The following is a 56073-nucleotide window of genomic DNA, read 5'->3' as shown; positions in this document are numbered from 1 at the left end:
CCTGCTGCGCCTGCGGCACAAGGAGCGCGACCTGCGGCGGCTCGACTGAGACTGCCGGCCGGACCTCGTCACCAGCGCCGCGCGTTCGGCTGACGCTTGTACTCGGCGGCGCGGATCTGGGTGAGGACCCGATCCAGGGTGAGAAGCAGCGTTTTCTCGTCGTCCGCGGCCCGATCGACCGCTTCCTGCCCGGGGCCGAACTGCCGGCGCAACTGCACCAGCGACAATTGGCGTTCCAGGTCCTCGCGCTGCGCATGCAGATCGAGGAACGCAGCCTCGTCGGCGTCGATTGCGCTCGTTGGCTCGGTCACGGCTCGTCACCTTCTTGCGCCGGCCTGGAACCGGCGACGGTGATCAACGCGCGAAGTCTCGAAACCGTGCCGCGCCGAGGCGTGCCGGATCAGCGAAAGCCGCCGACGCGCCGGTCCCGCTTGCGCTCGGCCGCCGGCTGGTAGGCGATCTGCGCGTGGGTGGTGCAGTAGGGCAGGCCGGTGATCGAGCGGTCGCCGCAATAGTGGAAGTCGGGCGAGGTCGGATCGCCGATGGGCCAGCGGCACATCGATTCCCGCAGGTCCATGATCGTCACGCGGCGCGAGATCGTCAGCGATACGGGCGCCACCACGGCGGGTGCGGCGGCAGGGGCCTCGAAGGCGACCGGCGCATTCTCGGGTTCGGGTTCGGCGACCGCCAGAACCGGCGCCACGATCTCCAGCTCGGCCTCGCGCACGGTCTTGCGCGGCGACACGCCGGGCGTCTCTGCGGACTTCACCCGACCGGACAGGCCGAGCCGGTGAACCTTGCCGATGACCGCGTTGCGGGTGACGCCGCCGAGCTGCGTCGCGATCTGGCTGGCGCTCAGGCCGTCTTCCCACAGCCGGCGCAGGAGATCGACCCGCTCATCCGACCAACTCGGGACCGTTTCCGCCATAGCCCCCTCCGAAATCGCCCGCTTCCGCCCGTTCGGCTCGCGTGACGCCCCTGCACCCGGCCTGTGGCGCGGACATCGAGGCCGTCATCGATGATGGGCAGCGGCCCCCCGGCCGTCGATGAGCGAACCGTACAGGAGGCCGAGACGCCGAGGCAAGTGCGGCCGGAACGGTGGCCCGGTGAGCCGGTCACCTGTCCACCGGCAAAGGCCGGGCGGACCCGCGCGGGCCGGCCTCGCCCGCTCCGCCGGGATGGGCTAGAGCGGCGGCTCCGCCCGTCCGCCTACCCATCCTGTGAGTGTCCATGACCGCCCTGCCGCCCATCGCCGTCTTCGATCTCGACGGAACCCTGGCCGAGACCGCCGGCGACCTCATCGGCACCCTCAACGTGATCCTGCGTCGCGAAGGCCTCCGGACGCTGCCCCTCGAACAGGCTCGGGACATGATCGGAGCTGGAGCCAGGGCCCTGATCCAGCGCGGCTTCGCCACCGCCGGGGAGCCGCTGTCGACCGAACGCCTGGAGGTCCTGTTCTCGGACTTCATCGCCCATTACGGCGACCATCTCTGCGAGCAGTCGCACCTGTTCCCGGGCGTCGCCGAGGCCCTGGACGCCCTCCGGGCCCGCGGCTTCCTCCTCGCCGTCTGCACCAACAAGTACGAAGGCCAGGCCGTGCGCCTGCTCGGCCTGCTCGGGATCGCCGATCGCTTCACGACGATCTGCGGCCGCGAGACCTTCCCCTACTTCAAGCCCGACCCGCGCCACATCACCCTGACGATCGCGCGCGCCGGCGGCGATCCTGGCCGTGCCGTGATGGTGGGCGATTCCCGCGCCGACATCGATGCCGCCAAGGCCGCCGGCATCCCCGTGGTGGCCGTCCCCTTCGGCTACACCGACCTGCCGGTGACCGAACTCGGTCCGGATCGGGTCATCGCCCATTTCGACGAGCTCGGCGCCGCCGTGGAGGCTCTGGTTCCCACCGCCTGACGGGCGACGGGCCTCGCCATGAAAAAGGGCCGCCCCTTGGGGCGGCCCTTTCCCGTTTCCGGCGGGCGTGTGTCTGGCGGGGTTGGCGCCGATCAGTTGATGCGGTCGGCGAGGTTGGCCGAGTGGGCGTGCTCGCCGGCGATGTAGGGCAGCGCCTGATTGGCGAACGCGCGGCCCTGCGCGTCGTCGCCGTTGCGGGCGTACGAGGCGTAGAGGCCGAGGGTGCGGGCGTCCGAGTTGGCCTGCTGGTCGACATAGGTGCGGTCGAAGTCGCGGCCCGAGCGGGCGGACTTCAGGCGGTCGATGCGGCCCTGGCCCTCGGCGCCGATGGCGACGCGGCGGCCCGGCTCGGCGGGGCTGTTGTCCACGAGGCCGACGCCGCCGAGGACGCCGCCGACCACGCGCTGGGCGATGGTGGCCGAGATCGTCACCGGGGCGAGCACGACGCCGACCGGGTTGTCGAGGCGGGTCTCGAAGGGCTGGGTGTCGGAGACGACGGTGCCGCCGGCGGTCAGCGAGGTGCCCTCGGGCAGCAGGGCCTGGGTGGTCGCCTTACGCTCGACGAGGACGTTGTGGGCGTACTGGCGGACGCGCGGGTTGCGGGAGCGCTCCAGGGCGATGCGGCTCGACTCGATGCTCACGGCATCCGAGCGCAGGGCGGCGGCGCGGAAGTCGGAGGTGTCGCTCACGGCCGGCTGGCTGCCGTCGAACTGCGGCGCGACGCGGAAGGACAGGGGCTCCTGGGCCAGGGCCGGGGTGGCGAGGGCGGCGACCGACAGGCCGAGGGCGGCAAGGAGGGACTTGTTCATGGCGAGATCTCTTTCCGGGGCGCCTGAGCGGCGCCGTCCTCGAGGTTCGTTTGCGGTGCGGCAACACGCGGCCCGACAGGGCGTTCCACCCTGCGTCGCATTGGAGCCTTGCGTTTCGGGGGGTGTCAGTCCGCGCGACCGGCTCCAGGGTCGGTCCGCGGTTCGCGCCGAGGCCTTTCCCAAAATCGGGTGTTGCATCCGCCCGCGCGCCTTGTTTCGAGACCCCAAACTCGAGAACCCCAGGAGGCTCCATGATCGAACCCCAGCCGCTCTTCGACGATCTCACGCGCTTCCACCTCGCGCGCGAGATCGAGCGCTGGGGCTGGTCGATCGGAGCTCATACCTACGGCGCCCCGCGCGTGCTGGAGGCTGGCCTCGCCGGCCTGACCATCGGGCGCTTCTGCTCCATCGGGCCGAGCGTCACGATCGCGCTGGGCAACCACCGCACCGATCTCGTGACCACCTATCCGTTCCGGGCCATCGCCGGCCTCGTGGGCGGCGGGCCATGGGCGCCGGCCCTCGAGGCGGAGCCGGACCACGACAGCCGCGGCGACGTGGTGATCGGCGACGAGGTCTGGCTCGGGGCGAACTCCACCATCCTGTCGGGCGTCACCGTCGGCACGGGCGCAGTCGTCGGGGCGGGCGCGGTGGTGCGGCGCGACGTGCCGCCCTACGCGATCGTGACCGGCAACCCGGCCGCGGTGGTCCGCCACCGCTTCGACGAACCGACCGTCGCGCGGCTGCTGCGCACGAACTGGTGGGCCTGGCCCGACGCGCGGATCGCCGCCTACCTGCCCCTGATTCTCGGCACCGACATCGCCGCCTTCCTCGACCGCGCCGAGGCGGAGGCGGCGCTCAATGCGCCTCCTCCCAGTTCAGGGCGGCGCGGGCCTCGACCACCAGCGGCACCTTCAGGGTCAGGGCGGGGGCGGGGGCGTCGACCATGATGCGGGTGATCACCGGCAGGGCCTTCGCCACCTCGTCCTCGGGGGCCTCGAACACGAGCTCGTCGTGCACCTGCAGGAGCATGCGCACGTTGAGGCGCTCGGCCCGCAGCGCTTCTTCCATGCGGATCATCGCCCGGCGGATGATGTCGGCGGCCGAGCCCTGGATCGGGGCGTTGATGGCCTGACGCTCGACGCTCGCGCGCTCGTTTGGGTTGTTCGAGCGGATCTGCGGATAGTGGCAGACCCGGCCGAACAGGGTGGTGACGTAGCCGAGGTCCCGGCAGCGGCGCTTGGTGTCGTCGATATAGGCGCGGATGCCGGGGAAGCGCTCGAAATACTGCTTGATGAAGGCGGAGGCCTCCTCGCGGCCGATGCCGAGGCGGTCGGCGAGGCCGAAGGCCGAGATGCCGTAGATGATGCCGAAGTTGATGGTCTTGGCCCGCCGGCGCAGGTCCGGCGTCATCTCGGCGAGCGGCACGCCGAACATCGCGCTGGCGGTCGCCGCGTGGATGTCGATGCCGTCCGCGAAGGCCTGGCGCAGCTGCGGGATGTCGGCGATGTGGGCCAGCAGCCGCAGCTCGATCTGGCTGTAATCGGCCGAGATCAGGCGGTTGCCCTCCGCCGCCACGAAGGCGCGGCGGATGCGGCGGCCCTCTTCCGTGCGGATCGGGATGTTCTGCAGGTTCGGCTCGGAGGACGAGAGGCGGCCGGTGGTGGTGGCGGCCAGCGAGAACGAGGTGTGGACCCGGTCGGTCTCGCGGTCGGCATGCTGCTGCAGCGAATCCGTGTAGGTGGATTTCAGCTTGGCGAGCTGGCGCCACTCGAGGATCTTCTTCGGCAGCGGGTGCCCGGCCTGGGCCAGCTCCTCCAGCAGGGTCGCGGGCGTCGCCCACTGGCCCGAGGGCGTCTTCTTGGCACCGGGCAGACCCATCTTGCCGAACAGGATGTCGCCGATCTGCTTCGGGGAGGAGACCTGGAAGGTCTCGCCCGCATCCTCCTGGATCTCTTCCTCCAGGCGCACCAGGATCTGCGAGAAGTCGCCCGAGAGCCGGCTCAGCATGTTGCGGTCGACGCGGATGCCTGCGGCCTCCATGCGTGCGACGACCGGGATCAGCGGGCGCTCCAGGGTCTCGTAGACCGCGACGCGATGCTCGGCCACGAGGCGCGGCTTCATCATCCGCCACAGGCGCAGGGTGACGTCGGCATCCTCGGCCGCGTAGGCGGTGGCCTTGTCCAGCGCCACGCGGTCGAAGGTGATCTTGGCACGACCCGTGCCGGCCACGTCCGAGAAGGTGATGGGCTGGTGGCCGAGATGGCGGCGGGCGAGCTCGTCCATGCCGTGTCCGCCCTTGCCGGCATCGAGCACGTAGGAGATCAGCATGGTGTCGTCGAAGGGCGCCACGCGGATGCCGGACCGAGACAGCACGGCGAGGTCGTATTTCAGGTTCTGCCCGACCTTGAGCACCCCCGGATTTTCCAGGAGGGGCTTCAGGCGCTCGAGGACCGCCTTCGTGTCGATCTGGCCGGCTGCCGGCTGGAACGCATCCGTCGCCGCCTTGGCATCGCCGAACAGGTCGCCGTCGGCGCCTTTCACGGGCTCGACGTGCCTGAGGGGGATGTAGGCCGCCCGGCCCGGCGCCACGCAGAGGGAGACGCCGACGAGGTTGGCGGTGTTGGCATCGAGCGAATCCGTCTCGGTGTCGACCGCGATCACGCCGGCCTCCTCGGCCTCGGCGATCCAGGCGTCGAGCTGCTCCACCGACCCGATCGTCTCGTAGGCGGCCGTGTCGAAGGGCTTGACCGATTCCGCCGCCCGCGCCGCCACGAGGCCGGCGGGCGTCGGCTCGGAGGGGCCGCGGGGCTTGGGCGCGCCGTCGGGCAGGCCGAGGTCGGCGAAGGGGTCGACCTCTCCGCTCGGGGCGCCGGACGCGGTCTCGGGATCGATGGGCACGGGATCCCCATGCGCGTCTGGGAAGAACGGCGCGTCGGGCTCAGGGGCCCGGTTCGGCAACAGCGCCGGGTCGGGCTGCACCGCCTCCGGGTCGACGTGGAGCATCTGGGCGATGCGCCGGGTCAGCGTGTTGAACTCCATGGCTTTCAGGAAGCCGACGAGCTTCTGGGGGTCGGGCTTGGGCAGGCGCAGGTCGTCCAGGGGGATCGGAACCGGCACGTTCTCCTCCAGCGCCACGAGCCTTCGCGAGAGCCGGGCCTGGTCGATGCTGGCGAGCAGGGTCTCGCGGCGCTTGGGCTGCTTGATCTCGGCGGCCCGCTCCAGCAGCGCGTCGAGGCTGCCGTATTCCTTGATCAGGGCCGCGGCGGTCTTCAGGCCGATGCCGGGCACGCCCGGCACGTTGTCCGAGGTGTCGCCGATGAGCGCCAGGGCGTCGCCGATCTGCTCAGGGGTCAGGCCTTCCCACTTCGCGATGATCGCCTCGCGGTCGAGGTTGCGCTCCGGCCGGTAGCCGGGCTTGCCCTTGGCGCCGGATTCGAAGTCGTAGAACCGCACGAGCGGCCCGACGAGCTGCATCAGGTCCTTGTCGGAGGAGACGATGATGACGCCCGCCCCCCGCGCCTCGGCCTGGCGCGAATAGGTGGCGATGAGGTCGTCGGCCTCGTAGCGGATCAATTCGATCGGCTGCAGGCCGAACGCCCGCACGGCGTCGCGCATCAGCGGCATCTGCCGCTTGAGGTCGTCCGGCGCGTCCGGCCGGTGGCCCTTGTAGTCGGGGAAGAGTTCCTTGCGGAATGAGCCTTCCGACTTGTCGAACACGATGGCCAGATGGGTGGGCATCACGCCGGCCGCGCCCTCCTGCACGAACTGGGCGATCTTGGCGCAGAACAGCCGCACCGCCCCGGTGGGCAGGCCGTCCGAGGGCCGGGTGTTGTACTTCTGGTCCTGGTTGATCGACTGGAAGTAGGCCCGGAAGATGAAAGACGAGCCGTCGACCAGGATGATCTGATCGCCGGGGCCGACGGGCTTCTGCTCGGAGGTCGTCTCGGCGGTCATGCGGGGGTCACGGATCCTTGGGAAAGGGGCTTCTGTCTAAAGCGGCCCTCTGAGAAGCGCTACGCCTGTTCAAGGGCGTGAGCAGTCTCTCCCGAGCCCTTCAGGTCGCAGCCCCCACCGTATCCGCCATCCGCGCATCCCGGGTGCCCAGCGGCTGCTCCGGGCCGCGCGTCGTGTCGGCCTCGGTCTGGTGCTCCATCTCGGCGTTGATCTCGGCGCCGATGAGCACGATCGTGGTCGAGATCCAGATCCAGGTCATGAAGCCGATCACGGCGCCGAGGGAGCCGTAGGTCTCGTTGTACTTGCCGAAATTGGAGACGTACCAGGAGAAGCCCAGCGAGGTGGCGAGCCAGGCCACGGCCGCGATCGCGCTGCCCCAGGTCACCCAGCGCCAGCGCGGCGCGTCGCGGCTCGGGCCGTAGCGGTAGAGCAGCGCCAGGCCGCCGAGGACGGCCAGGAGCAGCACGGGCCAGCGCAGCAGGGCGATGTACCAGGCCTCCGCGCTCAGGCCCACGATGGCGATGGCCGCCGGCACCACCACGATGCCGACCAGCGCCAGGATGATGAACAGGAGCGCGCCGGCCGTGAAGGCGAGGGAGCGCAGGTTGAGCCAGAGGAAGCTGCGCGTCTCGCGCTCCTCGTAGACGATGTTGAGGGCGGAGAAGACCGCCTTCATGCCGCCGTTGGCGCTCCAGAGCGAAAGGACGATGCCGGTGAAGAAGGTCAGGCCCAGGGTGGTGTCGCCCTTGGCGGCGATGCGCTTGACCTGCTCGCCGATGATCTCGAGGGCGCCGGAGGGAATGACCCCCTGCAGGCTCTGCAGGTGCTCGTTGATGGTGGCCACATCCGCCACGAGCCCGTAGCACGAGACCAGGGCCGCGACGGCCGGGAAGATCGCCAGGAGCACGTAGAACGTCACCCCGGCGGCGACCGAGACGATGTTGTTCTCCGAGACGTCGTGGAACACCCGCAGGCCGATGTCCTTCCAGCCCTTGGCCGGGATCTCGGACGGCGTGCGCGCCTTGCGGCCGCGCTCGGGCTCGCTGTCGGCCACCCGGCGGGCCTCGGAGCCGGCATGGGACGGGGAGGGCCGGCGGGTCGGATCCTTCGGCATCGCCCGGGTCGGCGACGATCCGCCCGTCCGACGCGGGAGCGCGACGAAGCCGAGGAGCGCGGTGGCGAGGGCGACGGTCCAGAGGGTGGAGTTCCTGGTCTCGACGGAGTCGGGTGCGGTCGAACGCTCGTTTCGTGATGTCATCGATCGTCCGTTCCGCCGCAGCAATCGTAATCGCAAAGTGACGCCGGCTTTGCTCAAGCAACAAGCGTTGCCTCGACAACAGGGCCCGGCGGCGAAGAGTTTCCTGGCCGTTCACGGAAAAGCGAGGGGGCGCCCCGTTTCGGCCCGTCCGAACTTATTCCGCGAAACTCCGGTCCGCGTACCGACGTTGTGCGTCGCGGCACGTGGAGCGATCCGGGACGCGGGATTTCGGGCGCATCGTGGACGTGGGGGCCGATCGCGGCTTGCCCCCGCGGGCGTCACGCGTCACGGCCCTGAGAGCCCTCACCCTCGACCCGGAGATTTCCGACCCGTGCCGCACGCGACAGAGCTGATCGCCATCATCGCCCTCGGCCTCGTGCTTGCCTTCGTCTGTGGAATGCTGGCGCAGCGCCTGCGCCTGCCGCCCCTCGTCGGCTACCTCCTCGCGGGCGTCCTCGTCGGCCCCTACACGCCGGGCTTCGTCGGCAACGGCCAGCTCGCCGGCCAGCTCGCCGAGATCGGCGTGATCCTGCTGATGTTCGGCGTCGGCCTGCACTTCTCGCTCAAGGACCTGATGGCGGTGCGCACCATCGCGCTGCCGGGCGCCGTCGTGCAGATCGTGGCGGCGACCGCCATGGGCGGCGCCCTGGCGCTGGCCTGGGGCTGGGGCCTCGGGGCCGGCCTGGTCTTCGGCCTCGCCCTGTCGGTGGCGAGCACGGTGGTGCTGCTGCGGGCGCTGGAGGAGCGCCGGCTCCTCGACAGCGACAAGGGCCGCATCGCCGTGGGCTGGCTCATCGTCGAGGACCTCGCGATGGTGCTGGCCCTGGTGCTGCTGCCGGCGCTGGCGCCCTCTCTCGGGGGCGACGGCGCGGGCGCCGCCCACCATGCCGGGGACGGCAATCTCTGGCTCACCCTCGGGCTGACGCTCGCCAAGGTCGGGGTCTTCGCCGCGGTGATGCTGGTGGGCGGGCGCCGCTTCGTGCCCTGGCTCCTCGACCAGGCGGCCCGCACGGGCTCGCGCGAGCTCTTCACCCTGGCGGTGCTGGCGCTGGCCCTCGGCATCGCCTTCGGCTCGGCCGAGCTCTTCGGCGTCTCCTTCGCGCTCGGCGCCTTCTTCGCCGGCATGGTGCTCGCCGAATCCGACCTCAGCCATCAGGCGGCGGCCGATTCCCTGCCCCTGCAGGACGCCTTCGCGGTGCTGTTCTTCGTCTCGGTCGGCATGCTGTTCGACCCCGGCATCCTGATCCGCGAGCCGCTCTCGGTGCTGGCGGTGCTCGGCGTCATCCTCATCGGCAAGTCCCTCGCGGCCGTGGCCATCGTCCTCGCCTTCCGGCACCCCCTCGGCACCGCCCTCACCATCGCGGCGAGCCTCGCCCAGATCGGCGAGTTCTCGTTCATCCTCGTCAGTCTCGGCCTGTCCCTGAAACTCCTTCCGGAGGAGGGGCGCGACCTCATCCTCGGCGGCGCCATCCTGTCGATCACCCTGAACCCGCTCTTCTTCGCCCTCACCGACTGGGTCGGGCGCAAGGTCGCCGAGCGCCCCCGCCTCGCCGCCCGCTTCGAGCGCAAGGGCGCCGAGGCGCTGGCGGTCGCCACCGAGAGCCCGCCCCATCGCGGCCACGCGATCATCGTCGGCTACGGCCGGGTCGGCAGCACCATCGGCAAGGCGCTCAAGGCCTGGGACCTGCCCTATCTCGTCCTCGACCGCGACCGCCGCCGGGTGCTGGACCTGCGCCAGGAGGGCGTCGAGGCGGTGTTCGGCGACGCCACCGCCCCGGGCATCCTCCAGGCCGCCGACATCGCCCAGGCCCGGCTGATCGTGGTGGCGACCCCGGAGGCGCATACGGCCCGGCGCATCGTCGAGCTCGCCCGGGAAATCCACCCGGGCATCGACACCCTGGTGCGCACCCACAACGACGGCGAGCGCCGCCACTTCGAGGAGCAGGGGGTCGGCCTCGTGCTGATGGCCGAGCGGGAGCTGGCCTTCGGCATGACCCTCTACGCCCTGCGCAGCCTCGGCCTGAAGGAAGGCGAGGCCCGCATCTTCGTCGACAGCACCCGGGTCGAGAGCCGTTCGGCACCGATCGAGACCGAGATCGATCAGGTCACGCCGGAACTGCGCCCCCACAAGGAGGAGGGAGCGTGACGCGTCAGGCGGCCAGGGAGCGCCCGAGGTCGCGGACGCGGCGGAGATCCGCCACGAAGGCCGCGTAGGCCTCCGCCTTCGCCTCGTCCGGCAGGCGCAGCAGGTAGGACGGGTGCACGGTGATGAAGCCCGCATAGGGTTTCTCGAACTGCGCCGGCCCCCGCGCCCGGGTGATCGGGATCGCCTTGCCGGTCAGCGCCAGCACGGCGGTGGCGCCGAGCGCCACCACGAGCTTCGGGGCCACGAAGTCGAGTTCCCGGTCGAGCCACCAGCGATAGTGGCTGACCTCGCCGGCGGTGGGCTTCTGGTGGATGCGGCGCTTGCCCCGCTCCTCGAACTTGAAGTGCTTGACCGCATTGGTGAGGTAGGCCTCGCCCCGCGCGATCCCGGCCTCTTCCATCGCCCGCGACAGCAGCTGCCCGGCCGGCCCCACGAAGGGGCGTCCCTGGCGGTCCTCCTGGTCGCCCGGCTGCTCGCCCACGAAGGCGATGGCGGCCCCCAATGGTCCCTCGCCGAGGACGGCCTGGGTCGCGCCGGGCACCAGCGGCTCCGAGCGCCGGATGACGGCGTTCAGCGCCTCCAGCGAATCCGGGGCCTGATCGGCCATGGCCGCGACGGCGCGGGCGGGGTTGCGCTTGACGGGCATCTGCGGCTCCCTTTCGATCATGGCGCCCGTGCGCGCCGCCGCCTGCCGGACGAGGCCCGGGATGGCGGCGGTCTCCGGCATGTTGCGCCAGTACTTCTTCGGCATCTCCGCCCGCATCGCCGACAGGTTCGTCCGGGCGGGGTTGAAGGTGCTCTCGTAGTAATCGCGCCAACCCGCCTCGAAGCCGTCGCCGGCCGGTGCGTCCTCGCGTCGCCCCGGCGGGCCGAAGGTCAGGCTGGTGCCGTCCCAATGCACCGACGCCTCCGGGGTCAGGATGGTCCAGATCAGCGGGCGGAAGCGGCCGACGAAGAACGGCGCGGCGGCGGCCAGGATGTGGTGGTCGGGCTCGAACCAGGCGACGAAGCGCTCCGAGTCTTCACCCTCCACCCGGCGGAAACGCAGGAAGGCGTGCATCTTGTGCAGATCGCGGGCGATGCCCTTCCGCATCCGCTCCAGCCGGTGGACCAGGGGATCGCTCGACACTTCCAGCAGCCGGCGCTCGCCGTGCAGGATTCGCCAGATCAGTTCGTAGAGCAGGGCGTAGCGCTCGGGATCGCGATGGGGCACCACCATGCCGACCATGTCGGCGACCCCGCGCGGGAGGCTCAAAGGAGCCTGGGCCACCTCGGCCTCGTGAGGGGTGCCGAACAGTCCCGGCGCCTCGCCGATGGACCAGAGCACCCGCTCCGGCGGGATGCCCCGGCCGGCGAGGCGGCGCGCGGCGGCGCGGAAGCCATCGAGGTCGGCGCCTGGACGGAGGTCGATGGCTTCGAGCGCGCCGCTGCCGAACCCTCCCCCTTTTGCGGCGGAGGGCGGTCGCGCAGCGACCGGGCGAGGGGCAGCGCCTTGTCCGGAGAGGTCGCCCCCTCTCCCGTCCCCTCCGTGGGCACCCTCCCCCGCAGAGGGGGGAGGGTTGGGTGCCGGATCGCCCATCCTAGAACAACGAGAGTTGCTTGGGCGGATCGGCCAGCCGCGCCCGCAGGTCGAGCCGGTCGGTCAGGCCGCCCGCCGGATGGTAGTCCGCCGCGATGAGGAACGGCCGGGCGCGCTTCAGCGCTGAGGTCAGCCGGGCGATGTCGTCGAGGCGCAGGCGCGTGTGCCGGCGCGCCCGGATGATCTTGTCCACCGCCCGCGCGCCGAGGCCCGGCACTCGCAGCAGCATCTCCCGGTCGGCGACGTTCACGTCGACGGGGAAGCGGTGGCGGTGCTTCAAGGCCCAGGCGAGCTTCGGGTCGATGTCGAGGGAGAGCATCCCGTCCTCGGTGGCGTCCGCCACGTCGTCGGGGGTGAAGGCGTAGTATCGCAGCAGCCAGTCGCCCTGGTAGAGCCGGTGCTCGCGCTGGAGCGGGGGGGATTTCAGGGGCAGGATGCTCGAGCCGTCGGGAATCGGACTGAAGGCGGAATAGTAGACCCGCTTCAGGTTGTACGAACCGTAGAGCAGCGCGCTCTTGCGGATCAGGGCCTCATCCGTGGTGGCGTCGGCTCCGACGATCACCTGCGTCGATTGCCCGGCCGGCGAGAACCGGCGCTTCTCGGCCTTGGCCTCGACGATGCGCTCGCCGATCTGTTGGATCGCGTTCTGGATGACGGCGCCGTCCTTTTCGGGCGCGAGGCGCTCCAGGCTCGCCTCGGTGGGCAATTCGACGTTGATCGAGAGCCGGTCGGCGTAGAGGCCCGCCTCCTCGATCAGCCAGGGGCTCGCTTCCGGAATCGACTTCAGGTGGATGTAGCCGCGAAAGCCGTGGTCGCGCCGCAGGGACTTGGCCACCCGCGTCAGCAGTTCCATGGTGTGGTCGGGGGACTTGATGATGCCGGAGGAGAGGAACAACCCCTCGATGTAGTTGCGCTTGTAGAACTCCACCGTCAGCGTCACGACCTCCTCGACGGAGAACTTCGCCCGCTGGACGTTGGAGGAGCGGCGATTGACGCAGTAGGCGCAGTCGAACAGGCAGTAGTTCGTCAGCAGGATCTTCAGGAGCGAGATGCAGCGCCCGTCCGGCGTGTAGGCGTGGCAGATGCCGGCCCCCGTGGTCGAGCCGAGTTCGCCCTTGCCGGCCGAGCGCTTGGGCGCCCCGGAGGACGAGCACGAGGCGTCGTACTTGGCGGCATCGGCGAGGATGCGCAGCTTCTTGGCGAGCGTTTCGTCCATCGAAGAGAGATGCGCCTCGTTCGCGGTTCGTTCAAGTTTTCGCGCACGAATTCGGTCTTTCTCCGCCGCCGCGATGTCGCAGCCGAGATGTCGGAACCAAACGCCGACGTCCGCGGCGGCCCTAAGCCCCGGATCTGAAGGTTTCGGCGTCGGGATCGGCGTCGGGATCCGCCTCGATCACCCGTCGGCCAAGGCCGTAGGGGAAGCCGGCGCGGGCCATGGCGGCGAGATCCCGGTCGCGATGGGCTTCGCGGGTCCCGGGGCGGCGCCAGGGGCCGAGGCGCCGCCGCCTGGCATAGGCCCGCGCCGCTTCCTCCTCGAGGTCGACGCCTTCGTCCGCCGTCTCCCGCTCGTTCTCCATCGCGCTGGCCACCTGCTCGCGCGAAACGCCCTTGGCGGCGAGCTTGGCCGACAGGGCGCGGGCGGAGGCGCCCCGCCGGCGCAGGGCCGCGAGACGCCCGGCCGTGAAGCGGGCGTCGTCCACGAGGCCGGCGCCGACCGCGCGCGCCACCGTGGCCTCGATCGCCTCCGCGAAGGCGCTCGCCTCCTCCCCGCGCAGGCGGCAGCGCTTGTCGACCCGCCGCTTCAGGGTCTGCCGCAGCATTGCCACGGAGGCGCTGTAGCGTTCGAGGTAATGCAGGGCCGCCCGCTCGAGATAGGCGGGGGTGACGGGCGGTGGCGGCTTCGCCTCGGCCCGGCCATCCGGGGCAGCTCCGGCGGGGCGGCGGGACGCAACGTTTCGCGGTGTCATCGGTTCTTCACGATCCGGACGGGTTTCGGGTGTGGCTCTCGTAGAGATGGTGATCACGCTGGACGAAGGCTCGTTCCTGCCATGCCGGCATTTCTCGTGAGACGCGAGTGGCTTCTCGTCTTCCTGGCGCTGGGCTTCGCCCTGGTGGCGGGGATGCTGGTCTACCTGTCGCGCCCGACCACGCTGACCGTGGCGGTGGGGCCCCGGGACGGCGCCGAGGCGACCCTCCTGCAGACCTATGCCCAGGCTCTCGCCCGGGGCCGCGAGGATGTCCGCCTCAAGCTGACTTTCTACGATGACGTGCGCGACAGCGCCGAAGCGCTCCAGCGCAACAAGGCCGATCTCGCCGTGGTCCGGCCCGATGTCCTCCTGCCGGAGAACGGGCTCACCCTGGCGATCCTGCACGACGAGGCCCTGCTGATCGCCGCCCCCGAGGCGGCCGGCATCGAGAACTTCCCCGATCTCGCGCGCAAGCGCCTCGGCGTGGTCGAGCGGCACGCCGCCGACCTGCCGTTCGTGACGAACCTGCTCGCCTTCTACGATTTCGCGGCGCACACGGCGGCCGAGCCGGTGCCCGAGGGCGGCCTCGGCCCGGCCCGGGTCGCCCTGGTGCCGCTCACGCCCCAGGAGGTCACGAGCGCCATCGCGGAGGGCCGGGTCGACGCGGTGGCGGTCATCGCCGCCCCGGCCTCGAAGGCCGCGATCTCGACGGTGCACGCCGTCGAGGCCGCGTCGGCCGAGAAGAAGATCAACTTCGTCTCGGTGCCGGATGGCGAGGCGATCATCCAGCGGATGCCCGAGCTGCAATCCGTGACGATTCCCGCCGGCACCTTCGGCGGCCGCCCCAAGCGCCCGGACGAGGACGTGAAGACGGTGGGCGCGTCCTACCGCCTGATGGCCCGCGGGGGCGTCAGCCGCTTCACCGTCGCCTCGGTGACCCAGCACCTGTTCGAGTGGCGCTCGAAGCTGGCGCCCCTGGCGCCGATCGCCAACCTGATGAAGGCGCCGGACTTCGATTCCACCGTGGCGGCCACCAGCGCCCGCCTGCCGAACCATCCCGGCGCGGTGGATTACTTCGAGCGCGAACAGCAGACGATGTTCGAGCGCTACGAGGACTACATCTACCTGCTGGCGTTCTTCGGCGGGACCGTCGGCTCCGGCGTCGCCTGGATCGCCCAGCGCCTCGCCCGCAAGCGCCGCGAGCGCATCGACGTCGTTCTCGACCGGCTCCTCGACATCCTGCGCGAGGTGCGCGCCTCCACCTGCAAGGCCGATCTCGACGGCCTCGTGCGCGAGACCGACGACCTCGTGGCGGACGTCGTCCAGCACGCCCGCGAGCGCAACATCGACAACCGCACCGTGAGCGCCCTCATCCTCGCCATCGACGCGGTCCATGCCGCGATCAACGACGAGCGGCGCAATCTCGGGGCGGACACCGGCGAGAGCGGCCGCGCCGTGGATCACGCCCGCACGGCTCGGCTGCTGTCGCTGCACGCGCCGGCGGCGGAGTAGCCCTCAGTACCGGATCGTCCCCCGCAGTCCGAACACCGCCGCGTTGCGGATGCGCGCACCGCTGGCGTCGCGCGGGTTGGGGATGCCGCCGCCGGGCCGGAACACGTATTGGACGTCCGGCTGCAGAGTGACGCCGGGGCCGAGCACCGCCTGATAGGTCGCCTCCAGCACCGCCTCGCTGCTGCGCCTCGGCATCGCGACACCGGTCGCCAGGATCGTATCGGTGTCGAGGCCGCGGGCCTGGGCGGAGATCCGGGAATAGCCGAAGGCGAGGCCCACGGTGTCGTCGGAGCGGCCGGGCAGCAGGCCCTTGTAGGCGATGCCCACGTCGGCATAGAGGTCGACGAGGCTGCGGTCGGCCGGCGAGGCGGAGGCGCGCAGGAACACGCTCGCGCCGTCGTTGGGGTCGTCGGGCTCGCGGTAGACGGTCTGGTCGACGAGGCCGTAGAGGCCCGCCTGCCCGCGGAAGCGGCGGGCGTTGCCGCTGCTTTCCGGCGCGGCCAGGGAGGTGCCGGCGCCGTCGAAGCGCAGGCTGTCGAAGCGGCCGAAATGATACCAGCCGCCGAGCGTCACCGTGCCGGCCTCGCCGGTGCTCCCCGGCGCGATGTTGTAGGCGTAGGAGGCCTCGGCGATCACCAGGGGCGGGTCGTTCGTGCGGAAATCGGTCCCCGTGCGGTTGCGCCGCTGCGGGTCGGAGGCGCCGTTGCCGCGCGCAGGCCCGGCCGGATCGCCGTCGAACAGCCCGACCTGGAAGGACAGGTTGGCGTTGGGCACGAGCTTCGCCCGCACGCCCGGCACCGCGAGGGGGTAGATCGGCCCGCCGCTCGGGATCACCACGGCCATGTTGTTGGGCCAGCCGAAGGTCGAATTCACGAACACCGTGCCGGTCTGGGTCACGGCGAACTCGGTATCGGCGGCGATCTGCCCGAACTTCAGGCCGAACTGGTCGCCGAAGAGCTTCTGCTCGAACCAGAGCTCGTAGAGGCGCGACGAGGGCAGGGCCTCGATGCCGCTGACCGTGATGAGGTTGTCCACCGCGCTGCGCGACAGACCGGCGCCGTGGATCTGGAACAGGTTGGTGTGGAGCGCGCCCCCGGTCCAGCCGACGAGGGGACCGAGATCCACGTCGATCTCGAGGTCGAGCAGGCCCTCGGTGATGCCGCGCCGGCGCAGGCCGCCCGAGACGTTGCCGAGACTCTCGCCGATATAGGTCAGGCTGTAGGTGACGCCGCGCTCCTTCAGGAAGGCCCGGAAGCCGAAGGGGTCGCCGGCGGGGCCGAGCTGATCCTGGATCGAGGTGTCGAGGTTGGCGGACGGACGCGACGAGGTGACGGACTGGGCGACCGAGGTCTGGGGGTCGCCGCCCGCGCCCCGCGGCGAGCCGATGGCGCGTCCCTCCACGGCCAGGCGCGCGGCGATCTCGGCCGGGGTCTCGGCGAGGGCGAAATCCGCCGGCACGCCGACGAACGCGAGGGCGCCGCCGAGGACGGCTGCGCCGAGCCGTCGCGGCGGAGCGGGGCGCGGTCGAGAGGGGCTGGGCGGTGGGGTCAAGCGTCCGAGCGATCCGGGGGCGGTCCCATGCCGCCCCCGTGGGACACTAGACGGGTTGCGTGACGCCCAGGCAACTGCCCGGCGCGCGTCTCAGCCGGCGGCGTCGAGTTCCGGACCGCGGGTGACGTCGAGACCGCCCGGCGCGCCCGGCGGCGGGCCGACCGGGACGGGCCGGCCGGTGCGGGCCGCCTCGTAGATCGCCTCCATCAGGACCTGGTCCTGCAGGCCCTCCTCGCCGGGGGTGCGGGGGCGCCGATCCTCCTGGATGCAGCGGGCCATGTGGTCGATCTCCAGGGCGAACTGGTTCTTCTGCGTCAGGATGCGGGTGTCCTGCGACTCCGCCTGTCCGTCCGGCCGCGCCACCACCAGGCGCTGGCCCCGGTAGGCGAAGGCGTTCTGCAGGTCGATGTCGGCCTTGTCGGTATGGACCTGGAGCCGGCGCGACTCGTGCACCCCGTAGCTCGTCATGCACTGGGCGATGAGATTCGAGGGGAAGCGCAGGGTGAAGGCGACCGTCTCCTCGACCTCGGCGAATTTCGGATCGCCCTCGGGCGCGTGGATCTGCGCCGTCACCGAGACCGGCTCCTCGCCGGTCAGAGCGCGTACGCCGTTGAGGCAGTAGAGCCCGATATCCGGCAGGGCGCCGCCGCCGGCGAGCGCCTTCTTCAGGCGCCATTGCTGGGGCAGCCCGGTGGTCTGGCCGTTGAAGGCCTGGATCAGCCGCGGACGGCCGAACTCGCCGGAGCGGGCGAGGCGCATCACCTCGCGGTTGTAGGGCTCGTACTGGCAGCGATAGGCGATCATCAGCTTGACCTTGGCCGCCGCGCAGGCCGCGATCATGTCCCGAGCCTCGGCCGAGGAGGCCGCCATCGGCTTCTCGCAGAGGACGTGCTTGCCGGCCTTGGCCGCGGCCAGGACGTCGCCGCGATGCACCGCGTTCGGCGTCACCACGTAGACCGCCTGGACCGCGGGATTCTGCGCCAGCCGGTCCCACTCGTCGTAGCCGTAGACCGCCTCCGGCGCGATCCCGTACTGCTCGGCCACGAGCTTCGCCTTGGCGGGGGTGCCCGACATCAGCGCGACCACGCGCGCGCGCTTCGTCTCGCCGAAGGCCGGCAGGATCTCCTCCAGGCTCAGGCGCCCGAGGCCCACGATGGCGAAGCCGACGCGCTGGCCCGGCGGCATCGGGGCGGGCGGCGGCGGGGGCGCCCGGTCGCCGGGGCCGCGCCAGTTCGGGAACATCACCTTGCCGCCCTGCACCGCGCCGGTATCGGCCGGGACCGAGGCGGGCGGCGGCCCCGACTGCGCCTCCGCGCCCGTCGCCCCGAGGGCGAGGCCGGTCAGCGTCGCGGTGCCCGCGCGAAGGACGTTGCGGCGGGAGAGGGGGATTTCATCCGTCATGACGTGCGCTGTCGGTTCCGGCGGGACAGGGGCCGCGGATCGGGAACCGACGGCCTGCTCCCTCGGGAACGTCACGGCGAGAAACGCGGTTCCGGCGATCCCGGCACCTGCGCCACCGGACCGCCGGGGCCTTCAGGCCTCGTCGCCCCGCGCGGCCAAGCGGGCCCGCAGCGACGCGATCTCCGCGCGCGCCGCCCGAAGGTCGCGCATCAGTCCGATGGGGACCGGCACCGCGGCCGGCGGATCCGGCACGAACCGGACGCCGACGCAGTCGTCGCCGCGCCAGATCAGGCGCACCGACCGCGTCTGCCGGGTCTTGCGGATGTGGAGGTCGAAGATCTCCGGCAGGGGCACGCCGTCGCTCAAGGCGAGACGGAAGCCGTCCGGACCGCTGTCGCGCACCAGGCAGGCGGTGTCGGAGGCAAACGGGGCGATGCGGATATCGGCGCCGAGGAGACTCCGCAGCCGCTGGCCGGCGCGCCGTTCCCGTTGTCCCAGAAGCATGGGGTCATCTCCGGAAGTTGCATCCCTCGATAACACGGTTGTGAGGAACCGGCGCCGTCCCGCAGGCAGCGCCGGCCGCTGAATCCGACGGTATGGTTAAGGCCGCCGCTCCGGCTCCCCGTGCCGGGTCGGGGCCTCGACCTCCCCGCGCTGCTGCAGGACGAGGGCCACGAACCAGCACAGGGCGGCCCAGGCGGCCCCGACGCACCAGCCGGCGACCACGTCGCTCGGCCAGTGCACCCCGAGATAGATCCGGCTGATGCCCACCAGCAGCGTCATCGAGACCCCGACGGTGAGCACGAGGATCTTCACCTCGCGCTGCCGGTCCACGCGGGCGATCAGGCTCGCCAGGGTGAGATAGGCGATGGCCGACATCATCGCGTGGCCGCTGGGGAAGCTCGCGGTGAACACCTCCATCCCGTGCGGCACGAGGTCGGGACGGGGCCGGTGGTAGAACAATTTGAGCACCGTCGAGGCGATCTCGCCGCCGCCGATGGCGGCGATCACGAACACGGCGATGCGCCGGCGCCCGGTCATCGCCAGGTAGGCGCAGGCCGCCGTGGTCACGAACACGATCGTGAAGACGCTGCCGAGCCCGGTGATGTCGCGCATGGTCTCCTCGAGCCAGCGCGGTCCGATCGGATCGGAGAGGTCGGCCGGATTGCGCAGGGCCAGCAGGATCTTGCGGTCCAGCGCCTCGGTCGAGCCCTCGCCGACCTCGTTGGCCAGGGCGAAGAAGCCGTAGCCGAGGAGGCTCACGGCCAGCAGCGCCAGGACCGGGCCGACCTCGTTGAGGCGCAGGGCCAGGCGCAGGGCATTCGCCCGGGTCACGAGCGGATTGTTGCGGTAGCCGGAGGGCAGGGCTTTCATGCGGGCGTCTTCGCGAATGCGTCGTTGGGGAGCCGGGTCGGGGAGCCGGATCGGCCCGGCATAGCGGATCGGAGGGGCGGCCTCCATCGGGGTGAGGCCGGCGCTACCCGAACGCGAAGCGGGCGCGTCGCTCCCAGGGGCCGCCGAGGTAGCGCCAGAGCAGCACGCCGGGCGCGGTGAAGCGGAACGGCACGAACTCCGCCTCCAGCGCGGCGTGGAGCGCGCGGGCGGTGGCGGGATCGACCTTGTTCTGCACCGTGACGTGCGGGCGCCAGCCCTGCCGGTCCTGCGCGGTCAGACCCTCGCCCAGGCCCTCGAACGCGTCGGCGAGCCGCGCCCGGAAGGCCGAGAGGGCGTCGGAATCGAGCACGAAGGCGACGCCGCGCCCGATGAAGCGCAGGCCGGTGACCGCGACCTCGGGGGACGCCTGGGTCCGGGTCATCGCCGCCAGGGTCTCGGCGATGCCGGGCTCGCGGGCACCGGGCAGATGATGGAACAGGGTCGCGTGGGCGGGGATGTGGTTGAGGGCCTGCGGGAAGTGCCGGCGGCGCAGGGCGTCGAACCGCGCGAAGGTGTCGGGATCCATCGCGAGCGTGAGGATCAGCGGGTCGGGCGTGGGCGTGGGGTCTGTCATGGTCCGATCCGGCGTGAGGCAGGGAGATGGCGCGGGCGGGAGGCGTGTCCAGGACCCGGGCGGGCCCGCGCGGCCTGTTCAGGGCCGCCCGGGCCGGCTAGAGAGCCCCGATGCGGCGCAAACACCGGGAAATCGTCCATGTGGGGCGCGAAGGCTGGCTCTTCCTGATCGGAGGCACGAACGGTGTCCTCGAGCAGTACCGCGCCACCCTGTCCCGGTGGTGGCGCCTGCGCGGCTGGGTCAAGCTCATCGAGGCGCGGGCCGCCCGGGCGCAGGCGCTGGGCATCCGCTACGTCCACGTCGTCGTGCCCGAGAAGCTGTCGGTCTACGACGACCGGACCCAGGACCTGCGCTTCGATCCGCGCCAGGCGCCCACCCGGGTGCTGGCCCGGCGCCTGATCAACAACCCCCACTACGTCGACCTGCTGGCGCCGATGCGGGCTGCGCGCGACGGCGCGGTGCCGCTCTACTACCGCACCGACACGCACTGGAACTACGAGGGCTGCCGCCTCGCCTACGGGGTGCTGATGCGGGCCTGCGGCGCCGTGCCCCCGGCCGATCTCGACGTCCGCGAGCGCTACGAGACCACACGGGTGCGCGATCTGGGCGAGAAGGTTCCGGAGAAGCCGATCGAGACGGCGAGCCACGCGGTGCTCGACCGGGACGCCCACCGGACCTATGTGAGCCCGCTGGTGGCCGCCTACGAGGCCGCCGGCCGCGCCCCGGACCTCCATGTCGGCGCCCATGTCTGCTTCCGGAACGAACGGCCGGACGTCGATCCGCGCACCCTGGTGCTGTTCGGCGATTCCTACGCCCACTTCGCCCCGATCATGCTCACCGGCATCCTGGCCGAGAGCTTCCGCGAGGTTCACTTCGTCTGGTCGTCGAGCATCGACTGGGGCTATGTCGAACGCGTGCGGCCGGATCTCCTCGTGTTCGAGATGGCCGAGCGCTTCGTCACCCGCCTGCCCGACGACACCTTCGACATCGCGACCTACCAGAAGGGCGTGCATCTCGAGGCCGCCGCGTCCGCCGCCGCACCGGAGGGGCTGTCCGCCGAGGCCTGAGCGCCCATCTTCCCGCGCATCGGGATCGCGGGAAGGATGCATCATGGGGCTGCTCGTCGACGGCGTCTGGCAGGATACCTGGTACGACACCAAGGAGACCGGCGGCCGCTTCAAGCGCACGGACGCCAAGTTCCGGAACTGGATCACCGCCGACGGGTCCCCCGGTCCGAGCGGGGAGGGCGGGTTTCCGGCCGAGGCCGGGCGCTACCACCTCTACGTCTCGCTGGCCTGCCCCTGGGCCCACCGCACCCTGATCGTGCGCGCCCTGAAGGGCCTGGAGGAGGCGATCTCGGTCTCGGTGGTCGATCCGCACATGGGCCAGGAGGGCTGGGTCTTCGGCGATTCACCCGGCGCCACGCCCGACACGGTCAACGGCGCGACCCGCCTCTACGAGGTCTACCTGAAGAACGATCCCGGCTTCACCGGCCGCGTCACCGTGCCGGTGCTGTGGGACAGGCGGCGCGGCGTCATCGTGTCGAACGAGTCGGCCGAGATCGTCCGCATGCTCGACGGCGCCTTCGGGACCGCCGGGCCGGACCTCTACCCCGCCGACCTCGCGGACGCGATCGACGCGGTCAACGCCAGGGTCTACGACGCCGTGAACAACGGGGTCTACAAGGCGGGCTTCGCCACCGACCCGGGCGCCTATGCCGAGGCCTTCACCGCGCTGTTCACCGAGCTCGACGCCCTGGAGGCCCGCCTCGACGCGGCGCGCTACCTCTGCGGCGACCGGCTGACGGAGGCGGACATCCGCCTGTTCACCACCCTGGTGCGGTTCGACGCCGTCTATGTCGGGCACTTCAAGTGCAACCTGCGGCGCATCGCCGATTATCCCAATCTCTCGAACTACCTGCGCGACGTCTATTCACTGCCGGGGGTCGCCGGGACGGTGAACCTCACCCATATCAAGCGGCACTATTACGAGAGCCACCCGACCATCAATCCGACCCGCATCGTCCCCCTCGGGCCGGCCCTCGACTTCGCGGCCCCGAACGACCGCGCCGCGCGCTTCCCGGCCTGAGCGCGGGACCCTGCCCGACAGAACCCGGGACCCTGCGCGTGCGCAGACCCTCGACGAACCGACCCGCAGCCTTACATCGGACCCATGATGCGCCTCTCGACCGCCCGCCTCGTCCTCGCCGCCGCCCCGCTGCTCGCGGCCGCTCCCGCCCTCGCCCAGACGGCCGTCAAGCTCGAGGGCCGCTGCGAGAAGCTCGTGATCGCCGGCAAGGACGTCTCGGGCACCTGCAAGAACACGCTGATGAACACGGTCTCGCGCAACCGCACGAGCTTCGATTTCGCGGCCGAGGGCCGTGCCCTGAGCTTCAGCGGCAACGGCGCCCAGCAGGAGCGCACGGAGGAGAGCGACCCGCTTCAGCCGATCAACCTCGTCATTCCGAGCGAGACGACGAAGGACGGCGTGGCGCAAGGACCGCTGGTCGCCGTCGGGTCCTGCGCCTTCAGCACTCCGGAGCCGGGCAAGACCGCGATCACCTGCGAGGCGAACGCCGCCAAAGGCACCTATCAGGGGGTCTTCGTGACAGATGCCAAAACGCCGGAGACGACGCCGGATGCGGGCCGGACCGGCGGGAGCGCCCCGCGCTAGGGGGCGCCGGTCCCCGCCGGGCGGGGCGGAGCCCGTCCGGGGAAAGCCGGCGCCGGAGACGGGACGCGCCGGGAGCCGGGGGCGATCGCGTGTGGACGTCCGCTCTGGTCCGGGCGCGCGGAGTTCCCATCTCTTGACGCAGGACGGGACGGGCGGCCAGACCCGGACCCTCCCACGGATCCATACGAAGGCCTTGAGGACGTTATGCTGAACGATGCGCCGGTGCCGGGCGGGACCACCAAGGACGTGACCACGGCGAGCTTCCGCCAGGACGTCATCGCCGAGTCGATGCAGCAGCCCGTGCTGGTCGACTTCTGGGCGCCGTGGTGCGGCCCGTGCAAGCAGCTCGCCCCCGTGTTGGAGAAGGTCGTCCAGGGCTCCGCCGGGAAGGTGAAGCTCGTCAAGATGAACATCGACGAGCACCCCTCCATCGCCGGCCAGCTCGGCATCCAGTCGATTCCGGCCGTGATCGCCTTCGACAAGGGCCAGCCGGTGGACGGCTTCATGGGGGCGGTGCCCGAGGCCCAGATCAAGGAATTCATCGCGCGGCTCGCCGGCCCCGCCGGCCCGACCCCGATCGAGGAGGCGATGGCGGAGGCCGAGGCGCTCCTCGGCGTCGGTGACGTGGCGCAGGCCGCCCAGATCTACGCCGCCGTGCTCGCCGAGGAGCCCGAGAACGTCGACGCCATCGCGGCCCTCGCCAAGATCCAGCTCGACCTCGGCGACCTCGAGAACGCCAAGCAGATCGTCGCCATGGCGCCGCCCGAGACGGCCTCCCATGCCGGCCTCGCCAGCGTGCGCGCGGCGATCGAGCTCGCCGAGCAGGCCGCGGCTTTGGGCGACCTCGGCACCTTCCAGACCCGGATCGAGGCCGACCCGAACGATTTCCAGGCCCGCTTCGACCTCGCGCTCGGCCTCAACGGCCGCAACATGCGCGACGAGGCGGTGGACCAGCTGATCGAGATCGAGCGCCGGGACCGGACCTGGAACGAGGGTGCGGCGCGCAAGCAGCTCCTCACCTTCTTCGAGGCCTGGGGCCTGATGGACAAGGCCTCGATCCGCGGGCGGCGACGCCTGTCGACCCTGGTCTTTGCGTGAGGCCGCGAACGAACCGCAGGGGAACACGATGAGCACGCATGCGGGCTACAAGGGACCGGCCGACTGCCCCGGAGTGATTCCGGTCTTCCCGCTGCCCGGCGCGCTGCTGCTGCCGCGCGGACAGATGCCCCTGAACATCTTCGAGCCGCGCTACCTCGCCATGATCGACGACGCCCTGCGGGGCGACCGGATCATCGGCATGATCCAGCCGGACGTGGAGGCGGGCGCGTCGCCGATGACGCCCAAGCTCTTCCGCGTCGGCTGCGCCGGGCGGATCACCCAGTTCGCCGAGACCGGAGACGGGCGCTACCTGATCTCGCTCACCGGCATCGCCCGGTTCCGGGTGGAGAGCGAGCTCGCCACCACCACCCGCTACCGCCGCTGCCAGGTCTCGTACGACGATTTCGCCTCCGATTTCGAGGCGCGGGCGGGGGAGGCGGCGGTGGACCGCGAGGGCGTGCTGAAGGCCCTGCGCGACTTCGTCGAGGTCAACGACCTCAAGGTCGACTGGGCCGGCATCGAGGAGGCGCCCAACGAGGCCCTGGTCAACGCCCTCTGCATGATGAGCCCCTTCGGCGCCCGCGAGAAGCAGGCCATGCTGGAGGCGGCGGACCTCAAGACGCGGGCCGAGGTCTTGATTGCGGTGACCGAAATGGAGTTGGTGCGCGGGTCGGGCTCCGAGCCCACCCTGCAGTGACCACGTTCCGCGAAGGAGACGCCCCAGATGGCCGATGACACCCCGAGCCCCGTCGAGGCCACCCGCGTCGACCCCAAGCTCCTCGAACTCCTCGTCTGCCCGCTGACGAAGGATACCCTCGAGTACGATGCTGGCCGCCAGGAGCTGGTGAGCCGCTCGGCGCGCCTCGCCTACCCGATCCGCGACGGCATCCCGATCATGCTGCCGGAAGAGGCGCGCGCGCTGACCGACTGAGCGGGGCCGCCGGCATGACCGATCGCCCGACCGTCGCCATCGTCGCCACCGGCGGCACCATCGCGATGAAGAACGATCCCGTCACCGGGGCTCCGGTCCCCGCCCTAACGGGGGCCGACCTCGCCGCCGCGGTGCCGCGGCTCGCCGACCTCGCGCGGATCGAGGTGGTGGAATTCGCCAACGTGCCGAGCGCCTATATGGGGCCGGAGCTCTGGCCGGACCTCAGCCGCACGGTGGCGGGCCTGCTCGCCCGTCCCGAGATCGCGGGCGCCATCGTCCTGCACGGCACCGACACCCTCGACCAGACCGCCTATTTCCTCGACCTGACGCTCACCAGCGACAAGCCGGTGGTGATGGTGGGCGCCCAGCGCAACGCCTCCGAGGCGGATGCCGACGGAGCGCGCAACCTCCGCAACGCGGTCCGCCAGATCCTGGCCCAGGGCGCGCGCGGAGATCTGCAGGGACTGGGCGTGACGGTGACGCTCAACCACAACATCAATGCGGCCCGCGAGGTGCGCAAGTCCCACACCAACAACGTCGAGACCTTCCAGTCCGGCGAGGCCGGTTTCCTCGGCCACGTGGACGAGGACCGGGTGGTGTTCTCCCGGAAATCCCTGCGCCGCCAGACCCTGCCGCTGCCCGACCGGCTCGCCCGGGTCGAGATCGTGGCGATGGCGGCCGGCAGCGACGGGCGCCAGCTCCGCCACGCCGTGGCGGACGGGGCCGAGGGCGTGGTGATCGCCGCCTACGGCTTCGGCAACGTCAACGAGGCCCTGTACGACGCGGTGGTGGAGGCGGTCGCCGCCGGCGTCACCATCGTGGTGGCGAGCCAGGTCCCCCACGGCCGCGCCCTTCCGGTCTACGGTTTCAAGGGCGGCGGCAGCACGCTGCGCGCGGCCGGCGCGGTCTTCGCCGACGACCTCACGCCGGACAAGGCCCGTGTCCTGGCGCTGCTCGCCCTGCCGGTCACCCGCGACCGCCAAGCATTGCAAGCGTATTACGACCGATAACGCCAAGCTCTGACCCGGTCATTCTGCCTCGGTCATGGCCCGTTCAGGCACCTTCGGCAATAAGTCCCATCATCGAATTGTGGAGCCTGTCACAATCTTGCCGCTTCGGCGGGTATGATCAGCGCATTCACACGCCATCGTCTGCTTGCACTGCCGTTGCGCCGCCCCGCGGTCGCGGCTCGGGCGGACGCTTATTGTCGAAGGATGATGCATGTCCAAAGTTGCGGTGGTTCTGGCGCTCGGAGCCGGCCTGTCCTCGCCCGCGATGATCCCGGCTGCCGCCCGAGACGGCGGAAACTTCAACGGGGCCTGGTCGGTGGAACTCGTCACCGAGAGCGGCATGGTCTGCGACAGCCGCTACACCTACGGGGTGTCGGTGCAGGAGGGGCAGGTGCGCCTGACCTCCGCGGCGGCCGGCGCCACCCTGAACGGCCGCGTCGGGCCGGACGGCACGGTCGGCCTCAACGTCTCGAACGGCACCGCTTCGGGCGCGGTCTCGGGCCGCCTCCAGGCCCAGAGCGGCGGCGGCACCTGGAAGGTCTCGTCCCTGTGCTCGGGCCGCTGGACGGCCCGGCGTCACACGACGCGGACCGCCCAGGCGGAGTAGGGCCGGGCGGGACCGCGCCCCGAGGCGCGCGCCTCGGCCGCACGGCCCCCGGGCATCCCCTTCGCGTCAGGCGGCCGCCAGCCACTGACGCGCTTCGTCGATATGCGCGCGGTCGAAGGTCTTGATCTGGGCCGGCGAGACCTTGCCGAAGGTATCGGCGATCATCCGCAGCCAGGAGGCGTCGGTCACCAGGGCGACGTGGCTGACGCCCTTCATCATGGCGAGGCCGAAGCGCGGGTCCTTGAAGAAGGCGGCCGGCTCCATGCCCTTGAAATCGCGTACGTCTTCCAGGAGCTTGATCTTGCCGCCCTTGTCGAGGTCGGCCTGCATGGCCGAGATCACGGTGTTCATCTCGGCATCGGTGATCTGGCCATCGACCACGATCTCGGCGACGCTCGAATCCGGCTTCTTGGTGTAGGTCAGCACGTGTGGCACTCCTGAAGGGGTCGAACGCGACCCGCGCGAACGTCGAACCAGCGTTATAGGAAACTCTGCGGGTCCACGTCGATGGCGACCTTCACGTTGCCGCGAATCTTGGGGCCGCGCGCCAGCCAGTCGCGCAGGTAGCTCTGCAGGTCGACGGAGCGCTCGGTCTTCACCAGCAGCCGGAAGCGATAGCGCCCGCGGATCAGCGCGAGCGGCGCCTCGGCCGGCCCCAGCACCACCACGCCCTCCGGCGGCTCGGCGGCCCGGGCCAGGGCCTGCCCGTGGGCCTCGGCGACCTCGCGCTCGTTCGCAGAGACGATGAGGGCCGCCAGGCGCCCGAAGGGCGGCAGGCCGGCGGCCTCGCGGGCGCCGATCTCCTCCTCGTAGAAGCGCTCCGAATCCCCCGAGAGCAGCGCGGCGATCACCGGATGTTCCGGCTGGTAGGTCTGGAGCAGCGCGCGCCCCGGCTTCTCGCCGCGTCCCGCGCGCCCCGTCACCTGCTGCAGCAGCTGGAAGGTGCGCTCGGCCGCCCGCGGGTCGCCGGAGGTCAGGCCGATATCGGCGTCGAGGACGCCGACCAGGGTGAGATGCGGGAAGTTGTGGCCCTTGGCGACGAGCTGCGTGCCGATGACGATGTCGCAGCCGCCCTCCGCCACGGTCTGGAGTTCGGCCCGCAGGCGCTCGGCCCCGCCGGGAAAGTCGCTCGACAGGACGATGACGCGCTTCTCCGGGAAGAGTTCGGCCACCTCCTCGGCGATGCGCTCCACCCCGGGGCCGCAGGGGGTGAGGTTGTCGAAGGTGCCGCATTCCGAGCAGGAATCCGGGCGCCGCTCGGCATAGCCGCACTGGTGGCAGACGAGCGCCCGGCGGAAGCGGTGCTCCACCAGCCAGGTCGAGCAGTTGCGGCACTGGTAGCGGTGGCCGCAGGCCCGGCACAGGGTGAGCGGCGCGTAGCCCCGCCGGTTGAGGAAGAGCAGGGCCTGGTCGCCCGAGGCCACGGTGTCCCGCACGGCGGCGACCAGCGCGGGCGCGATGAAGCGTCCGCGCTCGGGCTTGTCGGCCCGCATGTCGATGGCGGCGATGTCGGGCAGGCGCCGGCCGCCGAAGCGCTCGGGCAGGGCGATGCGCCGGTAGCGGCCCCGCTCGGCATTGACCCGGGTCTCGATGGAGGGCGTCGCGGAGGCCAGCACCACCGGGCAGTTCTCGATGCGCCCGCGCACCACCGCCATGTCGCGGGCGTGGTAATGCACCCCGTCCTCCTGCTTGTAGGCGGCCTCGTGCTCCTCGTCGACGACGATGAGGCCGAGATCGGCGAAGGGCAGGAACAGGGCCGAGCGCGCCCCCACCACCACGGCGATCTCCCCCGCCGTGACCCCGGCGCGGATGCGCTCGCGGCGCTTGCCGCCGATGCCCGAGTGCCAGGCCGCCGGGCGCGCGCCGAAGCGCTCGGCGAACCGGTCGAGGAACTGCGCGGTCAGCGCGATCTCGGGCATCAGGATCAGGGCCTGATGGCCGCGGCGGACGCAATCGGCCACGGCCTCGAAATACACTTCCGTCTTCCCCGAGCCGGTGACGCCTTCCAGCAGCACGGTGGGCGCCTTGTGCTCGGCGCCCGGGGGCGGGACCTTCTCGGTGGTCGGCAACGGATCGCCGATCGCGTCCGTCGGCTCGGGCTCGGCCGCGCCCGGATTCATCAGCGCGACGAGCTCCCGCACCGCCGCCTCCTGCGCCGCCGAGAGGGGCACGCGGGCATGGTCCGGGTCCGGCGGCAGGGCGACGGGCTCGGGCGCCAGGGCCACCGCTTCCAGGGCACCGTCGTCGATGAGGCCGTCGACGACGCTCAGGGAGACGCCGGCCTCCTTGGCGAGCGCGCTCTTGCCCCGCATCGCCCCATCGGCCGCCACCGCCAGCACCTTGGTGCGCGCCGCGGTCGGCCGGGAGGGGGCCTTGCCGGAGGCCCGGACACCGACCCGCACCGTCTCGGTCAGCGCCGCCTCGTCGGGCAGGCGCAGGGCCATGGCGAGCGCCGAGCCCTTCGGCGCCAGGGTGTAGCGGGCGAGCCAGTCGACGAGCTCGCGCAGTGCGTCGGGCAGGGCCGGAACGTCGATCCGGCCGGTGACCGGGCGCAGGTTCGAGCCGCCGGGGCTCTGGCGCACGCCCCAGACCACCCCCACCGTCTCGCGCGGACCGAGGGGGATCTGCACGACCTCGCCGACCGAGAGGTCGAGCCCGGCCGGCACGGCGTAGCTGTAGGCGCTGTCGAGCGCCAGCGGGATCAGGATCTCGGCGACGCAGGGCATCGGGCGGGGCTTTGACGGAACATAACCGGAATATAGGGGCAACCGGGCCTCAACGCGATGGTGCAGATGGATTGCTTCCGGGCCGCATTGGCTCCTAAGCAGCGCGACACCGCACCGACCCGGATCCGATGACCCGTCCTGCCCAGCCCTCAGCGACCGACCCGCCACGCCTCGACCTGCACGGCATCGGGCTGCGCTTCGGCGCGGTGCGGGCGCTCGCGGACGTCTCGCTCCAGGTCCGGCCCGGCGAGATCCTCGCCCTGCTCGGCGATTCCGGTTGCGGCAAGAGCACGCTGCTGCGGGCCATCGCCGGGCTGGAGCAGCCGGAGGCGGGCACGATCCGCCTCGACGGCGCCCTGGTGAGCGAGGGCGGCCGCGGCGTCGCCCCCGAGGCGCGGGGCGTCGGGCTGATGTTCCAGGACTACGCCCTGTTCCCCCACCTCACGGTGGCCGAGAACGTCCGCTTCGGCCTGCATGGGCGGCCCGCCGCCGAGGCCCGCGCCCTGGCGCAGGCCCGGCTGGAGCAGGTCGGCCTCGCCGACCGGGCCAGGAGCTATCCCGGCACGCTCTCGGGCGGCGAGAGCCAGCGCGTGGCGCTGGCCCGGGCGCTCGCCCCGGGGCCGCGCGTCCTCCTCCTCGACGAGCCCTTCTCGAACCTCGACCGGCGCACCCGCGACCGGGTCCGCGACGACACCCTGGCGGTCCTGCGCGCCAGCGGCGCCACCACGCTCCTCGTCACCCACGACCCGGAGGAGGCGCTCGGGTTCGCCGACCGCATCGCCCTGATGCGGCGGGGGCGCATCGTGCAGGTCGGCACCGGACCGGACCTGTATCTGCGCCCCGCGACGCGGTTCGCGGCCCGCTTCTTCGGCGATTGCCTCGAGTTCGACGGCACCTGCCGCGACGGCGCCGTGGCGACGCCGTTCGGACCCGTCCCCGCGCCGGGCCGGGTGGAGGGCGCCGCCGTCACCCTCGGCCTGCGCCCGGAGGCGCTCCGTCTCGATGCGCCGGACGCGCCCCTCCGGGCCGTGGTGCGCGCGCGCCGCTTCCTCGGAGCGAGCGCCCTCCTGACCCTGGCGGTGGAGGGCCTGCCCGAGCCCCTGCGCCTGCCCGTCTCCGCGGACGACCCCCATCGCGCGGGCGACGCCGTGGGCCTGACCCTCGACCCGCAGCGCTGCTTTATTTTTGCGCGGGAGATGGATTAAAAGGTGGGCCGAGTGTGACGTGCTGTTGAGTGCGCGGCTTTAGTTTTGAATTGTTTTAAGTCCAGAACATCGCGCTTGTGTTTTTCTCGCCGATGCTTCTGAACACCCGCCACGTTCGAACGTGAAGGGTGTCGACCATGGCGGGTGGGATCAAGGCAATTGGGTTCGCGGGCCTCGCGCTGGCAGCCCTGATCGGGACGGCCTCGGCGGCCGAGGTGAACCTCTACACCACCCGCGAGCCCGGCCTGATCCGGCCCCTGCTCGACGCCTTCACCGCCAAGAGCGGCGTCACCGTCAACACGGTCTTCGTCGAGAAGGGCCTCGCCGAGCGCGTGGCGGCCGAGGGGGCGCGGGCCAAGGCCGACGTGCTGATGACTGTGGACGTCGGCAACCTCATCGACCTCGTCGACCGCGACCTCGCCCAGCCGGTGCGCTCGGGCGTGCTGGAGGCGGCGGTGCCCGCCACCCTGCGCGATGCCGAGGGGCGCTGGTTCGCCCTCTCCATGCGCGCCCGCGTCCTCTACGCCGACAAGGACCTCGCCGACCTCAAGGCCGTCACCTACGAAGGGCTGGCCGATCCGAAATGGAAGGGCGGCCTCTGCCTGCGCTCGGGCCAGCACCCCTACAACACGGCGCTCATCGCCCACCATCTCGTGAAGCACGGGCCGGAGAAGACCGAGGCGTGGCTGCGCGCCCTGAAGGCCAACCTCGCCCGCAAGCCCGCCGGCGGCGACCGCGACGTCGCCCGCGACATCCTCGCCGATACCTGCGAGATCGGCCTCGGCAATTCCTACTATGTCGGCCTGATGCGCTCCGGCCGCGGCGGCCCCGAGCAGCAGAAATGGGGCGAGGGCATCAAGGTGGTGATGCCGACCTTCGCGGGCGGCGGCACCCACGTGAACATCTCCGGTGCGGTGGTGGCCAAGAACGCCCCCAACCGCGACGAGGCGGTCAAGCTCCTCGAATACCTCGTCTCCGACGAGGCGCAGGGGCTCTACGCCAAGGCCGATTACGAGTACCCGGTGAAGGCCGGCGCGCCGATCGACCCGCTCCTCACGGCGCTCGGCCCCCTGACCGTCGATTCCGTGCCGCTGGTGGAGATCGCCCGCAACCGCAAGGCGGCGAGCCTCCTGCTCGACACGGTGGGCTTCGACAACTGAGCGCCCTCAACCCTCCTCCCTTTCGCGGGGGAGGGAGATGCGTGCATCGCGTCACGAACCGTGAACGGAAGACGGCGAGACCAGCATGACCGGGGCCGCCTCCGCCCTCTCCCGCGACGGCCGACCCCACGGACTCGGCTGGAGCGCCGCCGCCCTGGGCCTCTGCGCCCTGGTGCTGAGCCCGGTCGTCGCCCTCGTGGTGGCGGCGGGAGACGGGATCGGGGACGGGGCGGGCGCGGCGCTGTGGCCGCACCTCGTCGCCCACGTGCTGCCGCAGGCCCTGCGCGACACCGCCCTGCTGCTGGCGGGCGTCGGCGTGCTGGTGGTGGTGCTCGGGGCGGGCTCCGCCTGGCTCGTGGCGGCCTACGACTTTCCCGGCCGGCGACTCCTCGAGGCGGGGCTGCTGCTGCCGATGGCGGTGCCGACCTACATCGTCGCCTTCGCGTATCTCGACCTGATGCACCCGATCGGCCCGGTGCAGACCACCCTGCGCGACCTCCTCGGCTATGCCCGCCCGCGCGATTTCGTGCTGCCCGAGATCCGCTCGCTGCCCGGCTGCATCCTGCTCCTCGGCTTCGTGCTCTACCCCTACGTCTACCTGCCGACGCGGGCGCTGTTCCTGATGCAGGCCGCCAACCTCATCGAGGCGGCGCGGATGCTCGGGCGCCGGCCCTCGGGCACCTTCCTGCGGGTCGCCCTGCCGATGGCGCGCCCGGCCATCGCGCTGGGGGCGAGCCTCGCCCTGATGGAGGCGCTGAACGACATCGGCGCGGCGGAATTCCTCGGGGTCCGCACCCTCACGGTCCAGGTCTACGCCACCTGGGTCAACCGCTCGGACCTCGCCGGCGCGGCCCAGATCGCCCTCGTGATGCTGGTGGCCGTCGTCGCCCTGGTGGCCCTGGAGCGCTGGGCGCGGGCCGGACGCGGCTTCTCGGGGGGCGCCCAGCGCCCGCGCCGCCTCGCCCGGCAGCGCCTGACCGGCGCGCGCGCCGTCGCTGCCCTGGCCCTCGGGCTCGTGCCCGTGGCGGTCGGCTTCGCGATTCCGGCGAGCTATCTCGTCCATTCCGCGTTCCGGCGGGTGCTGCGCAGCGGCCTGCCGGAGACGATCCTCCCCGAGATCGGCCACACCCTGCTCTATGCGGGGGCCGCGACCGTGATCGCCGCCGCCATCGGCTTCGTGGTGGCGGCGGGCCCGCGCCTCGTCCAGCGCCGCTGGGGCGAGGCGCTGATCCGGGTGGCGAGCCTCGGCTACGCCCTGCCGGGCGCGATCCTGGCCATCGGCCTCCTCGGCCCCCTGGCCCTCGCCGACACCGCCCTCTCGGCCGGGACGACGCGGCTCTTCGGCGTCGCCCCGGCCCTGATCGGCCTCGGCACCGGGGGCGCCCTCGTCACCGCCTACCTCGTGCGCTTCCTCGCCGTCAGCATCGGCACCTGCGAGGCCGGCCTCGGCCGGGTGCCCCGCAGCCTGCCCGATGCCGGGCGGATGCTCGGGCGCGGGCCGGGCGCCACCCTGTGGCGGGTCCAGCTTCCCCTGGCCTGGCCGGCGGTGCTGAGCGGCGCGCTCCTGGTCTTCGTCGACTGCGTCAAGGAACTGCCCGCGACCCTGCTGCTGCGCCCCCTCAACGTCGAGACCCTGGCGACCCATCTCTACGGCGAGGCCGCGCGCGGCACCTACGAGGACGGAACCGTGGCGGCGCTCCTCATCGTCGCGGTCGGGCTGGTGCCCGTGGTGATCCTGCTCCGGCTCGGGACCCCGCGCACGGAAGCCGGCGCAGAACCTGCCGATCAGCGCTTGACGCCGCCGCGCCCCTCGCCCTAGAAGGCCATCGATCCGGCGGCACAGCCCAGCCGGACGGTCTTTCGCCGCACGATCGCGGCCTTGGTCGAACGGACGTTCACCGAGCCGGCGGAAGACGGGTCAGGACGGTTAGCACAGCGGTAGTGCGTTCCCTTCACACGGGAGAGGTCGCAGGTTCGATCCCTGCACCGTCCACCATTCCCCTCGTCGATCCCCGTCCACATCCCTGACGTTCGCGCTTCGGTCAGCCGTCGCCGCCGATCGCCGTCGGGCGGCCCTCACGGGACAGCGCGGCTCGGCGCCCGGCGGGGCGCGACCAGCAGGACGAGGGCGCCGGCCGCCATGCAGACGATCGATCCGGCCAGCACGCCGACCTTGGTCTCGGATTCGAGTTCGGGCGCGTCGGCGAAGGCCAGGAGGCCGATGAACAGGCTCATGGTGAAGCCGATGCCGCAGAGGAGCGAGACGCCGTAGACCTGCATCCAGCCGGCCCCCGCCGGCCGCTGGGCGAGCCCGAGCCTCACCGCCGCGAGGACGAGGCCGAACACGCCGATCTGCTTGCCGACGATGAGACCGAGGGCGACCCCGAGGGTCACCGGTTCGAGGAGCATCCCGGGGGTGAAGCCCGCGAGCGACACGCCCGCATTGGCGAAGCCGAAGATCGGCAGGATCAGGTAGGCCGACCAGGGGTGCAGGGCGTGTTCGAGCCGGTGCAGCGGCGAGGACGGGTCGTCCGGCCGGCCGGGGCTGAGCCGCAGTGGAATCGTCAGGGCCAGCAGGACGCCGGCCACCGTGGCGTGCACCCCGGACTTCAGGACGAAGAACCACAGCGCCGCACCGAGGACGAGATAGGGCGACAGGGAGCGGATGCCGGCCCGGTTCAGGCCGTAGAGCACCGCCAGGGTCACGGCCGCCCCGCCCAGCATCGGCAGCGACAGGTCGGCGGTGTAGAACAGCGCGATGATGAGCACCGCGCCGAGGTCGTCGATGATCGCCAGGGCGGTCAGGAAGACCTTGAGCGAGACCGGCACCCGGGCGCCGAGCAGGGCCAGGATGCCGAGGGCGAAGGCGATGTCGGTGGCGGCGGGAATCGCCCAGCCGCGGAGGGTCTCCGGCGAGTGCCGGTTCACCGCCGCGTAGACCAGGGCCGGCGCCGCCATGCCGCCGATGGCGGCGAGGCCGGGCAGGATCCGGTCCGGCCAGGTCCGCAACCGCCCGTCCAGCATCTCGCGCTTGATCTCGAGGCCAACGAGCAGGAAGAACAGCGCCATCAGCGCGTCGTTGACCCAGTGCAGGACGCTCAGGCCCCCGGCCTTGGCCTGCAGGGCCGCGAAGTAGCTCGCCGCCAGGGGCGAGTTCGCGACCACCAGCGCGAGGGCCGCGCTCGCCATCAGGACGAGCCCGCCGCCGGCCTCGCTGGTGAGCATCGACCGGAAGGCGGAGAAGGGCCGCCGGAGCGGAGACGGGGCTTGCATGGCCCCTCCATGACAAGGGCCGCACCGGGACACAACAATTACCGGGCCGGGACGCAACCGAGCCGGGGGCGGAACCGGGTCGGGTCCGCGCTCCGCGGCGACCGCCCGCTCAGCGCAGCGCGGCCGAGCGGGTGCCGCCCTTGGTGCGGGTGCCGGCGTCGAACGCCGTGCGGCAGCCGGGGCTGAGGCTCGCCCGGTTCACCTGCATGCACGACACGATCCGGTCGCGGTCCGGCACGGCGCTCAGGCACAGGCGCATGACGTCGCCGCGGCACAGGGCGGCCTGCTCCTCCTCGCCGGCCCGGGCACCGGTGGCCGCGAGGGCGGGCAGTAGGCAGCAGGCTGCCAGAGCGATTCGTCCAAGCATGGGTCTCTCCCGATCTGGCCCCGAAATCCGGTGGCGGGTCGCCTTGGATGGGGCCGACGACGACCTGCGGTTGTAATGCGGATGGGCCGGCCGGGTTCCCCGCCGATGCCGGCATCCGGCGGAGGTCGCGTGTCCCGACCTCCTGTGCCGTGCACCGCGCCCGCTCCGATCCGCGTCCGGCCCGGGGTCGAAGAACCGGCTCGGGCGGCGGAGCCGTGAAGCCGGATCGAGCGCGACCGGGCTCGCCGGAACGGTCGGATCGATCGGGCCGGCCGGCGATGGGCGCCCGGGCCACGCCCTCCCGTCTGCCCACGCGCCGTTCGAGAGTGCCCCGGGCCATTTACCAAGCGGCGCGAAGGGCCTTGTGGAATGGGGCCGCCCCTGCAATCCCTGGATGGCCCTCGCCGTCGAGGGCGCAACCCGCCTCCGGTCATGCGTCGCCTGCACTGTATCGATTCGATTCGCGGTCTGGCCGCCCTGGCGGTCATCTACGCGCATACCGTCGAGTTCGGGCTCAAGGCGCGGCTCGGGCCGTCCTCCTTCGAGCGCATGGCCCTGGCCGGACTGACCGAGTATCTCGACATCGGCAAGATCGCCGTGACGCTGTTCTTCGCGGTGTCCGGATTCGTGGTGCCCTTCTCGCTGTTCAAGGCGGGAGACCGGCCCATCCTGGCCTTCGCCGTCTCGCGCTTCTTCCGCCTCTATCCCGCCTACTGGCTGTCGATTCCGTGCGGCCTGCTCGTGCTGTTCGTCTGGGCGGGGCGGGACGTTCCGGCCCTGCTCGTGGCCGCGAACATCACGATGCTTCAGCAGTTCGTCGGCGTCGAGAACATCATCAGCCTGTACTGGACGCTGCAGATCGAGCTGATCTTCTACGTCCTCTGCGTGGGTCTCTTCGCTCTCGGCCGCCTCGACGATCGCGAGGGTGTCGTGCTTTCGGCCCTCGCGCTGATCGCGGTCGCCGTCACGCTGGCCTTCCTGCGCTTCGCCTTCGAGCGGAAGTTTCCCGTGGCGGTGCCCCTGTCGCTGGCCGTGATGTTCTGGGGGCTGTGCCTGCGCTATCACGTCCTGGAAAAGCGGCCGGGCTGGGGTTCCGCGCTGACATGGGTCACGAGCGTGCTCGTCTGCGCGGTTCCGGTGATCTCGGTGCTGGCCTACGGGCGCGACATGGGCTTTCAAGAGAACTGGGTGAAGTACGTCGTCACCTACTGGCTCGCGATGGCGCTCTTCGCTCTCCTCGCCCTGAAGCTGCGGATCGAGGGGAGGGTCTTCGCCTATCTCGGCGCGATCAGCTACTCGATCTACCTGTTCGGGCCGGTGGTTCAGGTGGTGATCGAGCACGCCCTGGCCGGATACGAATCGGTCGTCCCGATCCACCTGTTCGCCGCCGCGACCGCCCTCGCGACCATCGCCGTCGCGGCCCTGGTGTATCGCTGGATCGAAGTCCCCGCCATCGCGCTCGGCCGCCGCGTCGCGCGCCGCTTCGCCGGCCGGGCGGGATCGGGCGCCCCGGCCGCAGCCGCGCTCGGCCGATCCGAGGCCTAGCCCGGCCGTCAGGGGCACCGCGACGCGGAGCATCCGAGCTCCACCCGCGCGCCGTCTCGTCCGACAGCCCGGCCTCCGCGTGCCGCGGGCGCCTCCGGGGCCGGGTCCGCCGGCAGGGCGTCGGGCTGGAGCCACCCTGTGCGCCGGACCTCCGTCTCACACGAAGTCTCGGAGCGCCTGACCCGTCGGTCCGCCTCACCGAGATCCGGCGGACGACCGCCGCCGCGCGGGCAGACCTCGACGAGTCGGGCTCAGCGGGGTCTGGTGTCAGGTGATCGGGGCGGGGTTGAACAGCGTCAGGTCGTTGAACAGGCCCCAGCGGTCGGACCAGGGCCGCTTTCGCCCGCTCGCCACGTCGAGGATGAGGTGGAACAGGTCCCGGCCGGTCTCCTCGATGGTGGCGTGGCCCGTGGCGATGCGGCCGGCATCGAGGTCGATGAGATCGGACCAGCGCTCGGCCAGCTCGGTGCGGGTGGCGACCTTGATCACCGGGGCGTGGGCGAGGCCGTAGGGGGTGCCGCGTCCGGTGGAGAAGACCTGGAGGGTGATGCCGGAGGCGAGCTGGAGCGTGCCGCAGACGAAGTCGCTCGCCGGGGTCGCGGCGAAGATCAGGCCCTTGTCGCGGACCCGCTCGCCGGGGGCGAGCACGCCCGTGATGGCCGAGGAGCCGGATTTGGCCACCGAGCCCAGAGCCTTCTCGACGATGTTGTTGAGGCCGCCCTTCTTGTTGCCCGGCGACGGGTTGGCGCGCCGGTCGGCACCGCCCCTGGCGAGGTAGTCGTCGTACCAGGCCATCTCGCGGATCAGCGCATCGGCGACCTCCGGGGTGGCGGCCCGGGGGGTGAGCAGGTGGATCGCGTCGCGCACCTCCGTCACCTCGGAGAACAGCACGGTGGCGCCGCAGCGGACCAGGAGGTCTGCGGCATGGCCGAGGGCCGGGTTGGCGGTGACGCCCGAGAAGGCGTCGCTGCCGCCGCATTGCAGGCCGACCACGAGATCGGAGGCCGGGCAGGTCTCGCGGGTGCGCCGGTTGAGGATTTCGAGGCGGGCCTCCGCCATGGTCAGGATGCTGTCGAGCATCATGCCGAAGCCTGCGTGGCGCTCGTCCTGCAGGCGCACCACGCCGCCGTCGGTGCGTTCCTCGCCCTCCGGCAGCAGGCGCTCGGAGACGAGCTTCTCGCAGCCGAGGCCGACCACCATGACCTCGCCGCCGAAATTCGGGTTGCGGGCCAGGCTCTGCAGGGTGCGGATCGGGATCACCGCCTCGGGGGCGTTGATGGCGACCCCGCAGCCATAGGCGTGGGTGAGGCCGACGACGTCGTCGACGTTGGGGAAGCGCGGCAGCAGGTCCTGCTTGATCCGCCGGATGGCGACGTCGAGGGTGCCGGCGACGCATTGCACGCTGATCGAGATCGCCAGGATGTTCTTGGTGCCGACCGAACCGTCCGGGTTGCGGTAGCCCTCGAAGGTGTAGCCTTCCAGCGGCGGCAGGGGGGCGGGCACCCGGGTCGCCTTCTCCAGGGCCGCGAGGTCGGGCGCGACCGGGGTCTCGACGCTCGATTCCTCCACCCAGGATCCCCGCGGCAGGGGGCGGAGCGCGATGCCCACCACCTCGCCGTAGCGGCGCACCGATCCGCCCGAGGGGATGTCCACGAGCGCCACCTTGTGGCCCTGCGGCACGAACTCGACCAGGGTCAGCCCGTCCTCGAAGACGGTGCCGGCGGGCAACCCGAAGGCGTTGACCACGATGGCGACGTTGTCGTGCCCGTGCAGGCGCAGGGTCCGGGGCGTGTCGCCGGCCCTGTCGGAGGGGGGCGCCGGTTCACCGAGCATGGTTGTTCTCCTCACGCCTTGCGCCGGTCACGCCTTGCGCAGCTCGACCCGCCGGATCTCGCCGACGATGACGAGGTAGGCGATCATCGCGATCAGCGCGTTGCAGCCCACGAAGACCAGGGCGCCGTTGAACGAGCCCGAGGCCTGGACGAGGTAGCCGATGACGATCGGCGTGGTGATGCCGGCGGTGTTGCCGAACATGTTGAAGATCGCGCCGCTGAGGCCCGCCGCCTCCTTGGGCGAGGTGTCGGAGATCACCGCCCAGCCCAGCGCCCCGACGCCCTTTCCGAAGAAGGCGAGCGCCATGAAGCCGATGACGAGCGCCGGCGCGTCGACGTAGTTGCAGGCGATGATCGATATCGAGAGCAGCATGCCGGCGACGATGGGGATCTTGCGGGCCCGGGTGAGGGAGCCGGTGCGCTTCAGGATCGCGTCCGAGATGACGCCGCCAAGGATACCGCCGAGGAAGCCGCAGAGCGCCGGCAGGGAGGCGACGAAGCCGGCCTGCAGCACGGTGAGCCCGCGCTGCTTGACCAGGTAGATCGGAAACCAGGTCAGGAAGAAGTAGGTCATCACGTTGATGCAGTGCTGCGCCACGTAGATGCCCACCAGCATCCGGTTGGACAGGAGCTGGCGTACGACGCCCCAGTCGAAGCCCGTCTTCTCGGCGGGCTTCGCCGCATCGAGGGCCAGCAGGGCGCCGCCGGAGGCGATGTGGTCGAGCTCGGCCTTCGTCACGGTGGGGTGGTCGGCCGGATCGTGGATGACGCGGACCCAGATCGCCGCGAGCGCGATGCCGATGAGCCCCATGACGATGAAGGCGTAGCGCCAGCCGTATTCGTGCGTGACCCAGGCGGTCAGCGGCGCGAACAGGACCGGGGCGAAGTACTGCGCGGCGTTGAAGATCGCGCTGGCCTTGCCGCGCTCGGCGCTGGGGAACCAGGCGGTGACGATCCGGGCGTTGCCGGGGAAGGACGGCGCCTCGGCGATGCCGACGAGGAAGCGCAGGACGAAGAGCGCGGCCACAGCGCCGCCGCCGAGCAAGCCGACCCAGCCCTGAGCCAGGGTGAACAGCGACCAGAGGAAGATGCCGCCGGCATAGACCCACTTGGAGCCGTAGCGGTCGAGCATCCAGCCGCCGGGCACCTGTGCGGCGACGTAGGACCAGCTGAAGGCGGAGAGGATGTAGCCCAGGGTCACCGGGGTCAGGCCGAGTTCCTGGGACATCGGCGTGCCGGCGATCGAGATGATGGCGCGATCGGCGTAGTTCACGACCGTGGTCGTGAACAGCATCAGCAGAATGCCCCAGCGGACGCGACCCTGCGCGCGCGCCTCCAGCGGTAAAGCCAGCGCCATCGTTCCCACCCGATTTTTATGGATGTCGGCCTTCGTCGAGCGAAGACTCGTTTGACGGCAGGCGTACCGGCGCCCATGGGAGGCGTCCAATGCGAAGGGCGGATCGATCGATGCGCGAACGGCATCGATGGGGCCGTATCGCGGCCTGGCGGGATGATCGAGCGAGCGTCTTGCCGGCCCGGTCCGGCCCTGGCATGGACCCTGGCGGCCGCCCGGGGCGGCTCTCCCCGTCATCAGACTGCAGGACCGGACCCATGCCGCATGTGACCGTGAAGATGTATCCGGGCAAGACCGACTCGCAGAAGGCCGAGATCGCCGAGGCTCTCGCGGCCGCCCTCATGGCCAGCGCCGGCGCCGCGGAGCGGGCCGTCTCGGTGTCGATCGAGGATGTCGCCCAGGCCGACTGGGAATCGCAGGTCTACCGCCCCGAGATCGTCGGCCGGCCGGAGACCCTCTTCAAGAAGCCGGGCTACAGCCTGCCCTGAGCCGGCGCCTTCAGTTCTTCGCGCCCTGGAACGGGCGCAGCAGCCAGGCGAGGCGACCGGCATCGTCGTCCTGAGCCTCCGTCCGCGCCGGCTTGTCGGCGACCGGCTCCGGCCCCTTCGGTGCGCTGGCATCCTGCATGATCTGGTCGAGGGGAGACGGCAGGTCCATGCCGTACTCGTTCAGGAGCAGGGCCGCGTCGAGCAGGAACCGGATCTGGTCGTCGGGGACCGGGCGGCCCTGGATCTGGGCCTCCAGCACGGTCCGGGCGAGAAGGGCGGCCAACCGCGACAACTCGGGCAGCCGGTCGGTGGGCGTCGCGGCCCCGATCGATGACGCTAAAGCGGCACTCACCCGCAATCTCCCTGTCCGGATGGCGCGACCTCGACGAACGCGCTGTGTATGTCAGGCTCTGTATACCGCGCGTTTCTCACCAGTTCGTTGAGCACCAGGAGTGGCCGACAGGCACCGCTGCTGCCGGTGTTCCGGCATTGCCGCTCATTGCTCTTACAAGTTGCGCCGAGACTCGCCGGTACGTTCGGATTGAGCACGAAGGCAGTTCACTCCGGCAGGGGACCGGAAGTCGAATCGAAACGACCCGACATCAGCACCACACTCTGGTCCTGATCAGGACCGAGCGGCGCCAGCGCAGTCGAAGACTCGATCGATGATGCGGAAGCCGCTTGAATGCCTCCGCTCTCGCGAAATTGAACTGCGAGCGCCGCAATCGATGAGCCACCGCCGATGTCACGAATTCCAGGCCGTTATTCGACGGAGTCCATACGCACTTCGCAATGCGACAATCGGAGCAATGCCGGATTTTCGAAGTAATAGATCGATGGTTCTCCAGGCCTCAGCCAAATCCAATTCCATTATGTATTATAAAAACGAGCGTCAATATTGATGTATCGAGCGTCTGGTGTCTCCTTGTTCGTCGAGGCGCGCATCGGACGCTTCTCAGGGAGGCGTCCCGGAAGCCCGATATCATCTGACCATTCGGTGGGAGAGGTATGCCTGGACGGTAAGTGTTGCAGCGCACCAAGTGCGTTGCCGGAGTGAAAAAAAAATGCTAGCTGAATATGCGTACGCATAGATGCGCACGGTATTTAAACCTAGATCTCTGCGGGGCGAAATTCAATCAGCATTCAGGGAAGGGAATCCCGAATAGATGCCGATGATTTGAAGATGCGAAGCAATTCATTCTGGCGCGGCGAGACGTGCCGCGGATCTCTGTGGCCTTGCCGCAGGGCGTCGACCACGAAGGATAGATCCATCTGTCTCTGCCTCACCTTAAGATCGTCGTGCATCTTCCGAGCCTGACGCAGAGCGAAGAGCCTGGATGCGTCGGCTTACCCTTGAAGACGAGGGGACTGGATTGGTCGCTCGAAAAGGTTTTCAACCCACGTGTGCCACGCCACGGCGCTTGGCTCCTAAATGTAGATGGCCAAGGAGGCGGCGTAAATCAGCGTTCCTGTCGTTGAAAGGCAATGTATCGATCCTGCGCCGGGATTTGGATGAGTGAATTATTTGTCTAACGACGCACAATAGGTACTTTGATGAGGGCTGTCTTTGATATTTGAGCATCCTGGCGCGAATTTTGCTGAGCCACCCTGGCGCGGCTAGAGGCAGTTACGTCATCGTTCGGAGATACAGGCGTGAGATACCGCAAAAGCTGCCTTTTGGGCTCGTAGGTGAGTGGTGCACGAGGCCACATCAATAAGTCTTGGTCGCCCATCGTGTGCTAGGGAAATTTGTCTTTTGCATTCCCAAGAGCCTTCGCCTATGGGGTACAAGATCAAAAAGAAGAATTCTAGATTTGATGCAATGTCGAGTTGCGACTCGAAGATTGTTGGAGCGGCCTGATGCGTATTGCTGTATTTGGACTTGGCTACGTTGGACTGACGACAACGGCCTGCCTAACGCGGCAAGGGCACGAGGTTATTGGTGTCGATGTCAGCAGTGATAAGGTGCGCCAGGTCAATGAAGGGCGATCTCCCATTCTGGAGCCCGGCATCGAGGATCTTCTTCAGGCTGCTCTGAAGGATGGCCGACTGAAGTGTGTCACCGCTGTAGGTTCCGAGCTGGATCAGTGCGATATCGCGATCGTCTGCGTCGGCACACCGAGTGCCGCAGATGGATCCCACAATATGAGCTATATCGCGGAGGTGTCTCGCCAGATCGCGGCGTCGCTCCGGTCCAGTAGAGCCGCTCCTCTGACGGTCGTTTACCGGAGCACCATCCGCCCCGGCACGATCGACGAACTGATCCAGCCGATCTTCAAGTTCATGCTGGGTGACAAGGTCGATGCCGTCGAGCTCGTTTACAACCCCGAGTTCCTGCGCGAATCAACGGCGATTGAGGATTACTTCGACCCGCCGAAGATCGTAGTCGGCACGCTGGATGGAGAACCTTGCGCGCGTCTCGAACAGATGAATGAAGGTATTAACGCGCCGACTTTCTACACGCGCTTCCGTGATGCAGAATTCACGAAGTTCGTCGACAACACCTTCCACGCGCTGAAGGTCGCATTCGCAAACGAGATTGGCCGCGTGTGTGTCCAATTGAACATCGATACGCGGTTGGTGCATAAAATTTTCGTGTCGGACACGAAGCTCAACATTTCGCCCTACTATCTCCGTCCCGGTGGCCCCTTCGGTGGATCCTGCCTGCCCAAAGATGTGCGGGCACTTCAGTACATTTCCGGCGACGTTGGCGCGAACACGCCTGTCGTCGACGCCTTGATCCGATCGAACGAGGCACACAAGCACTTCCTGTTCACGTATTGCACGCAGGGATTGAAGCCGGGCGCAAAGGTTCTGATGTTGGGATTGGCCTTCAAGAGCGACAGTGACGACCTTCGCGAGAGTCCGCACATCGATCTCGCGCGCAAACTGCTTCAAGGCGGATACGAACTCGCTGTCTATGACCCCTTTCTGAAGCCGAACAACTTGGTCGGTCAGAATCTCGGGTATGCCGTTTCTTATTTGCCCGAACTGCCGAACATCCTGGTTTCGCGTGAACACGCGGAGCAGGAGCAATTCGACATCGTGATCGACACGAATGGAAAAGGTTCGGATCTCACGCTTCGTGACCCGACTGTCGTCGACATCAGTCGACTGAAATAAGTCCCTCCTGAGGCTTATCCGAGATCTGGTTGGGAGTTGAATCGGCCATGCAGCTTCAAGGCAAGCGCGTCCTCATCATCGTCGAAAACCTGCCGGTGCCGTTCGATCGTCGCGTTTGGCAGGAAGCTCGTGCGCTCAACGAGGCAGGAGCGGTCGTCTCGATCATCAGCCCGATGGGCAAGGGATACGAGGCGCCCTACGAGTGCATCGAGGGCGTGCATGTCTATCGGCATCACCTCCCATCCGATGCCGAAAATGCCCTGGGCTATCTGCGCGAATACGGCGTCGCCCTGTTTCATGAAAGCCGGCTGGCCTGGAAAATCCTGTTCAAGCATGGCTTTGATGTCATCCATGCTTGTAATCCACCGGATCTGATCTTCCTCGTCGCCCTGCAATTTAAAATCCTTGGCAAGGCCTTCATTTTTGATCATCACGATATCAATCCGGAACTTTACGAAGCCAAGTTCGGCCGGCGCGGGTTTTTCTGGCGCCTGATGATCCTGTTCGAGCGATTGACCTTCGCATGCGCGAACGTTTCGATCGCAACGAATGAGAGCTACAAGCAGATTGCGATCGAACGCGGCCGTATGGCTCCCGATCGGGTCTTCATCGTCCGGAGTGGGCCCGACCTGCGGCGCCTCAAGGTGCTTCCGCCAAATCCCGCTCTGCGCCGCGGACGCAAGCACATGGTCGGCTATCTCGGCGTCATGGGCGATCAGGAGGGCATCGACCTTCTCTTGGAAGCCGCAGCGCACATGATCTTCACCATGGGGCGTGAAGACGTGCTGTTCTGTCTCGTCGGCGGCGGGTCGAGCCTGAATGCTCTGCAGGATCAGGCCCGACAGATGGGTCTCGAAGACTACGTCGTGTTCACCGGGCGCATTCCAGATCAGGATCTGTTTGAAATCATTTCCACGTCCGACGTTTGCGTGAACCCTGACCGGGTAAACACGATGAACGACAAGTCGACCATGAACAAGATCATTGAGTACATGGCGCTCGGAAAGCCCATCGTTCAGTTCGACGTCACGGAGGGACGCCGATCCGCGGAAGGCTCGTCGCTCTACGCGAAATCGAATGATCCCATCGACTTCGCGCAGAAGATTGTCTCCCTGCTCGACGACCCCGACAAGCGTGCTGCCATGGGCGAGATCGGTCGCGAGCGTGTGGTGAACAGCCTGTCCTGGCACCATCAGGTGCCCAAGCTGATCCAGGCCTACTGCCAAGCGTGCGGTATCGTCGTGCCGTCGGCGAATGCAGAGGTATCAGGCGAAGACACATTCCGAAGCCCATCCATGATGGCTGGGCGCGGCACGGACCGGTAGGCTCTCCTGGATCTCTACGCAGCAGGACTGGCGCGAACACGAGGCGTCTGTCTGGGATTTGCGACAAAGCTTCCGAATCGATGCGGGTCAACTGTGGCTGAACGTCGGGAGGATGAGTCTCCAGTCGCGGCGCGAGTCACCGCGCCTTGTAGATACTCCTGAACTCTCGATGAGTTGGATGAAGCCAAGCGGCCGACAAGTGGGAAGTCTCGCTTGCTATCGCATCGGTAGTCCAACGGCATTCGAGAGTGGATTGCTGTCGGAGGCCGCCCACGGTTCCTCGTAGACGGTCTCCGCGAATGAGGGGACCAGTCGAAGCCCCGGCCGCTCACGGCCGATGGGATCGTTGCTCCATTGCCCTGCGGTTCGCCTTGAGTAGCTTGCCCATCGCGATGCCGGCCGGAATGGACAGCAGTGTCCATGTGCGCAGGAAGCGAAGAAATACCAGCATAACGATGTTGTCCTTTCGCACCAAAGGGGGCGCAATGGGATTGCCTTGATCTCAACGGATCCACGAAGCACGTCGTTCCGAATGGGCAGCTCGGTTGCTGACACAGGCCAGGGAGGTTTTCGGGCAGGGGGCACCCTACGGCTTCTTCAGCGAATAAGATCGATATGTGGATCCACGTTCCGTATCAGGCCGGGATCTGCTGGCCGTTCCAGGCAAAGACCCTGCCAGAATCTCCTGGTTTCAGACCGGCGAGGACACTCAGAAGATGCGATGCACTGACGTCTGGCGTGAACAGCCCTGGTACATCTGGATCGGGCCTGAACGGACCGGAGAGCGCCGTCTTCACCGTCCCGGGATGAAGGCCGGCGACGATCGCATCGGGGTGGGTGCGCCTGGCCTCGATGGCGAGGGTGCGCAGGATTTGGTTCAGGGCGGCCTTCGATGCGCGATAGGTGTACCAGCCCCCCAGACGATTGTCCTCGATCGACCCGACTCGCGCCGATAAGGCCGCGAAGACGCTTCGGCCGGTCCGCGGCATCAGGGGAAAGAAGTGCTTGGCCACGAGAGCCGGCCCAATCGTGTTCACGGCGAACACCGTAGCCATGGCCGCTGGGTCGAGGCTCCTGAGTGATTTTTCTGGCGACACGCCCGTCTGGTGGAGGACTCCGCTGGCGATGATGACGAGGTCGGGAGGACCCACCCGCGCCACGGCTGCGGCAGCCGCAGCAATCGAAGTCTCGTCGGCCAGATCGATCTGCCCAGAGTGGATCGGCCGAGAGTACGACAATCCCGAGCGGGAGAACGCGAAGATCGTCCGGTCCCCACTTTCGGCCGCGAGTGCATCCACGAGGGCACGGCCGATACCGCCGGAGGCGCCGATCACCACCGCGCCGGTCATTTCAAAGTGCTCCCGCTGCGTCCGGGCTGGTCGGAATTGCACGTAATCTCGCTCCCAGAATGCGACTCCGCCGAAACGAGAAGTAGGATACAGGCAGGACCAAGTTCGAACTTCGATAGGAAGCGCATGGATTGGACAGTCCTCGTCCTTCCGTAGGCGCACGCGTGAGCGGCCACACCCATCATCCCGAACGCCTCGTTCATCCGCCGCGCGGTCCCCCGTGGTTTCGTACGTTCCGCGCGATGGCGGCACGGACAAGCTGCTTCGTCTACGCGAATCAAACCGCATCCTGCGAAAGATGCCAAATCACGAAGGCCTGTTTGATCTTGGTCTCGGCCGACCCATCGCACATTGTTCTCTTCGCCAACCCGACGGCGCGGGACTTGTTTGGCGGCGGCCTCTCGATCGTAGCGGGGCGGCTCGAACGCAGCGACGGGGCGGTCCGGTGCGCTCCGGCCCAGCATCTCGGCCGCGTCGAGAATGGCGGAGCCGGAGACCGGAGTGCCGGTCCGGCGCTGATCCTGCGCGACGACGACCGAAGCCTGATTCTTCAGATCGTCTCGCTCCAGACGCCGATCGAGGGGGCGGCCCTTCGGATGGCGAGCGTCATCGTCCGGGGGACCGATCAGGCGCGGGGCCGCCCGTTCGACCCGGCGGTCGTCCGCGACCTGTTCCACCTGATCCTGAGCGAGGCGCGGCTGGCCGCCCTCGTCGGATCCGGGTCGATGCGGCGGTCACCCTCGGTATCACGGAGAACACCGCCCGCACGGTACTGTGCCGGGTCTTCGGGAAGCCTGGCCTAAGCCCATCTGAGCGAGATGGCTGCTCTGATGGGCAAGCTGTTCATGCTGCGGCAGCACCCGGGATCGAGGGCGCCGCGGCCGGGACGGCCGGGTGGGCACTGAGCCAGGGCGGCTACTCCATGGTGGGCATGACGAAATCGGCGCCGGCGCGGATGCCGGTGGGCCAGCGGGTCGTGATGGTCTTCAGGCGGGTGTAGAATCGCACCCCCTCGGGGCCGTGCATGTGATGGTCGCCGAACAGCGACGCCTTCCAGCCGCCGAAGGAGTGAAACGCCATCGGCACCGGGATCGGCACGTTGATGCCCACCATGCCGACCTCGATCCCGTGCGCGAACTCGCGTGCGGCATCCCCGTCGCGGGTGAAGATCGCCGTGCCGTTGCCGAACTCGTGCTCGTTGATGAGCTTGGCGGCAGTCGCGTAGTCCGGGGCCCGGGTGATCGCGAGAACGGGTCCGAAGATCTCCTCCTTGTAGATCGACATCTCGGGCGTGACCCGGTCGAACAGGGTGCCGCCGAGAAAATAGCCGCCTTCGTAGCCCTGCAGGCTCAGCCCGCGTCCGTCCACGAGGAGCTCTGCGCCCTGCGCCACGCCGGCATCGATGTAACCGCTGACCTTGTCGCGGTGGACCTTCGTCACGAGGGGACCCATCTCCGAATCCGGATCGGTGCCGGGCCCGACCTTCAGCGCCTGCACCTTCGGGATCAGCTTGGCCACCAGGGCGTCGGCGGTCTTCTCGCCCACGGGCACGGCCACCGAGATCGCCATGCAGCGCTCGCCGGCCGAGCCGTAAGCCGCGCCCATCAGCGCGTCCACCGCCTGGTCCATGTCGGCGTCCGGCATCACGATCATGTGGTTCTTGGCCCCTCCCAGACACTGGGCGCGCTTTCCGTTGGCCGTGGCCGTGGCGTAGATGTACCGGGCGATCGGGGTCGAGCCGACGAAGCTGACCGCCGCGATGTCGGGATGGTGCAGGAGAGCGTCGACCGCCTCCTTGTCGCCGTGGACCACGTTGAACACGCCGTCGGGCAGGCCTGCCTCCTTGAGCCAGGCCGCCACCAGCAGGGCGGGCGAGGGGTCGCGCTCGGAGGGCTTCAGCACGAAGCAGTTGCCGCAGGCCAGCGCCACCGGAAACATCCACATCGGCACCATGACGGGGAAGTTGAACGGCGTGATGCCGGCGACCACCCCGAGGGGCTGGCGCAGGGAATGGCTGTCGACGCGGGTACCGACGTTCTCGGTGACCTCGCCCTTGAGGAGCTGCGGGATGCCGGTGGCGAACTCGACCACTTCGAGCCCGCGCTGGATCTCGCCGCGGGCATCGGAGAGCACCTTGCCGTGCTCGGCGGTGATGAGGGCGGCGAGTTCGTCGGTGCGCGCTTCGGCGATGCGTAGGAAAGCGTTGAGGATGCGGGCGCGGCGCAGGGGCGGGGTCAGGGCCCAGTCGCGCGCGACCGCCTTGGCCGCAGCCACCGCCGCGCTCACGTCCGCCGCGTCGGCGAGGGCGACTCGGCCGGTTTCCTCTCCGGTGGCCGGGTTGAAGACGGGGGCGTGGCGCGGGCCGGTGCCTGCGACAAGTTGGCCGCCGATAAAATGGGAAATCGCGGTGGGCATCGAGGATCCTGACGGACGAGAGGCGAAAAGAGTTCAGGCGGCGCGGGCGATGGCGTCGCCGAGAATCGACGCCATGGTGTCGATCTGGTCGCGCTCGACAATGAGCGGCGGCGACAGGGCGATGATGTCACCGGTGACCCGGATGAGCAGGCCGCGCTCGAAGCAGTCGACGAAGACGTCGTAGGCGCGTGCGCCAGGCGCCCCCGGTTGCGGTGCCAGCTCGATGCCGGCGACGAGGCCGATGGTGCGGATGTCGATGACGTGTTTCGCGCCGCGCAGGTCGTGCATGGCGCCCGACCAGTCCTCGGCGAGCTCGGCCCCGCGGGTGAGCAGGCCCTCCTGAGCGTAGATGTCGAGGGTGGCGAGGCCTGCCGCACAGGCTACCGGGTGCCCCGAATAGGTGTAGCCGTGGAACAGCTCGATCACCGCCTCGGGCCCGTGCATGAGTGCGTCGTGGACGCGCCGCGCGCAGAAGACCGCGCCCATCGGCAGCGTGCCATTGGTGAGCCCCTTGGCGGTGGTGACGAGGTCCGGGACCACGCCGAAATAGTCGGTGGCGAAGGGGGTGCCGAGGCGGCCGAACCCGGTGATGACCTCATCGAAGATCAGCAGGATGCCGTGCCGGTCGCAGATCGCACGTAGGCGCTCGAGGTAGCCCTCTGGCGGCAGTAGGACTCCCGTGGAGCCGGCCACCGGCTCGACGATGCAGGCCGCGATGGTTTCGGCCCCGTGCAGGGCGACGAGGCGCTCGAGGTCGTCTGCCAGTTCCGCTCCATGCGCGGGCAGGCCCTTCGAGAAAGCGTTGCGCTCGGGATCGTGGGTGTGGCGGAGGTGATCGATGCCTGGCAGCAGTGGGAAGACGCGTCGGTTGTTGACGAGGCCGCCCACCGAGATGCCTCCGAAGCCGACCCCGTGATAGCCGCGCTCGCGCCCGATCAGCTTGGTGCGCGTGCCCTGGCCGATGGCGCGCTGGTAGGCGAGCGCGATCTTCAGGGCGGTGTCCACCGACTCTGAGCCAGAGCCGGTGAAGAACACCCGGTCGAGGCCCGCCTCCGGGCCGCCCGGAGCGATGGCGGCGAGGCGCTCGGCGAAGTCGAACGCCGCCGGATGGCCCATCTGGAAGGACGGCGCGAAGTCGAGGGTGGTGAGCTGGCGTTCCACAGCCGAGGCGATGCCGTGGCGCCCATGCCCGGCATTCACGCACCAGAGGCCTGCGGTGCCGTCGAGGACGCTTCGCCCGTCCGTGGCCGTGTAGTGCATGCCCTTGGCCGAGGCGAGCAGGCGGGGCGCCGCCTTGAACTGCCGGTTGGCCGTGAACGGCATCCAGTAGGCGTCGAGCCCAGGGGCATTGGCGGCGTGGTGCTGATCCATGGCGATCCTCCCGTGGGGACGTCTATGGACCCGGAAGAGGCGCCGATTGCGCGTGGCGAACAAGTCCTTTTCTTACCGCCGCGATGTCCTTGAAAAGATGGGACTGCCAGGAGCAATGTCGGTGAATCCTGAACATCCCTAACAGGGCGGTCCGCCCGAGGGGCGACACCAAGGGTTTCGATGAGCATTGATCTCGGCGCGCGCCTGCGCACCATCCGCATGCTGCACGGCTTGTCGCAGCGCGCGCTCGCCAAGCGCACCGGTGTGCCGAACTCGACGATCTCGCTCATCGAATCGAATGGCGTGAACCCCTCGGTCGGCGCCCTCAAGCGCATCCTCGACGGCATTCCCATCGGCTTGTCCGAGTTCTTCGCCGTGGAGCCTGAGCGCCCGCGCAAGGCGTTCTACCGGGCCGACGAACTCACCGAGATCGGCAAGGGTCCGATTTCTTATCGGCAGGTGGGCGACAATCTATTCGGGCGCGGCCTGCAATTGCTGAAGGAGCGCTACGAGCCCGGGGCCGATACGGGCCGGGTGCCCCTGGTCCATGAGGGCGAGGAGGGCGGCATTGTCTTGTCGGGCCGCCTGGAGGTGACGGTGGATGCCGAACGCCGCATTCTGGGACCCGGCGACGCCTATTCCTTCGAGAGCCGCCGCCCACATCGCTTCCGCTGCGTCGGCCCGGCCGCTTGCGAGGTGGTGAGCGCCTGCACCCCGCCGACCTTCTGAAGCGACCGGCTGCGGGATCGAGTGCGTCGGTTCGTTGCGGCGCTGGTCTCCGGCGAGCCATCTGGTATACCAGTGCGCGACGAAGGCTCGGAGCGCCGCATGACCATCCTCTTCAGCCACGACGCCGCCCTCGGGCACCGGACGCCGCACGGACATCCGGAGCGGCCCGAGCGGATGCAGGCTATCAAGGAGGCGCTCGGGACAGAGGCCTTCGCGGCTCTCGACCGCCGGGCGCCCGAGCCCGCGCGCTTGGAGACCGTGGCGCTGGCCCATCCGGAGGAATGGGTGCGGGCGATGGTTGCGGCGGCGCCCAGCGAGGGATTGGTCCACGTCGATTCCGACACGGTGCTGTCACCTGGCACCATCGATTGCGTGTTGCGCGGCGTCGGTGCTGCGGTCGAGGGGGTCGATGCGGTGATGACGGGCCAGGCTCGGAACGCCTTCTCGGCCATGCGACCGCCGGGGCACCACGCCGAGCGCACCCGCGCCATGGGCTTCTGCCTGTTCAATAACGCGGCGGTGGCCGCCCGCCATGCCAGGACGATGCACGGCGTCGATCGCGTCGCCATCGTCGACTGGGACGTGCACCACGGCAACGGAAGCCAGGACATCTTCTGGGCCGACCCCTCGGTGCTGTTCTGCTCCACGCATCAGATGCCGCTCTATCCCGGTACCGGGGCAGTCTCGGAATCCGGTGATCACGACACGATCGTCAACGCGCCCCTCAAGCCCGGCGCCGATGGCGAGCGCTTCCGCGAGGCGTTCACCGCGCGTATCCTGCCGCGCCTCAAGGATTTCCGACCCGATCTGATCATCATTTCGGCGGGCTTCGATGCGCATTGGCGCGATCCCCTGGCCAACCTGATGCTGGAAGCCGAGGACTTCGCCTGGGCGACGCGCCAGGTGATGGAGATCGCCGAGCAGGCCTGCGACGGGCGCATCGTCTCCGTTCTGGAGGGCGGCTACGATCTGAAGGGTCTTGCCGAATCGACGGCCGCGCATGTCGCCGTGCTCATGGAGTCGTGAGGCGCAAAAGCCGATGACTGCGTCCCGACCCGGGCTTTCCGCCGGGCGCGTCTGACCCACCTATGGGACGATGCTGAACGATCGCCGCCTCGCGCGCCTGACCGCCCGTGCTCTCCAGAACTCCCACGGGCGCCCGGGCCATGACCGCCCCGGGCTTCGCAAGATCGTCAGCTGGAACCTCCTGCGGCGGGTCGGCGCGAATGTCGCCGGCATCGCCGCGCTGATCGAGCGCGAGCAGCCCGACCTCGTGCTGATGCAGGAGGCGACCAAGGATATCGAGGCCCTCCAGGCCAAGGTCGGCGGCCACTATGCCTGGGCGCAGATGCCGGGCCGCATCCACGGACTCGCCGTTTGGAGTCCGATGCCCTTCGCCACGCCGCCGATGGCGATCGAACTGCCCGCGGGAGCGATGTTCGACCGGGTGAGCCAAGTGATCGACCTGGGCGAGTTCGGCGTCGCCAACGTGCACCTCTCGCATGGGCAGATGCTCAACCGGCGGCAATTGCGCTGCATCGAGCAGAGCCTGCCGGACCGGGCCGCTGTCATCGGCGACTACAACTTGGTCGGGCCGACCCTCTTGCCGGGGTTTCGCGATGTCGGCCCGCGCCTGCCGACCCACGCCATGGCGCGGGTGGTGCCCCTTCGGCTTGACCGGTGCCTCGTGCGCGGGCTGACCTGTCACGGGCGCAGCGTTCTGCCGCGGGGCGCTTCGGACCACCGCCCGATCATCGTGCATCTCGCCCCCACCCACGAGGTGGTCCGGCGGGAGCCGGAGAAACCGGAGCGCGTCAAAGGTATGGCAGGAGTAATCGGACGCCTGCGTCGCGCAGCCGGACGGGGAGACCGCGCCGGGACAGGTGCTCGCGCGTCAGCCGGACGCTCATCTTCTCCCGCATGAAGGCGTCGAGGTGCCGGGCGAGCCCGGAATCGTAGACCTCGACGTTCAGCTCGAAGTTCAGCCGGAAGCTGCGGGTGTCCCAATTGGCACTGCCGATGAAGCACCAGGCATCGTCGATGACGAGGAGCTTGGCATGGTCGAAGGGCGGGTCGTCGAGCCAGACCCGCACATCGCTGCGCAGGAGCGGGTCCACGTGGGCCCGGGTCGCCCAGTCGACGACCGCGTGGTCGCTGTCCATCGGGATGATGACATCCACCGTCAGGCCGCGCAGGGCCGCCAGCGAGAGGGCGCTCACCAATACCTCGCTCGGCAGGAAGTAGGGGGTCATCAGGCGGATGCTGGTCCGGGCGCAGGTGATCGCCTGGAGCACCACGAGTTCGATCTTGCGCAGGTCCGCGTCCGGGCCCGAGGTGACGACGCGGGCCTGCGTCTCGCCGCGGGCGGTCAGCGGCGGGAACCAAGCTGGGCCGTCCAGTTCCTGGTCCATCACGAAGGCCCAATCGCTCGCGAAGGCCGCCGTGAGTTGGGCGACCACCGGCCCCTCGATGCGGAAATGGACGTCGCGCACCGGCTCGGGCGGATGGGTCGCCACACGGTTCTCGTCGGCTATGTTGATGCCGCCCGTGAAGGCAAGCGCGCCGTCGATGATCAGCAGCTTCTTGTGGGTGCGCAGGTTCAGGAACGGCATCCGCCACGGCAGCACCGAGTGCATGAAGCGGCCGACCGGCACGCCCCTGCGTCGCAGGCCGCCATAGACCGAGGCGACGAAGTAGCCGCTGCCGATGCCGTCCACGAGGACCCGGACGGCGACGCCGCGATGATGGGCCGCTTCCAGGGCATCGAGGAAGGCGCGGCCGATCTCGTCGTCGCGGAAGATGTAACTCGACAGGGCGATCGAGTGCCGGGCTTTGCCGATGGCGTCCAGCATCGCGGGATAGACCGCGTCGCCGTTGCGCAGCGGCGCGATCCGGTTGCCCGCTTCGAGGGGAAGGGCCGTGATGCGCCGGACCGCCTGGTCCAGGGGCTGGAATCGCTCCGGCAGGACGGGCGCGGGCGCCTCGTTCTCATCGCGTCGCGGGCTTGTCTGGGACGGCTTGATGCGGAGTTTCTGCGCCCGGCGGGTGACCCGGTTGACGCCGAGCAGGGCGTAGAGCGCACTGCCGAACAGGGGTGCCAGCCAGACCAGGCCGATCCAGCCGATGGCCGCCCCGACTTCGCGCTTGCGCAGGAGGACATGGATGCTGACGAGGCCCGAAAGGGTGGCGCCGAGCACCCAGAAGACCTCGGTCCGGATCGACGTCAGGGCGCCGATCCATGAGAGCAATGCCTGTTCCAACGTCGCTCCCGCTCCGCGATCCCTCCGGGCCATACGTCAAGGTCGACCCGAGCACCAAGCTCGGGCAACGGGATTCTGAGGCGAGGGACCACGCGCCGGTCCACAGCGTCCGCGCTGATGACGGAGCCGATGCCTCCCGAATCCGGTTCCCGAAACAACGCGTCTCTCGCATGTTCGAAGAGTTTCGCGGCGACGAGGCCGGATCTTGATCTTTGTAAAGGCGTGTCGACTGCCGCGATCGTAATTTTGATTTCAGTATCAGACGAAAAAGCTTGGTAGATACTGCGGACGGAGGAGGTTGGCATGGTCCGATTTTTCGAGGAGCGGGAACGCGCGGCCGAGATGCTGTTTGTCCGCGCCGAGGAGTCTCGGTTCCTGACGCATTGCCAGGGCGTCCGGTCTCTGGCGGGCTATGCCGCCGAGGCGCTCGGCGTCGACCGGCACGGCGCCACCGCCTATGCGGACGAGTTGTTGGCCGCGGTGATCCGAGGGGTTCCGCAGCAGGACCTCGTGGAACGCGTCCGCGGCGATCTCGAAGCCAACGGCGTGATCGCGGATCCCGCGATCCTGACCCATCACCTGAAACGGCCTTCGGACTGCGGATCGCCCGGACCGCGCACCGCCTGAGGCGGCGCCGTCCTGTTTTGACGCGCTCGGTCGACCAAGAGCGTTTGTCGAGGTCGTGAACTTCCGCCGCCCTCGGCGGTTGGATCGCGGAGCGTGACGGAACGGATGAATCGATGACTTCCTGGACCCGAATCCGTGCGGCAGCCTTGGGGCTGTGCCTCTGCGGTCCCGTTCACGCCGAGCCCCTCGCACCAACGGGGGGCGCCGGCAACACGGGCGTCACCGCCCGGGGGCGCGGCCCCGGCGAGGTTCCGGAGACCAGCGGCCCGGCGTTGCGCCCGGCGCCGGCCATTCCGGGCAACCCGAGTCCCGCTTCCGTTCCCGGCTCTTCGCCGGGCGTGAACATCGGCGGTACGCCGACCAGCGGTCCTCCCGGCACCGGCGGCGCCGCGGGCGGTCCATCGATCGGCAATCAGTAGGCCGATGCGATCCTGACGGCGCCCGGCGGCAGACCCGAATTCAGGCGCTGTTTTCGATGCGCCGTCGGTGCCCTGCCCGGTCATCGGGAATATCCACAGGATTGCGGTCTTGCGCCGGACGTCGCGACGGCGTCGCGCGTCTGCAGCCCTCTTCGGCCGCTTCGCGGGTCCGCGATCCGGGCAGCGTCGTTCGAAGCGAGAAATTCCTTTCCTTATCAGCGACTTGCAGAAATCGCCGCCGGGCGGATCGATTTTCGCGTGCGCTCGGCCCGCGCAGGACTGTCTGTGATTCCGTCGATTGTGAATCGGATTGACTGACAATTGATATGGCGACGGCCTGTAGTTAATCAAATCCCTCTTAACTTCTCGAAGTTTAGTGATTCCCACGACTGGAGTTCAACTTATCGTCGCTAATTCCAAGTCATCCGGTGTTTTCCTGATCCAGAGCGAAAAGCACGATGACGATCTACTACGTCGACTCCTGTTTCACCGGCGGCGCGAACAGGAGCGGCCTGTCGGCCGACACGCCCCTCACCAGCCTGGATGCGGTGAACAAGCTGAAGCTCCAGGCGGGCGACACCGTCGCCTTCAAGGCCGGCACCGCCTACACCGCCGCGGCCGCGGGCACGGGCGCGCTCAACATCACCGCCTCGGGCACCGAGAAGGCCCCGATCACCTTCACGACCTACGGCACGGGGCCGGCCGCCACGATCGCCAACAGCGCGGCGGGCTATTCGGACGCCATCAACGTGGCCAATGCCAAGTACGTCGTCATCGACGGGCTGACCGTCACGGGTACCGCACAGGCCGGCATCAACGTCACCAAGTCGGCCAGCCACATCACGATCCGGAACGTGGAGGCCAGCCAGGTCGGCGAGGGGGTGATGCTCAACGGCACCGACAACCTCGTCACGCGCAGTTACTTTCACGATCTGAAGATGATCAAGAACACGGCCAACGTGTACGACGACGATTACGGCGCGGTCGGGGTGATGATCGGCAACAGCAACAACGAGGTCTCGTACACCAAGATCGTCAACGCCAAGGCGCCGAGCTTCGACTACGGCCACGATGGCGGCGGCATCGAGCT

General features: G+C 69.4%; 49 protein-coding genes, 1 tRNA gene and 1 pseudogene (1 of these 51 only partly in view). 27 read left to right on the top strand and 24 right to left on the bottom strand.

Features of this window, described 5'->3' with window-relative positions; genetic code table 11:
- On the top strand, positions 1-49 hold the 3' portion of the coding sequence (locus ACLBWX_RS12875; RefSeq protein ID WP_447677459.1) for a hypothetical protein. 134 nt of this gene lie to the left of the window's left edge; only the last 49 of its 183 coding nucleotides appear in the window; the start codon falls outside the window, past its left edge; the stop codon is at positions 47-49.
- Positions 50-68: 19 nt separating this feature from the next.
- Here ACLBWX_RS12875 and ACLBWX_RS12870 read toward each other — a convergent pair whose 3' ends face one another.
- Positions 69-311, bottom strand: a complete 243-nt coding sequence (locus ACLBWX_RS12870; RefSeq protein WP_447677458.1) for a hypothetical protein — start codon at positions 309-311, stop codon at positions 69-71.
- Between the two features lie 89 nt (positions 312-400).
- Entirely contained in the window at positions 401-928 is a 528-nt protein-coding gene (locus ACLBWX_RS12865; RefSeq protein WP_447677457.1) for a GcrA family cell cycle regulator, read from the bottom strand.
- 302 nt (positions 929-1230) lie between these two features.
- Between ACLBWX_RS12865 and ACLBWX_RS12860 the strand changes: the two genes are divergently transcribed.
- On the top strand, positions 1231-1911 hold the full coding sequence (locus ACLBWX_RS12860; RefSeq protein ID WP_447677456.1) for an HAD family hydrolase: 681 nt from the start codon (positions 1231-1233) through the stop codon (positions 1909-1911).
- 92 nt (positions 1912-2003) lie between these two features.
- Here the strand turns inward: ACLBWX_RS12860 and ACLBWX_RS12855 are convergent, their stop codons facing one another.
- Entirely contained in the window at positions 2004-2720 is a 717-nt protein-coding gene (locus ACLBWX_RS12855; RefSeq protein WP_447677455.1) for a DUF4142 domain-containing protein, read from the bottom strand.
- A 251-nt stretch (positions 2721-2971) separates the two neighbouring features.
- Here ACLBWX_RS12855 and ACLBWX_RS12850 point away from each other — a divergent pair, with 251 nt between their 5' ends.
- Positions 2972-3667 carry a CatB-related O-acetyltransferase gene (locus ACLBWX_RS12850; RefSeq protein ID WP_447677454.1) on the top strand — a complete coding sequence of 232 codons (696 nt, stop codon included), beginning with the start codon at positions 2972-2974 and terminating at the stop codon, positions 3665-3667.
- Here the strand turns inward: ACLBWX_RS12850 and polA are convergent.
- Together polA and ACLBWX_RS12840 are read right to left on the bottom strand one after the other, a co-directional pair.
- A complete protein-coding gene (polA, locus tag ACLBWX_RS12845; protein WP_447677453.1) occupies positions 3576-6674 on the bottom strand; it encodes a DNA polymerase I in 3099 nt (1032 codons plus the stop codon). The two genes, ACLBWX_RS12850 and polA, sit on opposite strands and share 92 nt — an antisense overlap.
- Before the next feature lie 100 nt (positions 6675-6774).
- A complete protein-coding gene (locus ACLBWX_RS12840) occupies positions 6775-7932 on the bottom strand; it encodes a YihY/virulence factor BrkB family protein (RefSeq protein ID WP_447677452.1) in 1158 nt (385 codons plus the stop codon).
- A gap of 331 nt (positions 7933-8263) precedes the next feature.
- Between ACLBWX_RS12840 and ybaL the strand changes: the two genes are divergently transcribed.
- The gene (gene ybaL, locus ACLBWX_RS12835; RefSeq protein WP_447677451.1) at positions 8264-10078 is read left to right on the top strand and encodes a YbaL family putative K(+) efflux transporter; all 1815 of its coding nucleotides are present in this window, start codon (positions 8264-8266) and stop codon (positions 10076-10078) included.
- Positions 10079-10082: 4 nt separating this feature from the next.
- Here the strand turns inward: ybaL and ACLBWX_RS12830 are convergent, their stop codons facing one another.
- The 3 genes from ACLBWX_RS12830 to ACLBWX_RS12820 form a co-directional block, all read right to left on the bottom strand.
- Positions 10083-11489: a UdgX family uracil-DNA binding protein gene (locus tag ACLBWX_RS12830; RefSeq protein ID WP_447677538.1), complete on the bottom strand. Its 1407-nt coding sequence runs from the start codon at positions 11487-11489 to the stop codon at positions 10083-10085.
- Positions 11490-11658: 169 nt separating this feature from the next.
- Complete coding sequence (locus ACLBWX_RS12825) at positions 11659-12873, bottom strand: putative DNA modification/repair radical SAM protein (protein WP_447677450.1); 1215 nt, start codon at positions 12871-12873, stop codon at positions 11659-11661.
- Positions 12874-12994: 121 nt separating this feature from the next.
- The gene (locus ACLBWX_RS12820; protein ID WP_447677449.1) at positions 12995-13624 is read right to left on the bottom strand and encodes a regulatory protein RecX; all 630 of its coding nucleotides are present in this window, start codon (positions 13622-13624) and stop codon (positions 12995-12997) included.
- Positions 13625-13705: 81 nt separating this feature from the next.
- Between ACLBWX_RS12820 and ACLBWX_RS12815 the strand changes: the two genes are divergently transcribed.
- A complete protein-coding gene (locus ACLBWX_RS12815; RefSeq protein WP_447677448.1) occupies positions 13706-15136 on the top strand; it encodes a TAXI family TRAP transporter solute-binding subunit in 1431 nt (476 codons plus the stop codon).
- A gap of 3 nt (positions 15137-15139) precedes the next feature.
- Here the strand turns inward: ACLBWX_RS12815 and ACLBWX_RS12810 are convergent, their stop codons facing one another.
- The 5 genes from ACLBWX_RS12810 to ACLBWX_RS12790 form a co-directional block, all read right to left on the bottom strand.
- Positions 15140-16687: a carbohydrate porin gene (locus ACLBWX_RS12810; RefSeq protein ID WP_447677447.1), complete on the bottom strand. Its 1548-nt coding sequence runs from the start codon at positions 16685-16687 to the stop codon at positions 15140-15142.
- A gap of 90 nt (positions 16688-16777) precedes the next feature.
- Complete coding sequence (locus ACLBWX_RS12805; RefSeq protein WP_447677446.1) at positions 16778-18088, bottom strand: Gfo/Idh/MocA family protein; 1311 nt, start codon at positions 18086-18088, stop codon at positions 16778-16780.
- A 132-nt stretch (positions 18089-18220) separates the two neighbouring features.
- The gene (locus tag ACLBWX_RS12800; protein WP_447677445.1) at positions 18221-18592 is read right to left on the bottom strand and encodes a PilZ domain-containing protein; all 372 of its coding nucleotides are present in this window, start codon (positions 18590-18592) and stop codon (positions 18221-18223) included.
- A 96-nt stretch (positions 18593-18688) separates the two neighbouring features.
- Positions 18689-19462 carry a phosphatase PAP2 family protein gene (locus ACLBWX_RS12795; protein WP_447677444.1) on the bottom strand — a complete coding sequence of 258 codons (774 nt, stop codon included), beginning with the start codon at positions 19460-19462 and terminating at the stop codon, positions 18689-18691.
- 103 nt (positions 19463-19565) lie between these two features.
- On the bottom strand, positions 19566-20096 hold the full coding sequence (locus ACLBWX_RS12790; RefSeq protein ID WP_447677443.1) for a 2'-5' RNA ligase family protein: 531 nt from the start codon (positions 20094-20096) through the stop codon (positions 19566-19568).
- Positions 20097-20206: 110 nt separating this feature from the next.
- Here ACLBWX_RS12790 and ACLBWX_RS12785 point away from each other — a divergent pair, with 110 nt between their 5' ends.
- The 8 genes from ACLBWX_RS12785 to ACLBWX_RS12750 all read left to right on the top strand — a co-directional run bounded on the left by ACLBWX_RS12785 (position 20207) and on the right by ACLBWX_RS12750 (position 26415).
- Entirely contained in the window at positions 20207-21163 is a 957-nt protein-coding gene (locus ACLBWX_RS12785; RefSeq protein ID WP_447677442.1) for an alginate O-acetyltransferase AlgX-related protein, read from the top strand.
- Positions 21164-21206: 43 nt separating this feature from the next.
- Positions 21207-22184 (top strand): glutathione S-transferase family protein, encoded by a 978-nt coding sequence (locus ACLBWX_RS12780; RefSeq protein ID WP_447677441.1) that lies wholly within the window; start codon positions 21207-21209, stop codon positions 22182-22184.
- An 84-nt stretch (positions 22185-22268) separates the two neighbouring features.
- Complete coding sequence (locus ACLBWX_RS12775; protein ID WP_447677440.1) at positions 22269-22769, top strand: hypothetical protein; 501 nt, start codon at positions 22269-22271, stop codon at positions 22767-22769.
- Positions 22770-22973: 204 nt separating this feature from the next.
- Complete coding sequence (trxA, locus tag ACLBWX_RS12770; protein ID WP_447677439.1) at positions 22974-23867, top strand: thioredoxin; 894 nt, start codon at positions 22974-22976, stop codon at positions 23865-23867.
- A gap of 28 nt (positions 23868-23895) precedes the next feature.
- Complete coding sequence (locus ACLBWX_RS12765; protein ID WP_447677438.1) at positions 23896-24564, top strand: LON peptidase substrate-binding domain-containing protein; 669 nt, start codon at positions 23896-23898, stop codon at positions 24562-24564.
- A gap of 27 nt (positions 24565-24591) precedes the next feature.
- Entirely contained in the window at positions 24592-24798 is a 207-nt protein-coding gene (locus ACLBWX_RS12760; protein ID WP_056476974.1) for a Trm112 family protein, read from the top strand.
- Between the two features lie 14 nt (positions 24799-24812).
- Positions 24813-25808, top strand: coding sequence for an asparaginase (locus ACLBWX_RS12755; protein WP_447677437.1), 996 nt, complete (start codon positions 24813-24815; stop codon positions 25806-25808).
- A 211-nt stretch (positions 25809-26019) separates the two neighbouring features.
- Positions 26020-26415 carry a hypothetical protein gene (locus tag ACLBWX_RS12750; RefSeq protein ID WP_447677436.1) on the top strand — a complete coding sequence of 132 codons (396 nt, stop codon included), beginning with the start codon at positions 26020-26022 and terminating at the stop codon, positions 26413-26415.
- A 66-nt stretch (positions 26416-26481) separates the two neighbouring features.
- Here ACLBWX_RS12750 and ACLBWX_RS12745 read toward each other — a convergent pair whose 3' ends face one another.
- Entirely contained in the window at positions 26482-26841 is a 360-nt protein-coding gene (locus ACLBWX_RS12745; RefSeq protein ID WP_056476984.1) for a SpoIIAA family protein, read from the bottom strand.
- 53 nt (positions 26842-26894) lie between these two features.
- The gene (locus tag ACLBWX_RS12740; RefSeq protein ID WP_447677435.1) at positions 26895-29141 is read right to left on the bottom strand and encodes a primosomal protein N'; all 2247 of its coding nucleotides are present in this window, start codon (positions 29139-29141) and stop codon (positions 26895-26897) included.
- A 128-nt stretch (positions 29142-29269) separates the two neighbouring features.
- Here ACLBWX_RS12740 and ACLBWX_RS12735 point away from each other — a divergent pair, with 128 nt between their 5' ends.
- From ACLBWX_RS12735 to ACLBWX_RS12720, 4 genes are all read left to right on the top strand, one after another.
- Entirely contained in the window at positions 29270-30346 is a 1077-nt protein-coding gene (locus ACLBWX_RS12735) for an ABC transporter ATP-binding protein (protein WP_447677434.1), read from the top strand.
- A gap of 137 nt (positions 30347-30483) precedes the next feature.
- A complete protein-coding gene (locus ACLBWX_RS12730) occupies positions 30484-31506 on the top strand; it encodes an extracellular solute-binding protein (RefSeq protein WP_447677433.1) in 1023 nt (340 codons plus the stop codon).
- An 85-nt stretch (positions 31507-31591) separates the two neighbouring features.
- Positions 31592-33325 carry an ABC transporter permease gene (locus ACLBWX_RS12725; protein ID WP_447677432.1) on the top strand — a complete coding sequence of 578 codons (1734 nt, stop codon included), beginning with the start codon at positions 31592-31594 and terminating at the stop codon, positions 33323-33325.
- 102 nt (positions 33326-33427) lie between these two features.
- A tRNA-Val gene (locus tag ACLBWX_RS12720) sits at positions 33428-33502 on the top strand.
- Positions 33503-33582: 80 nt separating this feature from the next.
- Here ACLBWX_RS12720 and nhaA read toward each other — a convergent pair.
- Positions 33583-34779: a Na+/H+ antiporter NhaA gene (nhaA, locus tag ACLBWX_RS12715; protein WP_447677431.1), complete on the bottom strand. Its 1197-nt coding sequence runs from the start codon at positions 34777-34779 to the stop codon at positions 33583-33585.
- Positions 34780-34888: 109 nt separating this feature from the next.
- Positions 34889-35146, bottom strand: a complete 258-nt coding sequence (locus ACLBWX_RS12710; RefSeq protein ID WP_447677430.1) for a hypothetical protein — start codon at positions 35144-35146, stop codon at positions 34889-34891.
- A 432-nt stretch (positions 35147-35578) separates the two neighbouring features.
- On the opposite strand from ACLBWX_RS12710, the gene ACLBWX_RS12705 reads away from it, so the two are divergent.
- Positions 35579-36691, top strand: a complete 1113-nt coding sequence (locus tag ACLBWX_RS12705) for an acyltransferase family protein (protein WP_447677429.1) — start codon at positions 35579-35581, stop codon at positions 36689-36691.
- A 267-nt stretch (positions 36692-36958) separates the two neighbouring features.
- Here the strand turns inward: ACLBWX_RS12705 and garD are convergent, their stop codons facing one another.
- A complete protein-coding gene (gene garD, locus ACLBWX_RS12700; RefSeq protein WP_447677428.1) occupies positions 36959-38524 on the bottom strand; it encodes a galactarate dehydratase in 1566 nt (521 codons plus the stop codon).
- Between the two features lie 27 nt (positions 38525-38551).
- Complete coding sequence (locus ACLBWX_RS12695; protein WP_447677427.1) at positions 38552-39880, bottom strand: MFS transporter; 1329 nt, start codon at positions 39878-39880, stop codon at positions 38552-38554.
- Between the two features lie 254 nt (positions 39881-40134).
- Here ACLBWX_RS12695 and ACLBWX_RS12690 point away from each other — a divergent pair, with 254 nt between their 5' ends.
- On the top strand, positions 40135-40365 hold the full coding sequence (locus tag ACLBWX_RS12690) for a tautomerase family protein (protein ID WP_447677426.1): 231 nt from the start codon (positions 40135-40137) through the stop codon (positions 40363-40365).
- A 10-nt stretch (positions 40366-40375) separates the two neighbouring features.
- On the opposite strand, the gene ACLBWX_RS12685 is transcribed toward ACLBWX_RS12690, so the two are convergent.
- On the bottom strand, positions 40376-40717 hold the full coding sequence (locus tag ACLBWX_RS12685; protein WP_447677425.1) for a hypothetical protein: 342 nt from the start codon (positions 40715-40717) through the stop codon (positions 40376-40378).
- Positions 40718-42225: 1508 nt separating this feature from the next.
- Here ACLBWX_RS12685 and ACLBWX_RS12680 point away from each other — a divergent pair.
- Positions 42226-43488 carry a nucleotide sugar dehydrogenase gene (locus ACLBWX_RS12680; RefSeq protein ID WP_447677424.1) on the top strand — a complete coding sequence of 421 codons (1263 nt, stop codon included), beginning with the start codon at positions 42226-42228 and terminating at the stop codon, positions 43486-43488.
- A gap of 47 nt (positions 43489-43535) precedes the next feature.
- Positions 43536-44813: a glycosyltransferase family 4 protein gene (locus ACLBWX_RS12675; RefSeq protein WP_447677423.1), complete on the top strand. Its 1278-nt coding sequence runs from the start codon at positions 43536-43538 to the stop codon at positions 44811-44813.
- A 635-nt stretch (positions 44814-45448) separates the two neighbouring features.
- Here ACLBWX_RS12675 and ACLBWX_RS12670 read toward each other — a convergent pair.
- Positions 45449-46162 (bottom strand): SDR family NAD(P)-dependent oxidoreductase, encoded by a 714-nt coding sequence (locus ACLBWX_RS12670; RefSeq protein ID WP_447677422.1) that lies wholly within the window; start codon positions 46160-46162, stop codon positions 45449-45451.
- Between the two features lie 164 nt (positions 46163-46326).
- On the opposite strand from ACLBWX_RS12670, the gene ACLBWX_RS12665 reads away from it, so the two are divergent.
- Positions 46327-46965, top strand: coding sequence for a hypothetical protein (locus ACLBWX_RS12665; RefSeq protein WP_447677421.1), 639 nt, complete (start codon positions 46327-46329; stop codon positions 46963-46965).
- 112 nt (positions 46966-47077) lie between these two features.
- On the opposite strand, the gene ACLBWX_RS12660 is transcribed toward ACLBWX_RS12665, so the two are convergent.
- Positions 47078-48577, bottom strand: coding sequence for a CoA-acylating methylmalonate-semialdehyde dehydrogenase (locus tag ACLBWX_RS12660; protein ID WP_447677420.1), 1500 nt, complete (start codon positions 48575-48577; stop codon positions 47078-47080).
- 33 nt (positions 48578-48610) lie between these two features.
- Positions 48611-49948 carry an aminotransferase class III-fold pyridoxal phosphate-dependent enzyme gene (locus ACLBWX_RS12655; RefSeq protein WP_447677419.1) on the bottom strand — a complete coding sequence of 446 codons (1338 nt, stop codon included), beginning with the start codon at positions 49946-49948 and terminating at the stop codon, positions 48611-48613.
- Between the two features lie 180 nt (positions 49949-50128).
- Here ACLBWX_RS12655 and ACLBWX_RS12650 point away from each other — a divergent pair, with 180 nt between their 5' ends.
- The 3 genes from ACLBWX_RS12650 (at position 50129) to ACLBWX_RS12640 (ending at position 52601) form a co-directional block, all read left to right on the top strand.
- Positions 50129-50677, top strand: a complete 549-nt coding sequence (locus ACLBWX_RS12650; RefSeq protein ID WP_447677418.1) for a cupin domain-containing protein — start codon at positions 50129-50131, stop codon at positions 50675-50677.
- A 99-nt stretch (positions 50678-50776) separates the two neighbouring features.
- Positions 50777-51703 (top strand): histone deacetylase family protein, encoded by a 927-nt coding sequence (locus ACLBWX_RS12645; protein ID WP_447677417.1) that lies wholly within the window; start codon positions 50777-50779, stop codon positions 51701-51703.
- A gap of 70 nt (positions 51704-51773) precedes the next feature.
- Positions 51774-52601: an endonuclease/exonuclease/phosphatase family protein gene (locus ACLBWX_RS12640; RefSeq protein WP_447677416.1), complete on the top strand. Its 828-nt coding sequence runs from the start codon at positions 51774-51776 to the stop codon at positions 52599-52601.
- Here ACLBWX_RS12640 and ACLBWX_RS12635 read toward each other — a convergent pair.
- The gene (locus ACLBWX_RS12635) at positions 52492-53937 is read right to left on the bottom strand and encodes a phospholipase D-like domain-containing protein (protein WP_447677415.1); all 1446 of its coding nucleotides are present in this window, start codon (positions 53935-53937) and stop codon (positions 52492-52494) included. The genes ACLBWX_RS12640 and ACLBWX_RS12635 overlap by 110 nt on opposite strands.
- A gap of 303 nt (positions 53938-54240) precedes the next feature.
- Between ACLBWX_RS12635 and ACLBWX_RS12630 the strand changes: the two genes are divergently transcribed.
- Positions 54241-54564, top strand: coding sequence for an ATPase inhibitor subunit zeta (locus ACLBWX_RS12630; protein WP_447677414.1), 324 nt, complete (start codon positions 54241-54243; stop codon positions 54562-54564).
- Positions 54565-55441: 877 nt separating this feature from the next.
- Positions 55442-56073: pseudogene (locus tag ACLBWX_RS12625) on the top strand (hypothetical protein); the annotation flags it as partial.

Source organism: Methylobacterium sp. M6A4_1b (genome assembly GCF_053345175.1).
This window is presented reverse-complemented; position numbering and strand designations above follow the sequence as displayed.

Coding starts and splice junctions, on each gene's coding strand:
- ACLBWX_RS12705 (WP_447677429.1), top strand. CDS start 35,579: ATGCGTCGCCTGCACTGTATCGATTCGATTCGCGGTCTGGCCGCCCTG.
- ACLBWX_RS12675 (WP_447677423.1), top strand. CDS start 43,536: ATGCAGCTTCAAGGCAAGCGCGTCCTCATCATCGTCGAAAACCTGCCG.
- ACLBWX_RS12825 (WP_447677450.1), bottom strand. CDS start 12,873: ATGGACGAAACGCTCGCCAAGAAGCTGCGCATCCTCGCCGATGCCGCC.
- ACLBWX_RS12755 (WP_447677437.1), top strand. CDS start 24,813: ATGACCGATCGCCCGACCGTCGCCATCGTCGCCACCGGCGGCACCATC.
- ACLBWX_RS12680 (WP_447677424.1), top strand. CDS start 42,226: ATGCGTATTGCTGTATTTGGACTTGGCTACGTTGGACTGACGACAACG.
- ACLBWX_RS12790 (WP_447677443.1), bottom strand. CDS start 20,096: ATGACAGACCCCACGCCCACGCCCGACCCGCTGATCCTCACGCTCGCG.
- ACLBWX_RS12865 (WP_447677457.1), bottom strand. CDS start 928: ATGGCGGAAACGGTCCCGAGTTGGTCGGATGAGCGGGTCGATCTCCTG.
- ACLBWX_RS12760 (WP_056476974.1), top strand. CDS start 24,592: ATGGCCGATGACACCCCGAGCCCCGTCGAGGCCACCCGCGTCGACCCC.
- ACLBWX_RS12645 (WP_447677417.1), top strand. CDS start 50,777: ATGACCATCCTCTTCAGCCACGACGCCGCCCTCGGGCACCGGACGCCG.
- ACLBWX_RS12815 (WP_447677448.1), top strand. CDS start 13,706: ATGCCGGCATTTCTCGTGAGACGCGAGTGGCTTCTCGTCTTCCTGGCG.
- ACLBWX_RS12805 (WP_447677446.1), bottom strand. CDS start 18,088: ATGACGGATGAAATCCCCCTCTCCCGCCGCAACGTCCTTCGCGCGGGC.
- ACLBWX_RS12735 (WP_447677434.1), top strand. CDS start 29,270: ATGACCCGTCCTGCCCAGCCCTCAGCGACCGACCCGCCACGCCTCGAC.
- garD (WP_447677428.1), bottom strand. CDS start 38,524: ATGCTCGGTGAACCGGCGCCCCCCTCCGACAGGGCCGGCGACACGCCC.
- ACLBWX_RS12780 (WP_447677441.1), top strand. CDS start 21,207: ATGGGGCTGCTCGTCGACGGCGTCTGGCAGGATACCTGGTACGACACC.
- nhaA (WP_447677431.1), bottom strand. CDS start 34,779: ATGCAAGCCCCGTCTCCGCTCCGGCGGCCCTTCTCCGCCTTCCGGTCG.
- ACLBWX_RS12640 (WP_447677416.1), top strand. CDS start 51,774: ATGCTGAACGATCGCCGCCTCGCGCGCCTGACCGCCCGTGCTCTCCAG.
- polA (WP_447677453.1), bottom strand. CDS start 6,674: ATGACCGCCGAGACGACCTCCGAGCAGAAGCCCGTCGGCCCCGGCGAT.
- ACLBWX_RS12765 (WP_447677438.1), top strand. CDS start 23,896: ATGAGCACGCATGCGGGCTACAAGGGACCGGCCGACTGCCCCGGAGTG.
- ACLBWX_RS12740 (WP_447677435.1), bottom strand. CDS start 29,141: ATGCCCTGCGTCGCCGAGATCCTGATCCCGCTGGCGCTCGACAGCGCC.
- ACLBWX_RS12655 (WP_447677419.1), bottom strand. CDS start 49,948: ATGGATCAGCACCACGCCGCCAATGCCCCTGGGCTCGACGCCTACTGG.
- ACLBWX_RS12670 (WP_447677422.1), bottom strand. CDS start 46,162: ATGACCGGCGCGGTGGTGATCGGCGCCTCCGGCGGTATCGGCCGTGCC.
- ACLBWX_RS12750 (WP_447677436.1), top strand. CDS start 26,020: ATGTCCAAAGTTGCGGTGGTTCTGGCGCTCGGAGCCGGCCTGTCCTCG.
- ACLBWX_RS12800 (WP_447677445.1), bottom strand. CDS start 18,592: ATGCTTCTGGGACAACGGGAACGGCGCGCCGGCCAGCGGCTGCGGAGT.
- ACLBWX_RS12695 (WP_447677427.1), bottom strand. CDS start 39,880: ATGGCGCTGGCTTTACCGCTGGAGGCGCGCGCGCAGGGTCGCGTCCGC.
- ACLBWX_RS12775 (WP_447677440.1), top strand. CDS start 22,269: ATGATGCGCCTCTCGACCGCCCGCCTCGTCCTCGCCGCCGCCCCGCTG.
- ACLBWX_RS12690 (WP_447677426.1), top strand. CDS start 40,135: ATGCCGCATGTGACCGTGAAGATGTATCCGGGCAAGACCGACTCGCAG.
- ACLBWX_RS12660 (WP_447677420.1), bottom strand. CDS start 48,577: ATGCCCACCGCGATTTCCCATTTTATCGGCGGCCAACTTGTCGCAGGC.
- ACLBWX_RS12850 (WP_447677454.1), top strand. CDS start 2,972: ATGATCGAACCCCAGCCGCTCTTCGACGATCTCACGCGCTTCCACCTC.
- ACLBWX_RS12795 (WP_447677444.1), bottom strand. CDS start 19,462: ATGAAAGCCCTGCCCTCCGGCTACCGCAACAATCCGCTCGTGACCCGG.
- ACLBWX_RS12855 (WP_447677455.1), bottom strand. CDS start 2,720: ATGAACAAGTCCCTCCTTGCCGCCCTCGGCCTGTCGGTCGCCGCCCTC.
- ACLBWX_RS12710 (WP_447677430.1), bottom strand. CDS start 35,146: ATGCTTGGACGAATCGCTCTGGCAGCCTGCTGCCTACTGCCCGCCCTC.
- ACLBWX_RS12730 (WP_447677433.1), top strand. CDS start 30,484: ATGGCGGGTGGGATCAAGGCAATTGGGTTCGCGGGCCTCGCGCTGGCA.
- ACLBWX_RS12860 (WP_447677456.1), top strand. CDS start 1,231: ATGACCGCCCTGCCGCCCATCGCCGTCTTCGATCTCGACGGAACCCTG.
- ACLBWX_RS12820 (WP_447677449.1), bottom strand. CDS start 13,624: ATGACACCGCGAAACGTTGCGTCCCGCCGCCCCGCCGGAGCTGCCCCG.
- ACLBWX_RS12650 (WP_447677418.1), top strand. CDS start 50,129: ATGAGCATTGATCTCGGCGCGCGCCTGCGCACCATCCGCATGCTGCAC.
- ACLBWX_RS12840 (WP_447677452.1), bottom strand. CDS start 7,932: ATGACATCACGAAACGAGCGTTCGACCGCACCCGACTCCGTCGAGACC.
- trxA (WP_447677439.1), top strand. CDS start 22,974: ATGCTGAACGATGCGCCGGTGCCGGGCGGGACCACCAAGGACGTGACC.
- ACLBWX_RS12725 (WP_447677432.1), top strand. CDS start 31,592: ATGACCGGGGCCGCCTCCGCCCTCTCCCGCGACGGCCGACCCCACGGA.
- ACLBWX_RS12630 (WP_447677414.1), top strand. CDS start 54,241: ATGGTCCGATTTTTCGAGGAGCGGGAACGCGCGGCCGAGATGCTGTTT.
- ACLBWX_RS12785 (WP_447677442.1), top strand. CDS start 20,207: ATGCGGCGCAAACACCGGGAAATCGTCCATGTGGGGCGCGAAGGCTGG.